General features: G+C 53.3%; 54 protein-coding genes (1 of these 54 running past the window's edge). 21 read left to right on the top strand and 33 right to left on the bottom strand.

The genetic code is table 11. The features are described from left to right. From gyrB to dnaA, 4 genes are all read right to left on the bottom strand, one after another. Nucleotides 1-2,095: the 5' portion of a DNA topoisomerase (ATP-hydrolyzing) subunit B gene (gene gyrB, locus NBA72_RS22575; RefSeq protein WP_000072047.1), read on the bottom strand. It extends 320 nt beyond the left edge of the window; only the first 2,095 of its 2,415 coding nucleotides appear in the window; its start codon is at nucleotides 2,093-2,095; its stop codon lies beyond the left edge, outside the window. 28 nt (nucleotides 2,096-2,123) lie between these two features. Further along, nucleotides 2,124-3,197, bottom strand: a complete 1,074-nt coding sequence (recF, locus tag NBA72_RS22570) for a DNA replication/repair protein RecF (protein WP_000060081.1) — start codon at nucleotides 3,195-3,197, stop codon at nucleotides 2,124-2,126. A gap of 147 nt (nucleotides 3,198-3,344) precedes the next feature. Beyond that, nucleotides 3,345-4,445: a DNA polymerase III subunit beta gene (dnaN, locus tag NBA72_RS22565; RefSeq protein WP_000673474.1), complete on the bottom strand. Its 1,101-nt coding sequence runs from the start codon at nucleotides 4,443-4,445 to the stop codon at nucleotides 3,345-3,347. 4 nt (nucleotides 4,446-4,449) lie between these two features. Beyond that, nucleotides 4,450-5,850, bottom strand: a complete 1,401-nt coding sequence (gene dnaA / locus NBA72_RS22560; protein WP_000059093.1) for a chromosomal replication initiator protein DnaA — start codon at nucleotides 5,848-5,850, stop codon at nucleotides 4,450-4,452. A 339-nt stretch (nucleotides 5,851-6,189) separates the two neighbouring features. Here dnaA and NBA72_RS22555 point away from each other — a divergent pair, with 339 nt between their 5' ends. The 10 genes from NBA72_RS22555 to NBA72_RS22510 all read left to right on the top strand — a co-directional run bounded on the left by NBA72_RS22555 (nucleotide 6,190) and on the right by NBA72_RS22510 (nucleotide 14,197). Further along, nucleotides 6,190-6,282 (top strand): hypothetical protein, encoded by a 93-nt coding sequence (locus NBA72_RS22555; protein ID WP_418142141.1) that lies wholly within the window; start codon nucleotides 6,190-6,192, stop codon nucleotides 6,280-6,282. 228 nt (nucleotides 6,283-6,510) lie between these two features. Then, nucleotides 6,511-6,651, top strand: coding sequence for a 50S ribosomal protein L34 (gene rpmH, locus NBA72_RS22550; RefSeq protein ID WP_000831330.1), 141 nt, complete (start codon nucleotides 6,511-6,513; stop codon nucleotides 6,649-6,651). A gap of 16 nt (nucleotides 6,652-6,667) precedes the next feature. Then, nucleotides 6,668-7,027 (top strand): ribonuclease P protein component, encoded by a 360-nt coding sequence (rnpA, locus tag NBA72_RS22545; protein WP_000239725.1) that lies wholly within the window; start codon nucleotides 6,668-6,670, stop codon nucleotides 7,025-7,027. Further along, entirely contained in the window at nucleotides 6,991-7,248 is a 258-nt protein-coding gene (gene yidD, locus NBA72_RS22540) for a membrane protein insertion efficiency factor YidD (RefSeq protein WP_001307474.1), read from the top strand. Before rnpA ends, yidD begins: the two co-directional genes overlap by 37 nt. Before the next feature lie 2 nt (nucleotides 7,249-7,250). After that, nucleotides 7,251-8,897, top strand: coding sequence for a membrane protein insertase YidC (yidC, locus tag NBA72_RS22535; RefSeq protein ID WP_000378283.1), 1,647 nt, complete (start codon nucleotides 7,251-7,253; stop codon nucleotides 8,895-8,897). Nucleotides 8,898-9,037: 140 nt separating this feature from the next. Beyond that, complete coding sequence (gene mnmE / locus NBA72_RS22530) at nucleotides 9,038-10,402, top strand: tRNA uridine-5-carboxymethylaminomethyl(34) synthesis GTPase MnmE (RefSeq protein WP_000019081.1); 1,365 nt, start codon at nucleotides 9,038-9,040, stop codon at nucleotides 10,400-10,402. A 182-nt stretch (nucleotides 10,403-10,584) separates the two neighbouring features. After that, nucleotides 10,585-11,772 (top strand): MFS transporter, encoded by a 1,188-nt coding sequence (locus NBA72_RS22525; RefSeq protein WP_042949717.1) that lies wholly within the window; start codon nucleotides 10,585-10,587, stop codon nucleotides 11,770-11,772. After that, the gene (gene yidZ / locus NBA72_RS22520; RefSeq protein WP_042949718.1) at nucleotides 11,741-12,700 is read left to right on the top strand and encodes an HTH-type transcriptional regulator YidZ; all 960 of its coding nucleotides are present in this window, start codon (nucleotides 11,741-11,743) and stop codon (nucleotides 12,698-12,700) included. The genes NBA72_RS22525 and yidZ overlap by 32 nt, the downstream gene beginning before the upstream one ends. 157 nt (nucleotides 12,701-12,857) lie before the next feature. After that, entirely contained in the window at nucleotides 12,858-13,613 is a 756-nt protein-coding gene (locus NBA72_RS22515) for a 4'-phosphopantetheinyl transferase family protein (RefSeq protein WP_000190681.1), read from the top strand. Further along, on the top strand, nucleotides 13,613-14,197 hold the full coding sequence (locus tag NBA72_RS22510; RefSeq protein ID WP_076938353.1) for an NADPH-dependent FMN reductase: 585 nt from the start codon (nucleotides 13,613-13,615) through the stop codon (nucleotides 14,195-14,197). Before NBA72_RS22515 ends, NBA72_RS22510 begins: the two co-directional genes overlap by 1 nt. 6 nt (nucleotides 14,198-14,203) lie before the next feature. Here NBA72_RS22510 and NBA72_RS22505 read toward each other — a convergent pair whose 3' ends face one another. Next, nucleotides 14,204-14,629 (bottom strand): hypothetical protein, encoded by a 426-nt coding sequence (locus tag NBA72_RS22505; RefSeq protein ID WP_001747551.1) that lies wholly within the window; start codon nucleotides 14,627-14,629, stop codon nucleotides 14,204-14,206. Between the two features lie 45 nt (nucleotides 14,630-14,674). Then, nucleotides 14,675-16,012, bottom strand: coding sequence for an adenine permease AdeP (adeP, locus tag NBA72_RS22500; protein ID WP_042949719.1), 1,338 nt, complete (start codon nucleotides 16,010-16,012; stop codon nucleotides 14,675-14,677). Between the two features lie 190 nt (nucleotides 16,013-16,202). Here adeP and NBA72_RS22495 point away from each other — a divergent pair, with 190 nt between their 5' ends. Further along, nucleotides 16,203-17,027 (top strand): WG repeat-containing protein, encoded by an 825-nt coding sequence (locus NBA72_RS22495; protein WP_439005669.1) that lies wholly within the window; start codon nucleotides 16,203-16,205, stop codon nucleotides 17,025-17,027. Nucleotides 17,028-17,039: 12 nt separating this feature from the next. Beyond that, on the top strand, nucleotides 17,040-17,705 hold the full coding sequence (gene yieH / locus NBA72_RS22490; RefSeq protein ID WP_000061717.1) for a 6-phosphogluconate phosphatase: 666 nt from the start codon (nucleotides 17,040-17,042) through the stop codon (nucleotides 17,703-17,705). Nucleotides 17,706-17,799: 94 nt separating this feature from the next. Here yieH and phoU read toward each other — a convergent pair whose 3' ends face one another. The 7 genes from phoU to NBA72_RS22455 all read right to left on the bottom strand — a co-directional run bounded on the left by phoU (nucleotide 17,800) and on the right by NBA72_RS22455 (nucleotide 24,832). Continuing rightward, nucleotides 17,800-18,525 (bottom strand): phosphate signaling complex protein PhoU, encoded by a 726-nt coding sequence (gene phoU, locus NBA72_RS22485; RefSeq protein ID WP_000377800.1) that lies wholly within the window; start codon nucleotides 18,523-18,525, stop codon nucleotides 17,800-17,802. 14 nt (nucleotides 18,526-18,539) lie between these two features. Further along, nucleotides 18,540-19,313 carry a phosphate ABC transporter ATP-binding protein PstB gene (pstB, locus tag NBA72_RS22480; RefSeq protein WP_000063118.1) on the bottom strand — a complete coding sequence of 258 codons (774 nt, stop codon included), beginning with the start codon at nucleotides 19,311-19,313 and terminating at the stop codon, nucleotides 18,540-18,542. Nucleotides 19,314-19,399: 86 nt separating this feature from the next. After that, entirely contained in the window at nucleotides 19,400-20,290 is an 891-nt protein-coding gene (gene pstA, locus NBA72_RS22475) for a phosphate ABC transporter permease PstA (protein WP_000212197.1), read from the bottom strand. Continuing rightward, nucleotides 20,290-21,249, bottom strand: a complete 960-nt coding sequence (gene pstC, locus NBA72_RS22470; RefSeq protein ID WP_000741630.1) for a phosphate ABC transporter permease PstC — start codon at nucleotides 21,247-21,249, stop codon at nucleotides 20,290-20,292. The genes pstA and pstC overlap by 1 nt, the downstream gene beginning before the upstream one ends. 135 nt (nucleotides 21,250-21,384) lie before the next feature. Further along, nucleotides 21,385-22,425 carry a phosphate ABC transporter substrate-binding protein PstS gene (pstS, locus tag NBA72_RS22465; protein ID WP_000867131.1) on the bottom strand — a complete coding sequence of 347 codons (1,041 nt, stop codon included), beginning with the start codon at nucleotides 22,423-22,425 and terminating at the stop codon, nucleotides 21,385-21,387. A 166-nt stretch (nucleotides 22,426-22,591) separates the two neighbouring features. Continuing rightward, complete coding sequence (locus tag NBA72_RS22460) at nucleotides 22,592-23,965, bottom strand: fructose-specific PTS transporter subunit EIIC (protein ID WP_023232183.1); 1,374 nt, start codon at nucleotides 23,963-23,965, stop codon at nucleotides 22,592-22,594. 48 nt (nucleotides 23,966-24,013) lie between these two features. Further along, the gene (locus NBA72_RS22455; protein WP_000166709.1) at nucleotides 24,014-24,832 is read right to left on the bottom strand and encodes a shikimate 5-dehydrogenase; all 819 of its coding nucleotides are present in this window, start codon (nucleotides 24,830-24,832) and stop codon (nucleotides 24,014-24,016) included. A gap of 94 nt (nucleotides 24,833-24,926) precedes the next feature. On the opposite strand from NBA72_RS22455, the gene NBA72_RS22450 reads away from it, so the two are divergent. Next, nucleotides 24,927-26,684 carry an SgrR family transcriptional regulator gene (locus NBA72_RS22450; protein WP_024157382.1) on the top strand — a complete coding sequence of 586 codons (1,758 nt, stop codon included), beginning with the start codon at nucleotides 24,927-24,929 and terminating at the stop codon, nucleotides 26,682-26,684. Nucleotides 26,685-26,834: 150 nt separating this feature from the next. Here NBA72_RS22450 and glmS read toward each other — a convergent pair whose 3' ends face one another. The 16 genes from glmS to asnC all read right to left on the bottom strand — a co-directional run bounded on the left by glmS (nucleotide 26,835) and on the right by asnC (nucleotide 42,957). Beyond that, nucleotides 26,835-28,664 carry a glutamine--fructose-6-phosphate transaminase (isomerizing) gene (glmS, locus tag NBA72_RS22445; protein ID WP_000334061.1) on the bottom strand — a complete coding sequence of 610 codons (1,830 nt, stop codon included), beginning with the start codon at nucleotides 28,662-28,664 and terminating at the stop codon, nucleotides 26,835-26,837. A 188-nt stretch (nucleotides 28,665-28,852) separates the two neighbouring features. Next, entirely contained in the window at nucleotides 28,853-30,223 is a 1,371-nt protein-coding gene (gene glmU / locus NBA72_RS22440) for a bifunctional UDP-N-acetylglucosamine diphosphorylase/glucosamine-1-phosphate N-acetyltransferase GlmU (RefSeq protein ID WP_000934851.1), read from the bottom strand. 319 nt (nucleotides 30,224-30,542) lie between these two features. Next, nucleotides 30,543-31,241 (bottom strand): Bax inhibitor-1/YccA family protein, encoded by a 699-nt coding sequence (locus NBA72_RS22435; protein WP_000009908.1) that lies wholly within the window; start codon nucleotides 31,239-31,241, stop codon nucleotides 30,543-30,545. A 229-nt stretch (nucleotides 31,242-31,470) separates the two neighbouring features. Next, nucleotides 31,471-31,890, bottom strand: a complete 420-nt coding sequence (locus tag NBA72_RS22430; protein WP_001251971.1) for a F0F1 ATP synthase subunit epsilon — start codon at nucleotides 31,888-31,890, stop codon at nucleotides 31,471-31,473. A 20-nt stretch (nucleotides 31,891-31,910) separates the two neighbouring features. Then, nucleotides 31,911-33,293: a F0F1 ATP synthase subunit beta gene (gene atpD / locus NBA72_RS22425; protein ID WP_000190499.1), complete on the bottom strand. Its 1,383-nt coding sequence runs from the start codon at nucleotides 33,291-33,293 to the stop codon at nucleotides 31,911-31,913. Nucleotides 33,294-33,319: 26 nt separating this feature from the next. After that, nucleotides 33,320-34,183, bottom strand: coding sequence for a F0F1 ATP synthase subunit gamma (atpG, locus tag NBA72_RS22420; RefSeq protein WP_000896506.1), 864 nt, complete (start codon nucleotides 34,181-34,183; stop codon nucleotides 33,320-33,322). Between the two features lie 50 nt (nucleotides 34,184-34,233). Then, nucleotides 34,234-35,775, bottom strand: coding sequence for a F0F1 ATP synthase subunit alpha (gene atpA / locus NBA72_RS22415; protein ID WP_001176751.1), 1,542 nt, complete (start codon nucleotides 35,773-35,775; stop codon nucleotides 34,234-34,236). A 12-nt stretch (nucleotides 35,776-35,787) separates the two neighbouring features. Then, complete coding sequence (gene atpH, locus NBA72_RS22410; protein WP_001288957.1) at nucleotides 35,788-36,321, bottom strand: F0F1 ATP synthase subunit delta; 534 nt, start codon at nucleotides 36,319-36,321, stop codon at nucleotides 35,788-35,790. 14 nt (nucleotides 36,322-36,335) lie between these two features. Further along, the gene (gene atpF, locus NBA72_RS22405; RefSeq protein WP_001052212.1) at nucleotides 36,336-36,806 is read right to left on the bottom strand and encodes a F0F1 ATP synthase subunit B; all 471 of its coding nucleotides are present in this window, start codon (nucleotides 36,804-36,806) and stop codon (nucleotides 36,336-36,338) included. A 59-nt stretch (nucleotides 36,807-36,865) separates the two neighbouring features. Continuing rightward, nucleotides 36,866-37,105 (bottom strand): F0F1 ATP synthase subunit C, encoded by a 240-nt coding sequence (atpE, locus tag NBA72_RS22400; protein WP_000429386.1) that lies wholly within the window; start codon nucleotides 37,103-37,105, stop codon nucleotides 36,866-36,868. 46 nt (nucleotides 37,106-37,151) lie between these two features. Beyond that, nucleotides 37,152-37,967, bottom strand: coding sequence for a F0F1 ATP synthase subunit A (atpB, locus tag NBA72_RS22395; protein ID WP_000135632.1), 816 nt, complete (start codon nucleotides 37,965-37,967; stop codon nucleotides 37,152-37,154). A gap of 8 nt (nucleotides 37,968-37,975) precedes the next feature. After that, nucleotides 37,976-38,356: a F0F1 ATP synthase subunit I gene (gene atpI, locus NBA72_RS22390; RefSeq protein ID WP_000116685.1), complete on the bottom strand. Its 381-nt coding sequence runs from the start codon at nucleotides 38,354-38,356 to the stop codon at nucleotides 37,976-37,978. Between the two features lie 615 nt (nucleotides 38,357-38,971). Then, nucleotides 38,972-39,595, bottom strand: coding sequence for a 16S rRNA (guanine(527)-N(7))-methyltransferase RsmG (gene rsmG, locus NBA72_RS22385; RefSeq protein ID WP_001519938.1), 624 nt, complete (start codon nucleotides 39,593-39,595; stop codon nucleotides 38,972-38,974). A 102-nt stretch (nucleotides 39,596-39,697) separates the two neighbouring features. Further along, the gene (gene mnmG / locus NBA72_RS22380; protein ID WP_000499872.1) at nucleotides 39,698-41,587 is read right to left on the bottom strand and encodes a tRNA uridine-5-carboxymethylaminomethyl(34) synthesis enzyme MnmG; all 1,890 of its coding nucleotides are present in this window, start codon (nucleotides 41,585-41,587) and stop codon (nucleotides 39,698-39,700) included. A gap of 378 nt (nucleotides 41,588-41,965) precedes the next feature. Then, the gene (gene mioC, locus NBA72_RS22375; RefSeq protein ID WP_024157385.1) at nucleotides 41,966-42,409 is read right to left on the bottom strand and encodes an FMN-binding protein MioC; all 444 of its coding nucleotides are present in this window, start codon (nucleotides 42,407-42,409) and stop codon (nucleotides 41,966-41,968) included. Between the two features lie 89 nt (nucleotides 42,410-42,498). Next, on the bottom strand, nucleotides 42,499-42,957 hold the full coding sequence (gene asnC, locus NBA72_RS22370; RefSeq protein ID WP_000433016.1) for a transcriptional regulator AsnC: 459 nt from the start codon (nucleotides 42,955-42,957) through the stop codon (nucleotides 42,499-42,501). Nucleotides 42,958-43,107: 150 nt separating this feature from the next. Here asnC and asnA point away from each other — a divergent pair, with 150 nt between their 5' ends. Further along, nucleotides 43,108-44,100 carry an aspartate--ammonia ligase gene (gene asnA / locus NBA72_RS22365; RefSeq protein ID WP_000845118.1) on the top strand — a complete coding sequence of 331 codons (993 nt, stop codon included), beginning with the start codon at nucleotides 43,108-43,110 and terminating at the stop codon, nucleotides 44,098-44,100. A gap of 4 nt (nucleotides 44,101-44,104) precedes the next feature. Here asnA and viaA read toward each other — a convergent pair whose 3' ends face one another. After that, a complete protein-coding gene (gene viaA, locus NBA72_RS22360; RefSeq protein WP_042949720.1) occupies nucleotides 44,105-45,556 on the bottom strand; it encodes an ATPase RavA stimulator ViaA in 1,452 nt (483 codons plus the stop codon). Continuing rightward, nucleotides 45,550-47,046: an ATPase RavA gene (gene ravA, locus NBA72_RS22355; protein ID WP_000940975.1), complete on the bottom strand. Its 1,497-nt coding sequence runs from the start codon at nucleotides 47,044-47,046 to the stop codon at nucleotides 45,550-45,552. Before ravA ends, viaA begins: the two co-directional genes overlap by 7 nt. 347 nt (nucleotides 47,047-47,393) lie before the next feature. On the opposite strand from ravA, the gene kup reads away from it, so the two are divergent. From kup to rbsR, 7 genes are all read left to right on the top strand, one after another. Beyond that, on the top strand, nucleotides 47,394-49,262 hold the full coding sequence (gene kup, locus NBA72_RS22350) for a low affinity potassium transporter Kup (protein ID WP_042949721.1): 1,869 nt from the start codon (nucleotides 47,394-47,396) through the stop codon (nucleotides 49,260-49,262). A 216-nt stretch (nucleotides 49,263-49,478) separates the two neighbouring features. Next, nucleotides 49,479-49,898 carry a D-ribose pyranase gene (gene rbsD, locus NBA72_RS22345; protein ID WP_000715944.1) on the top strand — a complete coding sequence of 140 codons (420 nt, stop codon included), beginning with the start codon at nucleotides 49,479-49,481 and terminating at the stop codon, nucleotides 49,896-49,898. Nucleotides 49,899-49,905: 7 nt separating this feature from the next. Next, on the top strand, nucleotides 49,906-51,411 hold the full coding sequence (gene rbsA / locus NBA72_RS22340) for a ribose ABC transporter ATP-binding protein RbsA (protein ID WP_042949722.1): 1,506 nt from the start codon (nucleotides 49,906-49,908) through the stop codon (nucleotides 51,409-51,411). 5 nt (nucleotides 51,412-51,416) lie between these two features. Then, nucleotides 51,417-52,382, top strand: coding sequence for a ribose ABC transporter permease (gene rbsC / locus NBA72_RS22335; RefSeq protein WP_000211345.1), 966 nt, complete (start codon nucleotides 51,417-51,419; stop codon nucleotides 52,380-52,382). 24 nt (nucleotides 52,383-52,406) lie between these two features. Continuing rightward, entirely contained in the window at nucleotides 52,407-53,297 is an 891-nt protein-coding gene (gene rbsB, locus NBA72_RS22330) for a ribose ABC transporter substrate-binding protein RbsB (RefSeq protein ID WP_001056260.1), read from the top strand. Nucleotides 53,298-53,429: 132 nt separating this feature from the next. After that, nucleotides 53,430-54,359, top strand: a complete 930-nt coding sequence (rbsK, locus tag NBA72_RS22325; RefSeq protein WP_000844730.1) for a ribokinase — start codon at nucleotides 53,430-53,432, stop codon at nucleotides 54,357-54,359. 3 nt (nucleotides 54,360-54,362) lie between these two features. Further along, a complete protein-coding gene (gene rbsR, locus NBA72_RS22320; RefSeq protein ID WP_000224487.1) occupies nucleotides 54,363-55,361 on the top strand; it encodes a ribose operon transcriptional repressor RbsR in 999 nt (332 codons plus the stop codon). On the opposite strand, the gene mdtD is transcribed toward rbsR, so the two are convergent. After that, on the bottom strand, nucleotides 55,327-56,754 hold the full coding sequence (gene mdtD / locus NBA72_RS22315; RefSeq protein ID WP_000202071.1) for a multidrug transporter subunit MdtD: 1,428 nt from the start codon (nucleotides 56,752-56,754) through the stop codon (nucleotides 55,327-55,329). The two genes, rbsR and mdtD, sit on opposite strands and share 35 nt — an antisense overlap. An 11-nt stretch (nucleotides 56,755-56,765) precedes the next feature. Continuing rightward, nucleotides 56,766-57,470, bottom strand: coding sequence for a FadR/GntR family transcriptional regulator (locus NBA72_RS22310; RefSeq protein ID WP_042949723.1), 705 nt, complete (start codon nucleotides 57,468-57,470; stop codon nucleotides 56,766-56,768). Nucleotides 57,471-57,671: the final 201 nt, after the last annotated feature.

Raw genomic sequence — 57,671 nt, 5'->3', positions numbered from 1 at the left:
CGCGCAGCTTCTCGCCCAGCGTGCAGATACGACGATATTCCGCGCCGGTCACAAACTCGTGATCCAACGGATAATCGGTATCCACACCATGCGTACGCACGCGCACGATAGGCTCGAACAGATTCTGTTCCGTATTAGTATGAACATCGAACTTCCACTGACTGCCGTGCTGCTCTTTCTCGTTCAGCTCGGTAATCAGCGCATTCACCCAGCGCGTTACAGTCTGCTCATCAGAAAGATCGGCTTCGGTCAGAGTTGGCTGATACACCAGCTCTTTGAGCAGCGCTTTCGGGAAGCGACGCTCCATACGACCAATCATTTTCTGCGTGGCGTTATATTCAGAGACCAGTTTTTCTAACGCTTCGCCGGATAGCGCCGGCGCATGGGCGTTCGCGTGCAGAGTCGCACCGTCAAGCGCGATGGAGATCTGGTACTGATCCATCGCTTCGTCGTCTTTAATGTACTGTTCCTGCTTGCCTTTCTTCACTTTGTACAGCGGCGGCTGGGCAATGTAGACGTGGCCGCGCTCGACGATTTCCGGCATCTGACGATAGAAGAAGGTCAACAGCAGCGTACGGATGTGCGAGCCGTCGACGTCCGCATCGGTCATGATGATGATGCTGTGATAGCGCAGCTTGTCCGGGTTGTACTCGTCGCGACCGATACCGCAGCCCAGCGCGGTAATCAGCGTCGCCACTTCCTGAGAGGAGAGCATCTTGTCGAAGCGCGCTTTCTCGACGTTGAGGATTTTACCTTTCAGCGGCAGAATCGCCTGGTTCTTGCGGTTACGCCCCTGCTTCGCAGAGCCGCCCGCGGAGTCCCCTTCCACCAGGTAGAGTTCGGACAACGCCGGGTCGCGTTCCTGGCAGTCCGCCAGTTTGCCCGGCAGGCCCGCTAAATCCAGGGCGCCTTTACGACGGGTCATTTCACGGGCGCGACGCGCCGCTTCACGCGCACGCGCGGCGTCGATAATTTTGCCGACGACGATTTTCGCGTCAGATGGGTTTTCCAGCAGGTATTCGCTCAGCAGTTCGTTCATCTGCTGTTCTACCGCCGATTTCACCTCGGAAGAGACCAGCTTATCTTTGGTCTGTGAGGAGAATTTCGGGTCCGGTACTTTTACGGAAACCACCGCAATCAGACCTTCACGGGCATCATCGCCGGTAGCGCTGACTTTAGCTTTTTTGCTGTAACCTTCTTTGTCCATATAGGCGTTCAGCGTACGGGTCATCGCCGCACGGAAGCCTGCCAGGTGGGTACCGCCGTCGCGCTGCGGAATGTTGTTGGTAAAGCAGTAGATGTTTTCCTGGAAACCGTCGTTCCACTGCAGCGCTACTTCCACGCCGATACCGTCTTTTTCGGTGGAGAAGTAGAAGATATTCGGGTGGATCGGCGTTTTATTCTTGTTCAGATATTCAACAAACGCCTTGATGCCGCCTTCGTAGTGGAAATGATCTTCTTTGCCATCGCGCTTGTCGCGCAGGCGGATGGAGACGCCTGAGTTCAGGAATGACAGTTCACGCAGGCGTTTCGCCAGGATCTCATATTCAAATTCAGTGACGTTGGTGAAGGTTTCGTGGCTCGGCCAGAAACGTACCATCGTGCCGGTTTTATCGGTATCGCCAGTGACGGCCAGGGGTGCCTGCGGCACGCCGTGCTCGTAGATCTGACGGTGAATTTTGCCATCTCGCTGGATAACCAGTTCCAGTTTTTGCGACAGAGCGTTGACTACCGAGACGCCCACGCCGTGCAGACCGCCGGAGACTTTATAGGAGTTATCGTCAAATTTACCGCCCGCGTGCAGAACGGTCATGATCACTTCCGCCGCCGAGACGCCTTCTTCCGGGTGAATCCCGGTCGGAATGCCACGGCCATCATCCGTTACGGACACGGAATTATCGGCGTGAATAGTCACGACGATATCTTTACAGTGACCTGCGAGCGCTTCGTCGATAGCGTTATCTACCACCTCGAATACCATGTGGTGCAGACCGGTGCCGTCATCCGTGTCGCCGATATACATACCCGGGCGCTTACGCACCGCATCCAGCCCTTTCAGGACTTTGATACTGGAGGAGTCATAAGAATTCGACATCAACGTTTCTCGCTCATTTAATCTTGGGTTAATCCGTTATTTTACCCTTTTCCACGGTAAACATCTTCGAATTTTCATCCGACATGTCTATAACGTGTTCAGCGCTAATTGCGCTGACAAAGACCTGCGATTGCGTGGCTTTTAAGCGGCTGGCCAGCAGTCCGCGACGCGCATCGTCAAGTTCAGAGGCAAAATCATCTATCAGGTACAGGCAGCGCCGCCCGCTTTCGCGGGTGAGGAACTCGCCCTGCGCCAGACGTAAGGCGCACATCAATAACTTTAGCTGCCCGCGCGACAGGGTATCTTCCACCGGCGCGCCGTCGGCGCGAATGCGAAAGTCCGCTTTATGCGGCCCGTGCGCGGTGTAGGTCAACATACGGTCACGCTCAAAGCTTCGCTCCAGCACGTCCGCATAGTCTGTCTCTTTCTCCCAGCCGCGCTGGAAAGAGAACGTCAGGGAAAATTCAGGTAAAAACTGCTGACAGGTATCCGCCATGTCCTGTGCGATAGCGCTACTGTACTCCGCCCGCCAGGTACTAATTTGTTCCGCCAGCGGAATCAGCTCTTTATCCCACGGGCGCAATTGCTCATAACGACTCACCTGGCGCAGCGCAGCATTACGCTGTTTCAGCAATCGTTTCAGGTTGCTCCAGGCGGTGAAGAATCCGGCTTCGTTGTGAAAGCATCCCCAGTCAAGGAACGCTCTTCTGTATTTGGGGCCGCCGTTGAGTAAAGTAAACCCCTCCGGCGTAATCAACTGCATCGGCATTAAATGCGCCAGCTCCGCGATCTTGTGACCGTCGGTACCATCGATACGGACTTTGCTGTCGCCCTGCTTATCTTTGGTTAAGCCAATCGACGTCTCACGCTCTTCGCCCTGCAGGCGCCCGTGAAGAACAAACGCTTCCTGCTCATGACGAATCACGCGGCCAGGCTGCAAACTGCGAAACGCCCGACCGTGGCCAAGCGTATAGATAGCTTCCAACACGCTGGTTTTGCCGCTGCCGTTGGCGCCAACCAGGAAGTTAAAGCCGGGGGATAAAGCGAGATCCGCATTTTCTATGTTGCGGAAGTCTTTGATTAAAAGGCGCGTCAGTGACATATATTAGTACATTCGTCCAGGGGCGTGTGTGTCGCAGCCAGTTCGTCTACCGCCAGCGCGCAGAAAGCGGAGCGTACACGAAGTACGTGAGCATTTCGAGCACTGCCGGGAGGCGAAATGGCAAGTAAACCAGCCCCTTTTCAGATTCTACAGCCTCATTGGCATAACAACGTAGGCAGCACTCTGTGACGCCGCATCCTCAATCTGTACGCTCGATACGGAATCCGTCAGCATAATGCGCACGGTTTCGCACTTCAGCGCATTGAGCACGTCCAGCACGTAACTGACGTTAAAGCCGATTTCCATCTCCGTCCCGCCGTAGCTCACGTCCAGAATCTCTTCCGCTTCTTCCTGCTCCGGGTTATTGGCGGTGATTTTGAGCTGATTCTCACTGACGTACAGACGCACGCCGCGGAATTTCTCATTCGAGAGGATTGCCGCGCGGGCAAACGCCTGCTTGAGGATATCGCAGCCCGCTTCCAGATGTTTATCCGGATTCTTCGGCAGAACGCGACGGTAATCCGGGAAGCGACCATCCACCAGCTTCGAGGTAAAGATAAAGTCGCCGACGTGCGCGCGGATATTATTACTGCCGATCTGCACGCGCAGCGGGTTTTCGCCGCCGTCGAGCATACGCATCAGTTCAATCACGCCTTTACGCGGCACAATCACCGAGTGGCTGGGTAAAGACGCTTCCAGCGGCATTGAGCACACCGCCAGACGGTGGCCGTCGGTCGCGACAGTGCGCAGTTCGCTACCTTCCGTTTCAAACAGCATACCGTTTAAGTAATAGCGCACATCCTGATGAGCCATCGAAAACTGGGTCGCTTCAATCAGGCGCTTCATCGTGGCCTGCGGCAGCGTAAATTCAACTTCGCTTTGCCAGTCGTCAAGATTCGGGAAATCGGCGGCAGGCAGCGTAGACAGCGAGAAGCGGCTACGGCCAGAACGCACCAGCATCCGATCGCCTTCCAACTGAACGGCAATCTCCGCGCCCTCCGGCAGGCCGCGGCAGATATCAAAGAATTTCCGCGCCGGCACGGTAGTGGCGCCCGGCTCATGCGGCTGAGAAAGCGTAACGCGCGCGACCATCTCCATTTCAAGATCGGTGCCGGTCAGAGAAAGCGTACCGTCCGCTACCTGGAGGAGCAGGTTACCGAGAATCGGCAGCGTAGGACGACCGCCCAGCGGGCCGCTGACCTGCTGAAGCGGTTTTAATAAATGTTCACGTTCAACGGTAAATTTCATAGGATCACGACGATAGTGTTCTGATTAAATTCGAAAAATCTTCTTTGATATCGTGGCTTTCTTCACGCAGTTGCTCAATTTTACGACAGGCATGAAGTACGGTAGTGTGGTCGCGCCCGCCAAACGCATCGCCGATTTCCGGCAGACTGTGGTTGGTGAGCTCTTTTGCCAGCGCCATAGCCATCTGGCGCGGACGTGCTACCGAGCGAGATCGACGCTTAGAAAGCAGATCCGCAATTTTGATTTTGTAATACTCCGCCACCGTCTTCTGAATATTGTCGATGGTGACCAGTTTTTCCTGCAACGCCAGTAAATCGCGCAGCGCTTCGCGCACAAAGTCGATAGTAATCGCCCGGCCGGTAAAGTTGGCATTGGCGATCACCCGGTTCAGCGCGCCTTCCAGTTCACGTACGTTAGAGCGTAGACGCTTGGCGATAAAGAACGCGACCTCGCCTGGCAGACGAATATCATTTTCGTCCGCTTTTTTCATCAGGATCGCCACGCGGGTTTCCAGTTCTGGCGGTTCGATCGCCACTGTTAGCCCCCAACCAAAGCGGGACTTGAGACGATCCTCAACGCCGTTGATCTCTTTCGGATAGCGATCCGACGTCAAAATGATCTGCTGATTGCCTTCCAGCAGAGCGTTAAAGGTGTGGAAAAACTCTTCCTGGGATCGTTCTTTATTGGCGAAGAATTGAATATCGTCGATCAGCAATGCGTCAACGGAGCGGTAGTAGCGTTTAAACTCTTCGATGGCGTTATTTTGCAGGGCTTTTACCATGTCCTGCACAAAGCGCTCGGAGTGCATATACACGACTTTCGCGTTGGGTTTACGCGCCATAATGCCGTTACCCACCGCGTGCAGCAGGTGAGTTTTACCCAGACCGGTGCCGCCATAGAGGAATAACGGGTTATAAGCGCCGCCAGGATTATCCGCCACCTGACGTGCCGCCGCGCGCGCCAGTTGGTTGGATTTACCTTCGACGAAGTTATCAAATGTATGTTTTACATTGACGTTGGAGCGGTAGGTCGGCTCCGCCGGCGCTGGTACGTTATCCCAGCCAGAACGGGCCGCAGGCGCTACGCGCTGCGGCTGCGCCGTCGTTGTCTGCGCAGGCGCGACAACGTTATGCACAGGCGTTTTTAGCGTTTGCGTAACGGGCTTTGTTCCCACTTCAAAACGCAGTTGTGGGGCATCCGCGCCGCAGAATGTGTTGAGTAATCCATTGATATTGTTGAGGTACTTATCTCTTACCCAATCGAGCACAAAACGGTTTGGCGCATACAAAGCCAGCGTGTTATCGCTCAGTTCCGCCTGCAACGGGCGTATCCACATACTGAATTCTGTGGCTGGTAACTCATCCTGCAATCGGGCAAGACACTGCTGCCAAAGCGAAAGTGACACGGCGGACTCCACTCGAACAAAAGTCGATAAATGACAAAGGCTGATACATTAATGATTGTTGGCGCACGTCGATAAGACCCTGCATGAAGGGTGACGCACGAACCGCTGTCTGCGGTTTTCACGGATCTTTCAAACGATCGCGACTTCACGCAGTCTGAAAGATTTCGTGTTCATGCCTGACCAGGATCGTTTGAAACGATCAGGACCGCGGATCATAGCCTAAACTGAGCAAGAGATCTTCTGTTTCTCACAGATTCTTCCCTATTTATCCACAGGACTTTCCAGGAAAGGATAAGTGTAATCGATCCTGGGGAACTCCTGTACGCTTTCGCGCGCATATTGAAAAAATTAATAGGTAAAGGTGAGCAGACGCCTAAAAGATCGCATAAAGATCCAGGGCGATCCTTGCGCTTTACCTGGCAGTCCGTATAATTCTCCACCCGTCGCGCAATGCCCGTCATATGGCGTCAACGCTGCTTATTTTCCGCACAAAAAGGCGTGGAAAATCGCGGGAAAATAAGGAAAGAGAATTGACTCCGGAGTGTACAATTATTACAATCCGGCCTCTTTAATCACCCACACTGTGGCGTAAGTCGTTCAAAGTTTGTTCGGGTATACGCAAAAGTCAGTGAATTTATTCAAGTTTAGGTAGAAATCGCCATGAAACGCACTTTTCAACCGTCTGTACTGAAGCGCAACCGTTCTCACGGCTTCCGTGCTCGTATGGCTACTAAAAATGGTCGTCAGGTTCTGGCACGTCGTCGTGCTAAAGGCCGCGCTCGTCTGACCGTTTCCAAGTAATAAAGCTAACCCCTGAGTGGTTAAGCTCGCATTTCCCAGGGAGTTACGTTTGTTAACTCCCGCTCATTTCACATTCGTCTTCCAGCAACCTCAACGGGCTGGCACGCCGCAAATCACCATCCTCGGCCGCCTGAATTCGCTGGGGCATCCCCGTATCGGTCTTACCGTCGCCAAGAAAAATGTTCGACGTGCGCATGAACGCAACCGGATTAAACGTCTGACGCGTGAAAGCTTCCGTCTGCGCCAGCATGAACTTCCTGCAATGGATTTCGTGGTGGTGGCGAAAAAAGGGGTTGCCGACCTCGATAACCGTGCTCTCTCGGAAGCGTTGGAAAAATTATGGCGCCGCCACTGTCGCCTGGCTCGCGGGTCCTGATAGCCCTTATTCGGGTCTATCAACGCCTGATCAGTCCGCTGCTTGGGCCGCATTGTCGTTTCACGCCAACGTGCTCAAGCTACGGAATTGAGGCATTGCGCAGGTTTGGAGTGATAAAAGGCAGTTGGTTGACGGTGAAACGCGTATTAAAATGCCACCCTTTACACCCTGGTGGTGACGATCCCGTCCCGCCCGGACCATTTGATACCAGAGAACACTAACGATGGATTCGCAACGCAATCTTTTAGTCATCGCTTTGCTGTTCGTGTCTTTCATGATCTGGCAAGCCTGGGAGCAGGATAAAAATCCGCAACCTCAGACTCAACAGACCACGCAGACAACGACCACCGCAGCGGGTAGCGCCGCCGACCAGGGCGTACCAGCCAGTGGCCAGGGGAAAATGATTACGGTGAAAACCGATGTGCTTGATTTGACTATCAACACCCGTGGTGGTGATGTCGAGCAGGCCTTGCTCCCGGCTTACCCGAAAGAACTGGGTTCCAACGAACCGTTCCAGCTGCTGGAAACCACCCCGCAGTTTATCTATCAGGCGCAAAGCGGCCTGACAGGCCGCGACGGCCCGGATAACCCGGCGAACGGCCCGCGTCCGCTGTACAACGTCGAGAAAGAGGCGTTTGTACTGGCCGACGGTCAGAACGAACTGCAGGTTCCGATGACTTATACTGACGCCGCAGGCAACACGTTTACCAAAACGTTTGTCTTTAAGCGTGGCGATTATGCGGTTAACGTGAACTATAGCGTGCAGAACACCGGCGAAAAACCGCTGGAAGTCTCCACCTTTGGTCAGTTAAAACAATCCGTCAACCTGCCTCCTCATCGCGACACCGGCAGCAGCAACTTTGCGTTGCATACGTTCCGCGGCGCAGCGTACTCCACGCCGGATGAGAAGTATGAGAAATACAAATTCGACACTATTGCCGATAACGAAAACCTCAACGTCAGCTCCAAAGGCGGTTGGGTGGCAATGTTGCAGCAGTATTTCGCTACCGCATGGATTCCGCGTAACGACGGCACCAACAATTTCTACACCGCCAATCTGGGTAACGGCATTGTCGCTATCGGCTATAAAGCGCAGCCGGTACTGGTACAGCCAGGCCAGACTGGCGCGATGACCAGCACCCTGTGGGTCGGCCCGGAAATTCAGGATAAAATGGCGGCTGTTGCACCGCACCTGGATTTGACCGTGGACTACGGCTGGTTGTGGTTCATCTCTCAGCCGCTGTTCAAGTTGCTGAAGTGGATCCACAGCTTTGTGGGCAACTGGGGCTTCTCCATTATCATCATTACCTTTATCGTTCGCGGTATCATGTACCCGCTGACCAAAGCGCAGTACACGTCAATGGCGAAGATGCGTATGCTGCAGCCGAAAATTCAGGCGATGCGCGAACGTCTTGGCGATGATAAACAGCGCCAAAGCCAGGAGATGATGGCCCTGTACAAAGCGGAGAAGGTTAACCCGCTGGGCGGCTGCTTCCCGCTGATCATCCAGATGCCTATCTTCCTGGCGTTGTACTACATGCTGATGGGTTCCATTGAACTGCGTCATGCGCCGTTCGCGCTGTGGATTCATGACCTGTCCGCACAGGACCCGTACTACATTCTGCCGATCCTGATGGGCGTAACGATGTTCTTCATTCAGAAGATGTCGCCGACCACCGTGACCGACCCGATGCAGCAGAAGATCATGACCTTTATGCCGGTCATCTTTACGGTGTTCTTCCTGTGGTTCCCGTCAGGTCTGGTGCTGTACTATATCGTCAGCAACCTGGTCACCATCATTCAGCAGCAGCTGATTTACCGTGGTCTGGAGAAGCGTGGCCTGCATAGCCGCGAGAAGAAAAAATCCTGATTCGGTGTAGGCCGGATAAGGCGAAGCCGCCATCCGGCAAGGCGCGCCGGTCAGCCTGATGGCGCTAACGCTTATCAGGCCTACAATCAAAAGGCGGTCATATGACCGCCTTTTTTATTGCAACAAAGTTGAGACTAACCATGAGCCATAACGACACTATCGTCGCCCAGGCAACCCCACCGGGACGCGGTGGCGTGGGTATCCTGCGTATCTCTGGTCTGAAAGCGCGCGACGTTGCGCAAGAGGTGCTGGGCAAGCTGCCGAAGCCGCGCTATGCCGACTACCTGCCGTTTAAAGACGTTGACGGCAGCGCGCTGGATCAGGGTATTGCGCTGTGGTTCCCCGGCCCGAACTCCTTCACCGGTGAAGATGTGCTGGAGCTACAAGGGCACGGCGGTCCGGTGATCCTGGACCTGCTATTAAAACGTATCCTGACGCTTCCAGGCGTGCGCATTGCCCGACCGGGCGAGTTCTCCGAGCGAGCGTTCCTCAACGATAAGCTCGATTTAGCCCAGGCGGAAGCCATTGCCGACCTGATCGATGCCAGTTCCGAACAGGCGGCGCGTTCGGCGCTAAACTCGTTACAGGGGGCATTTTCCGCCCGCGTTAACCACCTTGTGGAAGCACTTACTCACCTGCGAATCTACGTCGAAGCGGCTATCGATTTTCCGGATGAGGAGATCGACTTTCTCTCTGACGGCAAAATTGAAGCGCAGCTCAATGGCGTCATCGCCGATCTTGACGCCGTGCGAACCGAAGCGCGCCAGGGCAGCCTGCTGCGCGAAGGGATGAAGGTAGTGATTGCCGGACGCCCGAATGCCGGGAAATCCAGCCTGCTGAATGCGCTGGCAGGCCGTGAAGCGGCCATTGTTACCGATATCGCCGGTACCACGCGCGACGTGTTGCGCGAGCATATTCACATCGACGGGATGCCGCTGCATATCATCGATACCGCCGGACTGCGCGACGCCAGCGACGAAGTTGAGCGTATCGGCATCGAACGCGCCTGGCAGGAGATTGAACAGGCCGATCGCGTGCTGTTTATGGTGGATGGCACCACGACGGACGCCGTTGACCCTGCCGACATCTGGCCGGACTTTATCGCCCGTCTGCCCAAAAATCTACCGATTACCGTGGTACGTAACAAGGCGGATATCACCGGCGAAACGTTGGGTATTAGTGAAGTAAACGGTCACTCACTGGTTCGCCTCTCGGCGCGTACCGGCGAAGGCGTCGACGTGTTGCGTAACCACCTCAAGCAGAGCATGGGGTTTGATACCAATATGGAAGGCGGCTTCCTGGCCCGTCGCCGTCACCTACAGGCGCTGGCGGAAGCCGCTGAACACCTTGAGCAGGGCAAAGCGCAGCTATTAGGCGCATGGGCGGGGGAACTGCTGGCGGAAGAGTTGCGCCTGGCGCAGCAAAGCTTAAGCGAGATTACCGGCGAGTTTACCTCCGACGACCTGCTGGGACGGATTTTCTCCAGCTTCTGTATTGGTAAATAACGTTGTGTTGCCCGGTGGCGCGATGCTTACCGGGCCTACAAAACCCGTAAGCCGGATAAGGCGTTTATGCCGCCATCCGGCAGCAATGATTTCCCATGAGGAAATCACTGTTGTCCAAATGGCAACTCGTCTCGCGCAACGTCGCCCCGTATTCTTAGCGCCACACTTTTCGCGAGGCCGCTATGAAACGTTTTCTACTGTGTAGTTTTGCCCTGGTTTTACTCTATCCTGCCGGTATTGATATGTATCTGGTCGGTTTACCGCGTATAGCCGCCGATCTGAACGCCAGCGAGGCGCAGTTGCATATCGCCTTCTCCGTTTACCTGGCCGGAATGGCGACGGCCATGCTGTTTGCCGGGAAGATAGCCGACCAGTCAGGCCGCAAGCCGGTCGCGATCGTCGGCGCACTCGTCTTTATGATGGCCTCACTGCTTTGTTCACGGGCGTCGGAAGGCTCGCTATTTCTGAGTGGACGTTTTCTTCAGGGAGTAGGCGCAGGCGGCTGCTATGTGGTGGCGTTCGCCATTCTGCGCGACACGCTCGACGAGCATCGTCGGGCGAAAGTGCTGTCATTATTGAATGGGATTACCTGTATTGTGCCGGTACTCGCCCCGGTGATGGGGCATTTGATTATGCTTCGTTTCCCCTGGCAAAGTCTGTTCTATACGATGTCCGCGATGGGCATTATTGTGGGCCTGTTATCACTGTTTATCCTGCGCGAGACGCGCCCGGCAAGGCTGGCTCCACGCGATTTATCACGATCGTCGCCCGCCGCCGAGTCGCTGGTTAACCGTTTTTTCGTTAGTCGACTGGCGATCACCACCCTTAGCGTGTCGGTGATCCTGACCTTCGTCAATGCCTCTCCAGTGCTGCTGATGGAGGTGATGGGATTTAGCCGTGGCGACTATGCCATTACCATGGCGCTCACCGCAGGCGTCAGCATGGTCGTCTCTTTTTCTACCCCTTTTGCGCTTGGGTTATTTAAGCCGCGAACCTTAATGCTCGTCTCACAGGGGCTGTTTTTGACGGCTGGCATGACGTTAAGCCTTGCTTATACCAATACCGTCACGCTCTTTGGCCTGACGCTTATCTGCGCCGGATTCTCGGTTGGTTTTGGCGTCGCGATGAGCCAGGCGCTGGGGCCGTTTTCGCTGCGCGCCGGAGTGGCCAGTTCCACGCTGGGTATCGCGCAGGTTTGCGGTTCATCACTGTGGATTTGGCTGGCGGCAATACTCGGTATCAGCGCGATGAATATGCTGATCGGGATTCTGATTGGTTGTAGCATAGTGAGTATTCTGCTGATCTTCTCCGTCACGCCCAACAGGTCCGTAGCCGAGCATGAAGAAATCCCTTACCAATCTCGACCTTAATTTGCTGTTATGCCTACAGTTACTCATGCAGGAGCGCAGCGTCACTAAAGCTGCAAAACGGATGAACGTAACGCCCTCGGCGGTCAGCAAATCGCTGGCGAAACTCCGGGCATGGTTTGACGATCCGCTGTTCGTCAATACGCCGCTGGGCCTGGCGCCGACGCCGCTGATGGTCAGTATGGAGCAAAGTCTGGCGGACTGGATGCAGATGGGGAATCAACTGCTTGATAAACCGCATCATCAAACGCCGCGCGGTTTAAAATTTGAGTTGGCAGCAGAGTCGCCGCTGATGATGATTATGTTTAATTCACTGTCGCAGCAGATTTATCAGCGCTATCCGCAGGCTACCATTAAGGTTCGCAACTGGGATTATGACTCGCTGGAGGCGATTACGCGCGGGGAAGTTGATATCGGATTTACCGGACGCGAAAGCCATCCCCGCTCGCGAGAATTGCTCAGTCTGTTGCCGCTCGCGATTGATTTTGAGGTACTGTTTAGCGATTTGCCGTGGGTCTGGCTGCGGGAAGATCATCCGGCGCTGCGCGAAGCGTGGGATCTGGACACTTTTCTGCGCTACCCGCATATCAGTATTTGCTGGGAGCTAAGCGATACCTGGGCGCTGGATGATGTCCTGCAAGAAATGGGACGCAAACGCCATATTGCCTTGAGCCTGCCGGGGTTCGAGCAGTCGCTCTTTATGGCCGCCCAGCCGGATCACACCCTGATAGCAACCGCGCCGCGCTATTGCCAGCACTACAATCAGCTCCACCAGCTACCGTTAGTGGCGCGCCCCCTGCCTTTTGATGCGCAACAGCGGGAAAAGCTGATGGTGCCGTTTACCCTATTATGGCACAAACGTAATAGTCATAATCCCAAAATTGTGTGGCTACGACAGGCTATCAACACGCTCTGCCGTCGCCTTATCTGACCACCTGCGTTGATAAATTAACCTTCCTCTTACCAGAAATGTCACCGTCTGATTAAAGAACCTTCTGAAATTGAATTTTTAGAGCGTAAAACCTGTCCATAATTTACGTTAATGTTACTCTCGTCATTATCACGGCCCATTAATCACGGAGCGAAAAATGGCGACTCACTTTGCCAGAGGGATACTTACGGAGGGACAGTTGGTTTCAATTCGTCTCTCTTCGTCTTGCCATATTGAAGCCAGAAACCTGCCTGCTCACCGACGAACGCGTTTTCTTGCCTCCAGAGGCCTTCTTGCCGAACTGATGTTTATGCTGTACGGAATTAGCGAGCTGCCGGAAATCATTATTCAGGCGAAAGGTAAACCCGCGTTTCGTGACAAAAATCTGCCAGGTTTTTCTATCTCCTACGCCGGAAATATGGTTGGCGTGGCGTTGACCACCGAAGGAGAGTGCGGGCTGGATATGGAATTACAGCGCACCTCCCGCGGCTTTCACCATCCGCATTCGCTCGAACGCCACCCTTTCTCCCGTAATGAAAACTTATGGGTATCCAATCAAAACGATCCCAACGAAGCGCGAGCGCAACTCATCACATTGCGCCAGAGCGTGTTAAAACTCACCGGCGATGTCATGAATGACGATCCGCGGGAGCTGCAACTTTTACCCGTTGCCGGACGCCTGAAGTGCGCGCATGTCACGCAGCTTGAAGCCGTGTGCGATGCGGAAGATGTGCTGGTATGGTCCGTAACCGTTACGCCAGCGATAGAAAAATTAAAAGTGTGGGAGTTCGATGGCAAACTGGGCTGGAAAAGCCTGCCCGATATCCAGACGCGCGCCAATGAGCCAACCGGTCGTCTGATGCGATTCGCCCAACTCCCCGCCGCCAAATCGTATACGCTTAATCGTTCATAATGAAAAAAGGGGCACGTATGTCTGAAACGCTGAATGTGGTTACATTGCTGGGAAGTTTACGCAAAGGTTCCTTTAACGGGATGGTGGCGCGTACGCTGCCTAAAGTCGCGCCGGCAGGAATGACGGTATCGCCGCTGCCTTCGATCGGGGATATTCCGCTGTATGACGCCGATATCCAGCAGGAAGAGGGATTTCCAGCCAGCGTAGAGGCGCTGGCGGAGCAGATTCGCAACGCCGACGGCGTCGTCATTGTGACGCCGGAATATAACTATTCCGTTCCCGGCGGCCTGAAGAATGCCATCGACTGGCTATCCCGTCTGCCTGAGCAGCCGCTGGCGGGTAAGCCCGTTCTTATCCAGACCAGCTCAATGGGGGCGATTGGCGGCGCGCGCTGCCAGTATCATCTGCGCCAGATTCTGGTGTTCCTTGATGCGATGGTGATGAACAAACCGGAGTTTATGGGCGGCGTGATTCAGAATAAAGTCGACCCGCAGACTGGAGAAGTGGTGGATCAGGGAACGTTAGATCATTTGACCGGTCAGTTGACCGCATTTGGCGAGTTTATTCAGCGGGTGAAACACTGAGGATTATCACCGTAGTAAATACGCGTGCTTTTTTAGTAAAGCACGCATATCCGATGTGATGTAAAAAGCATCTTCCAACTCTTCATCCTTACAGTCCGTACATGACCAATACCACACTGTATAGATATGTCTGGTGATATGTTTATCCAGTAAGTCATAGATTACTGGCCAGGAAGGATGCTTATGGTACTGCTCACCAAAGTTATCTATACATTCAAGAAGTATTATCATTAACACAAAGCATTCATCATCGTTGCATTCGCTATAAGCCGATAAAAACTCATCCAACCGTCGATTATCCGCAACCTCGATTGGCCAATCTTGCATGCAAGATTCATTAGGCAGGCTGAAACGCTGAGCCAGGGAATCGATAGCCTGGCCTGTTTCATAACGAATTAAATGTTTGGGGAGATGAATAAATATTTTGTCCATGTTTCTATACGTTAATGGGCGGTTTTACCGCCCATTTCGTTGTTCTTAGTGGCCGTCAATAAACACAATCTTCAGCACGAATAACAGCGCGACAATCACTACGCACGGGCTAAGGTCGCGCAGGCGACCGGTACCGATTTTCATCACGCAGTAAGAGATAAAGCCCAGCGCGATACCTTCGGTGATCGAGAAGCTAAACGGCATCATTACCGCCGTAATAAACGCCGGGACCGATTCGGTTAAATCCTGCCAGTTTACCCGCGCCAGGCTGGAGGTCATCAGCACACCGACGTAAATCAGCGCGCCCGCCGCTGCGTAAGGCGGCACCATGCCCGCCAGCGGCGACAGGAAGATAACCAGCAGGAACAAAATACCGACCACCACCGCCGTCAAACCGGTGCGACCGCCCACCGAAACGCCGGAAGAGGATTCAATATAAGCGGTCACAGAAGACGTTCCGACAAATGCGCCAGTGACGGAAGAGATACTATCAACAAACAGCGCCTGCTTCATGCGCGGGAATTTGCCTTTCGCATCCGCCAGGCCGGCTTTATCGGTCACGCCAATCAGCGTACCGGAGGAGTCAAACAGGTTTACCAACATGAAGGAGAAAATAACCCCCGCCAGGCCAAGATTGAACGAGCCTGCCAAATCGACATGCCCTACCACGCTGGTGACGCTTGGCGGCGCGGAGACAATGCCGTTGTAGTGCACATCGCCCATCATCCAGCCAAGCAGCGTCGTGACGATGATGGACACCAGCACCGCCGCATGAATGTTGCGCGAAGCGAGAATCGCAATAATAAAGAATCCGAGAACCCCCAGCAGCACGCTGTGCGAGGTCAGGTTGCCGATGCTGACCAGCGTTTCCGGGTTAGCGACGATCACGCCGGCGTTTTTTAGCCCCATCATGCCGATAAACAGGCCGATGCCGCTGGTGATGCCCACGCGCAGGCTGACCGGAATGTTGGCGATCATCCAGTAACGCACACGGAAGATAGTCAGCAATAAAAGACCAACAGCGCCCCAGAAAATGGCGCCCATGCCTACCTGCCACGGCAGTCCCATTGCCTGCACAACCACGAAGGCAAAGAACGCATTCAGCCCCATCGCGGGCGCCAGCGCCACCGGCAGGTTAGCGAACAGACCCATCAGAATGCTGCCAAAGGCTGCAATCAGACAGGTGGTCACAAAGACGGCGCTGGTGTCCATGCCAGCTACGCCCAGAATTTGCGGGTTAACAAAAACGATATAAACCATCGTCAGGAAAGTGGTAAAACCGGCGATCACTTCGGTTCGTGCCGTCGTGCCATGTTCGCGCAGTTTAAACACGCGTTCCAGCATACCCTGACCAGAAGCCTGGGTGGTGTGTTGTTGACTCATTATCAATTTCCGGAGAAAGGAGGGAAAATTCGCCGTTATCCTATACCAAAATGCGACACCTGGCGCAGTTGTGTGGTAATTTTTTTCACTCAATTTGTTAGTACGGCAACGATTGCGTCCCCTCATTCAGCATTACGTAAACGTTAAACTAGCGATATGAGACAGGAAATACTGAGGCAGCGACCAGGATATGAAAAGGATTTTTATGTTTACCCGTCTGTTTTTCTTACTCGCGTTGGTTTCTTCAACATCCGGGGCGGCAGGCTCATCCATTCTGAGTCTTATCAACACCATTCAACCAAAAACTTATCTGAACGCACCTGTACCGTTACCGCTAAAACCTGACCAGGTAGATATATCTGACGTTTCTTTTAGCGCCGACGGCTTAAGACTGCCAGTAACGCGCTTTTACGTCATCTGTCAGGATGAGTTTTGTGGACTCTACAACGCCGCTGGGCAGGCAATCATTCCGTGGCAAAAAATCTATATTGAGCATTATGACAGCGAAACAGATCTGTTTTACGTCTCAACATCGTTCACCGGTAACCATACCGGTTTGTATAGCGCCCGCCAGCAGCAATTTATCTACCCGCCCGTCTATTCCAGCATTGAGTTAGCCGAAAGCAGCGCCATAGTTTTTCTCTCGACTTACCAGAATAGCGCTCAGCTAAGCGGCATGGGCGATGCTTACGGCAATGTGATTATTGCGCCGCAATTTTCGTCGATACAGATGATAAACCAGCGACCCGATGCGTTTGTCGCGGGAAAGCGGATGAACGGCAGGATTTTATACGGCCTTCTTGATTTTTCAGGAAACATCATTATTCCCTTTCGCTACGATACTGTCTCTAATACAGATTATCGGTACAATATCAACTTCATCGCCGTTGCTAAAAACGGGCGCTGGGGAGTGATCGATAAAACAGGCAACCTGGTCAGGCCGCTGCGCTACAGCCGGGATGACACAGAAAAATGGTTAACGCAACGCGGCGCGCGTCCACGGTTTGGCGACTAAACAGGAAACATCATGTCCATGATAGAAGCGGTATTTTTCGATTGCGACGGTACGCTGGTCGATAGTGAAGTGATTTGCTCGCGTGCCTATGTCGCAATGTTTCAGGAATTTGGCATCACGCTCGATCTCGAAACGGTATTTAAACGCTTTAAGGGCGTAAAACTCTACGAAATTATCGAAACTATCAGCAAGGAGTACGGTGTTACACTAAGACGCGACGTTCTGGAGCCGGTGTACCGCGCGGAAGTGGCGCGTCTGTTCGATACCGAACTGGAAGCGATCGCGGGCGCAAATACCCTGCTGGAGAGCATTAAGACGCCTATGTGCGTGGTATCCAACGGACCGGTCAGTAAGATGCAGCATTCGCTGGGTAAACTGGGCATGTTGCATTATTTTCCCGATTTGCTGTTTAGCGGTTACGATATTCAACGCTGGAAGCCCGATCCGGCGCTGATGCTCCATGCGGCGAACGCCATGAAGGTCAATGTTGAGAAGTGTATTCTGGTGGATGATTCCAGCGCGGGCGCGCAGTCAGGAATTGCAGCGGGAATGGAAGTGTTTTATTTCTGCGCCGATCCGCATAACAAGCCGATCGATCACCCTAACGTGACGACGTTTACCGATTTGGCGCAGTTGCCGGGATTGTGGAAAGCGCGCGGGTGGGAGATTACGCGTTAACTGAAATGCCGGATGGCGCTAACGCTTATCCGGCCTACAGCATCTGTACCTGTAGGCCCGGTAAGCGCAGCGCCACCGGGCAAAAGAATGAGATTTACTCTTTCGGATCTTTCCCCGCCAGCAGCTTATCCAGCTCATCGCCGCCCACGTGACGGAAGTCTTGCCCCTTCACGAAGTAGAAGATGTATTCGCAAATATTCTGGCAACGGTCACCGATACGCTCAATAGAGCGCGCGCAGAACAGCGCGGTCAGCACGCTGGGAATGGTGCGCGAGTCTTCCATCATGTAGGTCATCAGCTGACGCACGATGCCTTCATATTCCTGGTCAACTTTCTTATCTTCACGATAGATACGCACCGCTTCATCGAGATCCATCCGCGCGAACGCATCCAGCACGTCGTGCAGCATCTGCACGGTGTGGCGGCCCAGTGACTCCAGACTCACCAACAGCGGCTGGTGCTGCTGGGAGAATTTCTCCAGCGCGGTACGGCAGATTTTATCCGCCACGTCGCCAATGCGCTCCAGTTCGGCGATGGTTTTGATAATCGCCATCACCAGACGCAGATCGCTCGCCGTCGGCTGGCGCTTGGCGATAATACGCACGCAGGCTTCATCGATGGCGACTTCCATCATATTAACCTGATGGTCGCCTTCTACCACGCGCTTCGCCAGCTCGCTGTCCTGGTTGTGCATGGCGGTGATAGCGTCAGAAAGCTGCTGCTCCACCATGCCGCCCATGGTCATTACCTGAGTGCGGATGCTTTCCAGTTCGGCGTTGAACTGGCCGGAAATATGTTTATTAAGGTTCAGACTGTCCATTACGCACTCCTGAATTAACCGTAACGACCGGTGATATAGTCTTCTGTTTGTTTCTTCGCGGGCTTGGTGAACAGATCGTCCGTGTTGCTGAACTCAATCAACTCGCCCAGGTACATAAACGCCGTATGATCGGAGCAACGTGCCGCCTGCTGCATGTTGTGGGTCACGATCACCACGGTGTAATCCTGTTTCAGCTCGGTGATCAGCTCTTCAATACGCCCGGTAGAGATCGGGTCCAGAGCTGAACATGGCTCATCCAGCAGCAACACTTCCGGGCGAATGGCGATACCGCGCGCAATGCACAGACGCTGCTGCTGACCACCGGAGAGAGAGTACCCGCTCTGGTGCAATTTATCTTTGGTTTCGTTCCATAATGCGGCTTTGGTCAACGCCCACTGCACGCGCTCGTCCATATCGGCACGAGACAGCTTCTCAAACAGACGCACGCCAAAGGCGATATTGTCATAGATGGACATCGGGAACGGCGTCGGCTTCTGGAATACCATCCCCACTTTTGCACGCAGCAGCGCGATATCCTGGGTGTTGGTGAGAATATTGTCGCCATCCAGCAGAATTTCACCTTCCGCGCGCTGCTCCGGATAAAGCGAGTACATTTTATTGAAGGTACGCAGTAGCGTTGATTTACCGCAGCCGGATGGCCCGATAAATGCCGTTACCTGATTCTTCGCGATATCCAGATTAATGTTCTTCAGGGCATGGAATTTGCCGTAGTAGAAGTTCAAATCACGAACCTGAATCTTACTCGGGGCAGTTTCAACCATACTCATTTTACTCTTTTCCTCATCCAGCGCCGCATCCGCCACGCCGTAAAATAATGCCTGATGGCGCTACGCTTATCAGGCCTACAATGTCTTTAACCGTGTTTTTTCTTCGCGAAAACAACACGCGCCAGAATATTCAGCAGCAGTACGCACAGGGTAATAATCAGCACGCCCGCCCAGGCTAATTGTTGCCATTCGGCAAACGGGCTCATCGCGAATTTAAAGATGGTCACCGGCAGGTTGGCGATCGGCTGCATCATGTCGGTGCTCCAGAACTGGTTCGAGAGCGCGGTAAACAACAATGGCGCCGTTTCCCCGGCAATACGGGCAATGGCCAGCAGGATACCGGTCATAATGCCGGAGATAGAGGCTTTCAGCGTAATCGCGGAGATCATCTTCCACTTCGGCGTACCCAGCGCATAAGCGGCTTCGCGCAGGCTATCCGGCACCAACTTGAGCATGTTTTCAGTGGTACGGATAACGATCGGCACCTGCAACAGCGCCAGCGCAATCACCCCAGCCCAACCGGAGAAGTGCTGCATCTGTGCCACCACGATGGTGTAAACAAACAGTCCCACAACAATTGACGGCGCGGAAAGCAGAATGTCGTTAATAAAGCGAATGATTTCCGCCAGCCAGGATTTACGGCCATATTCCGCCAGATAGATCCCGGCCATAATCCCCAGCGGCGTACCCAATACGGTAGCCCAGAGAATCAATAATCCACTCCCTGCCAGGGCGTTCGCCAGCCCGCCGCCCGCCGTGTTCGGCGGCGGCGTCATTTCGGTAAACAGCGCCAGCGACATCCCGTCGATACCACGGGTGATGGTGGACATCAAAATCCAGATCAGCCAGAACAGGCCAAATGCCATCGTCGCCATTGAGAGCGTTAGTGCGATACGGTTCTTCATGCGGCGACGCGCCTGCATCTTGCGACGGGATTCCGCGAGCTGCGCGGTGTTCTGCATATCAAGCGTAGCCATTAACGTGCTCCCTCGTTCTTCGCCAGACGCATAATCATGAACTTAGACGCCGCCAGGACGATAAAGGTGATCACAAACAGGATCAGTCCCAGTTCCATCAACGCTGCCACGTGCAGACCCGATTCCGCCTCAGCGAATTCGTTGGCCAGCGCGGAAGTGATGCTGTTGCCCGGCATATACAGCGACGCGCTGTCGAGCTGGTAGGTGTTGCCGATGATAAAAGTGACCGCCATCGTTTCACCCAGAGCACGGCCCAGCCCCAGCATAATGCCGCCGATCACGCCATTTTTGGTGAACGGTAGCACGATGCGCCAGATAACTTCCCAGGTAGTACAGCCTATACCGTAAGCGGACTCTTTCATCATTACCGGCGTTTGCTCGAAGACGTCGCGCATAACCGCCGCAATGTAGGGGATGATCATGATGGCGAGGATGACGCCCGCCGCCAGAATGCCGATACCAAACGCCGGGCCAGAGAACAGCGCGCCGACAAAAGGAATGTTGGAAAGAATATTACCGACCGGCTCCTGGAAGTACGTCGCAAACAGCGGCGCGAAGATAAACAGCCCCCACATGCCGTACACGATACTGGGGATCGCCGCCAGCAGCTCAATGGCGATGCCAAGCGGACGCTTTAGCCAGCCTGGCGCCAGCTCGGTTAAAAACAGGGCAATGCCGAAACTGACCGGAACGGCGATCAGCAGTGCGATAAAGGAGGTCACCAGCGTGCCGTAAATGGGCACCAGCGCGCCGTAGATATCGTTTGGCGCGTCCCATTCCTTAGTCCAAAGAAATGAGAAACCAAATTTCTGAATACTTGGCCAGGAGGAGATGATCAATGAGACGATAATACCGCCCAACATCAATAGCACAATCAGCGCAGCCAGTTTTACCAGCGCGCTGAAAATCATGTCGCCTTTTTTACCCGGCGGGTTAAAAGCAGGCTTGGTTGCAGCCATAAATTACTCTTTCCATTAAACGCATTTTACGACGTTGCCCCTGCCGGATGGCGCTACGCTTATCCGGCCTACAACGTGGGCCTGCGGTCGAAACCGTAGGGCGGATAAGCGTAGCGCCATCCGCCAATTCGTTAATTAATACAGCGCCTTACCGTTGCTGTCTTTTATACTGGTCTTCCAGGCAGTACGAACCTGCTCAACGACGTTATCCGGCAGGCTGGCGTAGTCCAGATCATTCGCCTGTTTAGCGCCATTTTTGTAGGCCCAGTCGAAGAACTTCAACACTTCAGCACCCTGCTCAGGTTTCTTCTGCGCTTTGTGGACCAGGATAAAGGTGGTGGAGGTGATTGGCCACACATCGTCACCTTTCTGGTTGGTCAGATCCTGCGCGAAGGTTTTGCTCCAGTCAGCGCCTTTCGCCGCATTAGAGAAGCTCTCTTCCGTCGGGCTTACCGGTTTGCCGTCGGCAGAAACCAGTTTGGTGTAGGCCAGGTTGTTCTGCTTAGCGTAAGCGTATTCAACGTAGCCGATAGCGCCTGGCAGACGCTGTACAAATGCCGCGATGCCGTCGTTACCTTTACCGCCCAGACCGGTTGGCCAGTTCACGGTAGAACCCGCGCCCACTTTCGATTTCCACTCGTCGTTGACTTTCGCCAGGTAACTGGTGAACACGAAGGAGGTACCGGAACCGTCAGCGCGACGCACCACAGCGATGTTCTGAGAAGGCAGCTTCACGCCTGGGTTCAGTTTAGTGATGGCTTCATCATCCCACTTTTTGATTTTACCGAGGTAGATGTCACCCAGCGTTTTACCATCCAGCACCAGTTCGCCGGATTTGAGGCCTGGAATATTCACCGCCAGCACCACGCCGCCGATCACCGTCGGGAACTGGAACAGGCCTTCCTGATTCAGTTTTTCGTCAGACAGCGGCGCATCGGAAGCGCCAAAATCAACGGTATTCGCGGTGATTTGTTTCACGCCGCCGGAAGAGCCTATCCCCTGGTAATTGACTTTGTTACCGGTTTCTTTCTGGTAGGTATCCGCCCATTTGGCATACACCGGCGCAGGAAACGTTGCACCGGCACCTGTCAGGCTTGCTGCTGCAAAGGCAGAGAACGCGCTCATCGATAAGGTCGCGGCGACAACAGTTGCGACAGTGGTACGCATAACTTTCATAATGTCTCCTGCACGGTTTCGGTAAATCGTTGTTTGAGTTGCTACGATGAGCAAAATAGGACAAATTGATGACAGTTATATGTCTTGATTATGACGGTTTGATGACAATGGAAATAAAAAAAGCTGGCCCGGGGAGACACCAGACCAGCCTGCAGGGGGAGATGAATTAGACTGTTTGCGCAACCGCAGACGGTTTCAACAGCGCGTACATCAGGCCGCAGACAATCGTGCCCAGGGCAATCGAGAGCAGGTACTGCATCACATGTTCTACCGCATGCGGGATCGCCAGGACAAAGAGACCGCCGTGTGGTGCCATCAGTGTACAACCGAAATACATGGACAGTCCCCCGGCGATTGCGCCACCGACCATCGTGGAAGGGATGACGCGCATCGGGTCACGCGCAGCGAAGGGAATCGCCCCTTCAGAGATAAAGCACAGCCCCAGGATAAAGGATGCGTTACCCGCTTCATGCTCAGAGGCAGTGAATTTCGCTCTGGCCGCCCAGGTTGCGACGCCCATTCCTAATGCCGGTACCATCCCTGCCGCCATAATGGCCGCCATTGGCATATAAGAATGAGAAGCCAGTAAACCGACGCCGAAGGTATACGCAGCTTTATTCACCGGCCCACCAAGGTCAAAACCTTGCATTGCGCCCAGCAACATTCCCAGCAAGATAGCATTCGTAGAGGTCATATTCCCCAGGAACGTCGTCAGCCCTTCCATCACCGCAGAAACGGGGCCACCCACCACGTAAATCATGATTAGGCCGGTAATCAGCGTAGACAGTAGCGGCAGAACCAGCACAGGCTTAAGTGCTTCCATTGACGCCGGCAGCTTAATATTTTGCGCCAGAAACCGTACGCTGTAACCAGCCAGAAAACCGGCCACAATCCCTCCCAGGAAACCAGCGCCGCACTGGCTGGCCAACATCCCGCCAATAAGCCCCGGGGCCAGGCCCGGACGATCGGCAATTGAGAAGGCAATAAACCCAGCCAGTACCGGCACCATCAGCGCAAAGGCCGCCTTACCACCAATTTGAAATAACGCAGCCGCCAGCGTGCCCGGCTCATTGAAGGCCTGGATACCGAAGACAAAAGAGAGCGCGATACACAATCCTCCCGCCACCACCAAAGGAAGCATATGGGATACACCGGTCATTAAATGCTTATAAACGCCGGGTAGCTCTGTTTTACCAGCTGAAGAAGAGCGCCCGGCACTCCCCTGATAGACCTCAGCGCTATTGAAAGCATTATCCATTTCCTGCGCACTCTTTTTTAGCGCCGCGCCGGTACTGGTGCGATAGAGTCTTTTGCCAACAAAGCCTGACAGATCTAGCTCAATATCCGCCGCGATAATCACCACATCCGCTTGCGCTATCTCTTCCGCGGTCAGCGTGTTCTTCGCCCCGACGGAACCGCGGGTTTCAACCTTGATCCAGTCACCACGCTTGCGGGCTTCAATTTCCAACGCTTCTGCCGCCATAAAGGTATGGGCGACGCCCGTCGGACAGGCCGTCACAGCAACAATTTTTTTAGTCATAGTAGGGTACCCTGTTCTTTTAATTTAAAGAAAAAGCGGGAAAAAATGTTACAGACGTGACCAGGCCGCTGCTTTCTGGAATAGCGCGTCATCCGGGCGAATCCCGGTATAAAGGACAAATTGCTCCACGGCCTGAATAGCAAACACTTCGGAACCGGTAATCACGGTTTTACCGCGTTCACGGGCGTAGCGGATCAGCGGCGTGACGGGCGGTAGCGCCACCACATCAAAGATAACGCTCGCCTTATCCACTTCCTGTTCGGAATAAGAGAGTTTGTCGGCATCATTACCGCCAGCCATTCCGATAGGCGTGGCGTTAATTAACAAATCGGCTTCAATACCGTCGGTATCCGGGCGCCATTCATAGCCATAGAGTTCGGCCAGTTGTTTACCTGACGCTTCATCAATCGCGACAATATAACCACGGGTAAACCCCGCATCCTTCAGCGCGCAGGCCACCGCCTTTGCCATACCACCGCTGCCACGCAAAGCAAACACCAGGTCGGGAGAGACCTTGTAATTCGCCAGCAAGCGAGCTATTGCAATGTAATCGGTGTTGTACGCCTTCAGATGGCCATTGGTATTCACAATGGTATTAACTGAGTGAATGGCCTGAGCGGAAGCATCCAGTTCATCCACCAGCGGAATGCAGGCTTCCTTAAATGGCATAGAGATCGCGCACCCACGGATCCCCAGACCGCGCACGCCGCTAATGGCCTGCGTAAGATCGGTCGGCGAAAAGGCTTTGTAGAGATAATTGAGATCCAGCGCTTCGTACAGATAGTTGTGAAAGCGTGTACCGAAGTTACTCGGGCGTGCCGCCAGGGACATGCAGACCTGAGTATCTTTATTAATGCGCTTTGTCATGATGAATCCTCATAGAAGTTGCGATAGAGAAAATCATCGGCTAAAAAGGGGATATTAAAAATTGCTCATTCCCGTTAGGGAAATTTCACCTTTTATGGCAACCCGGCACACTGAACAAAAATACTTAAAGCTACTCCAGCACTATGGCGACAAGCCTGTTAGCGTGACGCTACAGGAGCTGGCGGATGTGTTGTTCTGCACCCGGCGACATATGCGTAATCTGTTGCTTCAGATGCAGGAGGCAAAGTGGCTCATCTGGCAATCACAGGCCGGACGTGGGCATCGCGCCCGGCTTCACCTGCGCTATAAACCAGAACAGCTGTTAAGCGAAAAGGCGGAGCAGTTGCTGGAGTCTGGTCATGTTGATCAGGCCATTCAACTGCTGGGTAAAAATAAGCACCAGGTGGCGCAACTGCTGCGTTCAAAGCTGGGCTATAGCGTGCGGGCAGACTATCAGCGGCTGTGCATCCCCTATTACCGGACAATGCCGTCGCTGTGCCCCGGCACGCCGCTGCGTCGCTCTGAACAGCATCTGGTCAGGCAGATTTTTAGCGGCCTGACGCGCATAAATGAGGAAAAAGGTGAAGTCGAAGCCGATCTTGCCCACCACTGGCGGCAGATTGATCCACTGCGCTGGCGTTTTTATCTGCGCCCCGCCGTCCTCTGGCATGATGGTCAGGAGCTGACGATCGACGCGGTTATCGCTTCACTGACCCGCAGCGCTAAGCTGCCGCTGTTCTCGCACTTGCAGACCATTCAGGCCACCGGGCCGCTGAGCCTTGAAATTACGCTGGCGCACCCGGATAACCGACTGCCGCTGCTGCTCAGCCATATTGATGCCATGATCCTACCGCCTGACCATACACAACGCGCTGATTTCCCGGCACATCCTGTGGGGACTGGCCCTTATGAGGTGGTGGAAAACAATGGCTTTCATCTGCAAATGAAGGCCTTTGACCACTATTTCGGTCTGCGCGGGCTGCTGGATGAAGTGGAGGTCTTTATCTGGCCGAATTTAACGGAGACAGACAACCTGGCGGAATCGCTGTCGGATAACGACACGGCAGCCTGGCTCAGCTCCAGCCTGAGCGATGAGGATTACGTTTCCGGACGGCTTAGCCAGGTATCAGGCAAACCTTCTGACAACCTGCGCGAGATGTTTCTTGAGCGTGGAGGATATTTTTTATTATGCGACAGCCGCTCCCCGCACTGGCATACCGCCGAACATCGCCGCTGGCTACGGGAAACACTCAGCCCTTACGCCATACTCCAGCATCTGAGTGAGGCAATTCGCCCCTTCTGGGTACCGGGCGGCAGCCTGCTGTCCTCCTGGTTTCATACTATTGAGGCGGGCCCGGCCTGTTCACCTTTTATCTCGTCGTCGCCCTACGCAAAACTGCGTCTGGCCTATCACGATCAGCACCCTGAATTTCCAATGCTCCTGGATATCATGCAAGAGATCATGCGCCAGCAGGGCATTTTACTTGAGGGCGTTGAGCTGAATTATGATGACTGGGCGAATGGCAAAGCCAATGTGGATCTCTGGCTGGGGACGGTCAATTTCCCCATTCCCGAAGAGTGGAACGTCGGTACATGGCTACTGGGCTCCCCTTTACTGCGCCACGCCATCAGTGGTGGGGATGATGCGCTGCTGGCCCAATGGGAAACCCAGTGGCATGCCGAAACCATCAGCGCGGAACAACTGGTCAGGGAAACCACCCGTTCAGGCTGGCTACAGCCGCTTTTTCACCACTGGATGCGACTCAAAAGCCCCGACCGGGCCAGGGGGATCCACCTGAATAACCTGGGGTGGTTTGATTTCCGATCCACCTGGATTGAGCCAGGGCCTTAAAGAAGAGAATGTGACCGGGTGCCCGTAGCGCAGGCAGGCGTAGCACCTCTTAGTCGCTCTTCAGCCACCATAGAGAAAGAACAGCGCCTGTCACAGCGCACAAAAAAAGGCCGTCTGTCGACGGCCTTCTGCCTGGTGCAACATTTGTACTTACTCTACCGTCACCGATTTCGCCAGGTTACGCGGCTGGTCAACGTCGGTGCCTTTAATCAGCGCCACGTGATACGCCAGCAGTTGCAGCGGAACGGTGTAGAAGATAGGCGCGATCACTTCTTCCACATGCGGCATCTCGATGATGTGCATGTTGTCACTGCTCACAAAACCCGCATCCTGATCGGCGAAGACGTACAACTGACCGCCACGTGCGCGAACTTCTTCGATGTTGGATTTCAGTTTCTCCAGCAGTTCGTTGTTCGGCGCCACCACAATCACCGGCATATCGGCGTCAATCAGCGCCAACGGCCCGTGTTTCAGCTCGCCTGCAGCATAGGCTTCCGCGTGAATGTAAGAGATCTCTTTCAGCTTCAGCGCGCCTTCGAGCGCAATCGGATATTGATCGCCACGACCGAGGAATAGCGCGTGATGCTTGTCGGAGAAATCTTCTGCAAGCAGCTCGATGCGTTTGTCCTGCGACAGCATCTGCTCAATACGGCTCGGCAGCGCCTGTAGGCCATGCACGATATCATGCTCAATGGACGCATCCAGACCTTTCAGACGCGCCAGTTTCGCCACCAGCATCAACAGCACGGTTAACTGGGTGGTGAAGGCTTTGGTAGATGCTACGCCAATTTCCGTTCCGGCATTGGTCATCAGCGCCAGATCGGATTCACGCACCAGCGAAGATCCCGGCACGTTACAAATTGCCAGAGAGCCCAAATATCCCAGCTCTTTCGACAGACGCAGGCCAGCCAGGGTATCTGCCGTTTCGCCAGACTGGGAGAGCGTGATCATCAGGCTGTTACGGCGCACGGCAGATTTGCGATAGCGGAATTCAGAGGCGATTTCAACGTCGCACGGAATACCTGCCAGCGATTCAAACCAGTAACGGGAAACCATACCGGAGTTGTAAGACGTACCGCAGGCGAGGATCTGAATATGCTCAACCTTCGACAGCAGTTCATCGGCGTTCGGTCCCAGCTCGCTTAAATCCACCTGACCGTGGCTGATGCGCCCGGTAAGGGTGTTTTTGATCGCGTTCGGCTGTTCGTAGATCTCTTTCTGCATGTAGTGGCGGTAAATACCTTTATCGCCCGCGTCATATTGCAGATTGGATTCGATATCCTGACGTTTTACTTCCGCGCCGGTGTTATCGAAGATATTTACCGAACGGCGAGTGATTTCAGCGATATCGCCCTCTTCAAGGAAGATAAAGCGACGAGTCACTGGCAACAGCGCCAGCTGGTCAGAAGCGATAAAGTTTTCGCCCATACCCAGGCCAATCACCAGCGGGCTACCAGAACGTGCAGCCAGTAGGGTATCCGGGTGACGGGTATCCATGATCACTGTACCGTACGCACCACGCAGTTGCGGGATAGCACGCAGAACAGCCTCACGCAGAGTACCGCCCTGTTTCAGTTCCCAGTTTACCAGGTGTGCAATCACTTCGGTGTCGGTTTCAGAAACGAAGGTATAGCCACGCGCTTTTAACGCTTCACGCAGCGGTTCATGGTTTTCGATGATGCCGTTATGCACCACCACAATGTGTTCAGAAACATGCGGATGCGCGTTAGCTTCTGAAGGTTCACCGTGCGTCGCCCAACGAGTGTGAGCAATACCGGTGCCGCCATGCAGAGGATGTTCTTCCGCTGCCTGAGCCAGCATCTGGACTTTACCGAGGCGACGCAGGCGGGTCATATGACCTTCTGCATCAACCACGGCCAGACCGGCAGAGTCATATCCGCGGTATTCCAGACGACGTAAACCTTCAAGAAGGATTTCAGCTACATCACGCTGCGCGATAGCGCCAACAATTCCACACATAGTTTTATTTCCTGATTATGGCATTACGCCATGCGTTGTCGCTGACCTGTATGCCCGTCGTTGCGGGCGCCCCGAGCCTTGTAGAGAGTGGGGTTATTTTTATAAGTACTGCTCATGGAGCGGAGGATTATTTTATCCTCTCATCTCCGGTCTGCCGGATGGCGCTGACGCTTATCCGGCTTACAAAATCACTTTTTCTTCACCGGACGCTGCCAGCCTTGCTTATGCACCTGCGGCACGCGGCTTAATACCAGTTCATTGTCAGCTACGTTACGGGTGACGGTAGTCCCTGCGGCGATGGTGGCCCCTTTACCAACAGTAACCGGCGCCACCAGTTGGGTATCGGAGCCGACAAACACATCGTCGCCAATAACCGTTTTGAATTTGTTCGCACCATCATAGTTACAGGTGATGGTCCCCGCGCCGATATTCACGTTGTCGCCAATTTCCGCATCGCCCAGGTAGGTCAGATGGCCGGCTTTAGAACCTTTACCGAGACGCGCTTTTTTCATCTCAACGAAATTGCCGACGTGAGCGCCCGCTAACAGCTCCGCGCCGGGACGCAGGCGAGCAAACGGACCGATGGTGCAGGCCGCTTCCAGATGCGCATCTTCCACCACGCTGTATGGGCTAATTTCGCAGTCATCGCCAATAACGCTGTTTTTAATAATGCAGCCCGCGCCGATCTTCACGCGGTGACCGAGCGTTACATAACCTTCGATGATAACGTTAGCGTCAATTTCCACATCCATTCCACAATGAAGGGTGCCGCGGAGATCAAAACGTGCCGGATCGCGCAACATAACGCCGGATAACAGCAGTTTCTCCGCCTGTTCGGCCTGGTAAATACGCTCCAGACGAGAAAGCTGTAGACGGTTATTCACGCCGTCCGTTTCGCTGATGCGAGCCGGATGCACCGCGGCGATTTCCCGTCCTTCCTGATAAGCCAGCGCAATGATATCAGTGATATAATATTCACCCTGCGCATTATTGTTAGTCAGCTTAGACAACCAGCGTTTCAGGTCCGCGCCGTTGGCGATCAGAATACCGGTGTTAATTTCCTGGATCTGACGCTGTTCATCAGTGGCGTCTTTATGTTCAACGATGCCGGTCACTTTACCGTTTTCACGCGTAATACGGCCATAGCCGCTCGGATCGTCCAGCTTCACGGTTAATAACCCAATACCACCCTGCGGTTTGGCATCGCGCAGGCGCTGTAAGGTTTCAACCGAAATCAGCGGCACGTCGCCGTAAAGCATTAAAATATCTTCATCGTCGCTAAAGAAGGGCGCGGCCTGCTGCATTGCGTGACCTGTACCCAACTGTTCCGCCTGAAGCACCCAGTTCAGCTTGTCATCTTTCAGGGTCTGTTTTAACAACTCGCCACCGTGGCCATAGACCAGATGAACCTGTGCGGCCCCTAATTTAGTAGCTGCATCAATGACATGCTGCACCATGGGTTTACCCGCCAGCGTGTGCAGCACTTTAGGAATATCGGAATACATGCGCGTGCCTTTACCTGCGGCAAGGATCACTACGCTCATAGCACTATTTAACATACGCGTCCTGACTGTAATTTGAGAACGAATTTATACTGTTTCACGTTGAAAATACTACATTTTTTTCATCGTAAAATGGAAGAAGGATAAAACGCTCACCGGGATAAAATCCCCGCCTGCTAATGAATCATTTTCGTTCATTACCGCGCCTCTTGTCTCCTGAAAAGTAAAAACACCCGCGTATTGGCAACGTAGTCCGATGTTTTTGCTGTTTTTTTACTCCATAAATAAAGAAGATAACGAAATAAAGCGCAGGGGAGTCAGAAAAGCAAAAACCAGCGACAGAGGCCGCTGGTTTTCCGTTGCGCGTATTTTTTACTTAATTACGCGACATAAAAATCCGCAAAATATACCAGAACATGGTCGCGATAGAAGCAAACAGATGTAATGCCGCGCCAGCAGGGCGATCGGTAGGGTAATGGTGAATAATGTTAGAAGTATCGTAAAGTATAAACCCGGCGCACAGCAGTACCATCAGCGCAGAAAACCAGACGCCCAGCGAGAAGCCGCAGATGACGCTGGCAATAATCGCGCCAAAAGCAATGAACCCAGCCATAGTCAGAAACGAGCGCAGAAAAGAAAAGTCTTTTTTTATAGAAAAAGCGGTAAACGTCAGGCCGCCGACCAGCAACAGAGTCGTTATTGCCGCCGCGCCAATGCTCGACGGGTTAATATACGCCGCCACCGTTAACAGGGGGGCAAAAATCAGGGATTCTGCCAACACATAAATCCCCAGCCCGATAAGTTGCGTTTGATTAGTCCCCGCATTATCCGCCAGACGGGTCGCCAGCATTCCCACCAGCATAAAAGCGCCGAGAACAACCAACCAGCTATATCTTCCACCAGCCAGCAGCACATCAAGCGCATACTCCCCGACCCCTATAAAACTCCACGCCGCGCTCAATACGATAAAACCGACGATGGCGACGGCGAGATGAAGATAAGCACGACGAATAAAGGTAGTACGATCAATCCTTGAGTCGGGTTGTGGACCCGCAAAGGATGGCTGAAATGACATAGTAATAATCCCTCATTTTATGCAATAAAAACGCATCCATTCCTCCCTTCTTCGCACAATGTGCAGATGCCAATGACAGAAAGAAGGATTTAATGAAAACAGCGCTGTCGCTGAAAACGCGTCGCCTTCAGCCGCTTGTTTTTGTCGTTGCTAGTTTATCGAATAAAAATTGAGAGGATAAAAAAAAACCAGTCCGCAATCAGACTGGTTTTATGCTTTCAAGCCGGTGTTACATCGCTTTTTTGGTCAACTCGATAACGCGCAGTTTAGCGATCGCTTTGGCCAGTTCCGCAGACGCCTGAGCGTAATCCACGTCACCGTGCGAGCTCTTAATGTGCTCTTCGGCTTTACGCTTCGCTTCCAGGGCTCGCGCTTCGTCGAGATCCTGACCGCGAATCGCGGTATCCGCCAGAACGGTCACGCTGCCAGGCTGCACTTCCAGAATGCCGCCGGACAGATAGATAAACTCTTCATGACCGTGCTGCTTAACGATGCGAATCATACCAGGCTTAATGGCGGTGAGTAGCGGCGCGTGCCCCGGGTAAATCCCCAGTTCGCCTTCGCTACCCGTAACCTGGATTTTCTCGACCAGACCGGAGAACATTTGTTGCTCCGCGCTGACGACATCCAGGTGGTAAGTCATTGCCATATCACCCTCCGATTAAGGCGTTAAAGTTTTTTGGCTTTTTCCACGGCTTCGTCGATGGAACCGACCATGTAGAACGCCTGCTCCGGCAGGTGATCGTATTCGCCTTCCATGATGCCTTTAAAGCCACGGATGGTGTCTTTCAGGGAGACGTATTTGCCCGGAGAACCGGTAAATACTTCCGCCACGAAGAACGGCTGGGACAGGAAGCGCTGAATTTTACGCGCGCGTGCTACCACCAGTTTATCTTCTTCAGACAGTTCATCCATACCGAGGATGGCGATGATGTCTTTCAGTTCCTGATAACGCTGCAGGATGGACTGAACGCCACGCGCGGTGTCGTAGTGTTCCTGACCAACAACCAGCGGATCCAGCTGACGGCTGGTGGAGTCCAGCGGGTCAACGGCCGGGTAGATACCCAGGGATGCGATCTGACGGCTCAGTACCACGGTTGCATCTAAGTGCGCAAAGGTGGTGGCTGGAGACGGGTCAGTCAAGTCATCCGCCGGTACGTATACCGCCTGTACGGAGGTGATAGAACCGGTTTTGGTGGAGGTGATACGTTCCTGCAGAACGCCCATCTCTTCCGCCAGAGTCGGCTGGTAACCTACTGCGGAAGGCATACGGCCCAGCAGTGCGGATACTTCCGTACCGGCCAGGGTGTAACGATAGATGTTATCGACGAACAGCAGTACGTCACGACCTTCGTCACGGAATTTCTCCGCCATGGTCAGACCGGTCAGTGCAACGCGCAGACGGTTTCCCGGCGGCTCGTTCATCTGGCCATACACCAGGGATACTTTATCGATAACGTTGGAGTCGGTCATTTCGTGGTAGAAGTCGTTACCCTCACGAGTACGTTCACCTACGCCCGCAAACACAGAGTAACCGGAGTGCTCGATCGCGATGTTACGGATAAGCTCCATCATGTTTACGGTTTTACCTACACCCGCTCCACCGAACAGACCGACTTTACCGCCCTTCGCGAACGGACACATCAGGTCGATAACTTTGATACCGGTTTCCAGCAGTTCCTGAGAGTTTGACAACTCTTCGTAGGAAGGTGCTGCGCGGTGAATCGCCCAACGCTCTTCTTCGCCGATCTCGCCTTTCATGTCGACCGGTTCGCCCAGGACGTTCATGATACGACCCAGCGTGGCTTTACCTACCGGGACTTCGATCGGGTGTTCGAGATCTTTTACATCCAGACCGCGACGCAGACCGTCAGAAGACCCCATCGCGATGGTACGCACGATACCGCCGCCAAGCTGCTGCTGAACTTCCAGCACCAGCTTCTCATTACCATTCTGCACCTCAAGGGCATCGTACACGCGTGGTACGGCATCCTGAGGGAACTCGACGTCGACCACGGCGCCGATTACCTGGACAATCTTTCCAGTAGCCATCTTAAATCCTCTACGAAATAACCTGGTTAAACCGCGGCGGCCCCCGAGACGATCTCGGTGAGTTCCTGAGTAATGCTGGCCTGACGAGCTTTGTTGTATACCAACTGCAGCTCTTTAATCAGGCTGCCGCCATTATCGGTTGCGGCTTTCATCGCCACCATTCGTGCGGCCTGCTCGCTGGCCAGGTTTTCTACCACGCCCTGATAAACCTGAGACTCCACATAACGACGCAGGAGAGTATCCAGCAGCGCTTTCGGGTCTGGTTCATACAGGTAATCCCAGGCTTTACGCTTCAGATCATCATCTTCTGACGCCGGCAGCGGCAGCAGTTGAGTGATCGTCGGCACCTGAGACATGGTGTTAATAAATTTGTTGCTGACAATGTAAAGCTTGTCCAGACGGCCTTCGTCGTAGGCCTGCAACATCACTTTAACCGGACCGATCAGTTCGGACAGAGAAGGGTTATCCCCCATACCTGTCACCTGAGCGACAACGTTGCCGCCTACGGAATTAAAGAATGACACGCCCTTAGAGCCGATCATTGCGAGTTCGCACTGAACGCCTTTATCAGACCATGCCTTCATATCCGCCAGCAGCTTTTTGAACAGGTTAATGTTCAAGCCACCGCACAAACCACGGTCGGTCGACACTACCAGGTAGCCCACGCGTTTAACGTCGCGCTCTTCCAGGTAGGGGTGCTTATATTCCAGATTACCGTTCGCAAGGTGACCAATCACTTTGCGCATGGTCTCTGCATAAGGACGGCTGGCCGCCATGCGATCCTGCGATTTACGCATTTTGGAAGCGGCGACCATCTCCATCGCTTTAGTGATCTTTTGCGTGTTCTGGACGCTTGCGATCTTACTACGTATCTCTTTTGCGCCGGCCATGAGCTTCTCCTCAATGCCTTACGGCCTGCCCTAAGGCAAGCCGCCAGACGTTACCAGGACTGGGTTGCTTTGAAGGAATCGAGGATGCCTTTCAGCTTGCCTTCGATTTCGTCGTTATAGCCACCGGACTGGTTGATCTCTTGCATCAGCGGAGCGTGATCACGGTCGACGTAAGCCAGCAGTGCGGCTTCGAAGCTACCGATTTTCGCCAGTTCGACATCCGCCAGATAACCACGTTCTGCTGCGAACAGAACCAGAGACTGCTGCGCGACGGACATCGGCGCATACTGTTTCTGTTTCAGCAGTTCGGTCACTTTCTGACCGTGGTCAAGCTGTTTACGGGTGGCATCGTCAAGGTCGGATGCAAACTGAGAGAACGCCGCCAGTTCACGATACTGCGCCAGCGCGGTACGAATACCACCGGACAGTTTTTTCATGATCTTGGTCTGGGCTGCGCCACCTACACGGGATACCGAGATACCCGGGTTAACCGCAGGACGAATACCGGCGTTAAACAGGTTAGATTCCAGGAAGATCTGACCATCGGTAATGGAAATTACGTTGGTCGGAACGAACGCGGAAACGTCACCTGCCTGCGTTTCGATAATCGGCAGCGCGGTCAGAGAGCCGGTTTTCCCTTTCACTTCACCTTTGGTGAAGGCTTCGACGTAGTCGGCGTTAACACGCGCAGCACGCTCCAGCAGACGAGAGTGGAGGTAGAATACGTCGCCCGGGAATGCTTCACGTCCTGGCGGACGACGGAGCAGCAGGGAGATCTGACGGTAAGCAACAGCCTGTTTAGACAGGTCATCGTAAATGATCAGCGCATCTTCACCGCGGTCACGGAAGTATTCGCCCATTGCGCAACCGGCATACGGCGCCAGATATTGCAGAGCAGCGGATTCGGACGCGGTCGCCACCACAACGATGGTGTTAGCCAGCGCGCCGTGTTCTTCCAGTTTACGCACCACGTTAGAGATGGTGGACGCTTTCTGGCCGATAGCGACATAGATACATTTGATACCGGAATCGCGCTGGTTGATGATGGCGTCGATAGCCAGCGCGGTTTTACCGGTCTGACGGTCACCGATGATCAGTTCACGCTGACCACGACCGATTGGGATCATGGAGTCAACGGCTTTATAGCCGGTCTGCACCGGCTGATCGACAGACTGACGATCGATAACGCCCGGCGCAATCGCTTCAACGGCAGAGAAGCCGTCATTATCAACCGGACCTTTACCGTCAATTGGCGCACCCAGGGTGTTCACCACACGTCCCAGCAGACCGCGGCCAACCGGAACTTCCAGGATACGACCCGTACATTTAACCTTCATGCCTTCGGCAAGGTCAGCGTATGGACCCATGACTACCGCACCCACGGAGTCGCGCTCCAGGTTCAGTGCGATAGCGTAACGGTTACCCGGCAGGGAGATCATTTCACCCTGCATACAATCGGCCAGGCCGTGAATGCGGATAACACCGTCACTGACAGAAACAATAGTACCTTCGTTGTGAGCTTCGCTCACCACATTGAACTGAGCAATGCGCTGCTTGATCAGTTCGCTGATTTCGGTGGAATTCAGTTGCATGCTCCAGTCCCCTTAAGACTGCAAGACGTCTGCAAGGCGCTCAAGACGGCCGCGTACGCTGCCATCAATGACCATATCACCCGCCCGGATGATAACGCCTGCCATTACAGACTTATCGATTTTGCAATTCAGCTTCACTTTGCGTGACAGACGTTTTTCCATCGCGGCGCTGATTTTCGAAAGCTGCTCTTCACTCAATGCGGTTGCCGACGTAACTTCTACCTCGGAGGTAGCTTCACTGGCGGCACGCAGATGAATAAACTGCTCCAGAACATCCGGGAGCGCGTTCAGACGATTATTTTCAGCCATCACCCGAATCAGGTTCTGACCGTTTTCGTCTAACTGCTCACCGCAGACTGCGATAAACGACTCAGCGAGCGTTTCCGGCGCCAGCGCGCCAGAGAGAAGCTCTGCCATTTGTTCGTTCTTGGTTACCTCGGCGGCAAACGCCAGCATATCCTGCCAGCGCTCTACACTTTGGTGTTCAACGGCAAAGTCAAAAGCTGCTTTGGCGTAGGGGCGAGCTACCGTAACAAATTCAGACATCAGCCCCTCCCTCCTTACAGTTCAGCGACAAGTTTATCCACGATGTCGCTGTTAGCAGCTTCATCCACGGAACGTTCGATGATCTTCTCGGCGCCAGCAACAGCCAGGATAGCAACTTGCTTACGCAGCTCTTCACGGGCGCGTTTACGCTCGGCTTCAATTTCCGCCTGCGCCTGCGCCACGATTTTAGTACGTTCCTGCTCTGCTTCAGTTTTGGCTTCGTCCAGGATCTGAGCGCGGCGTTTGTTTGCCTGCTCGATGATTACCTGAGCTTCCGCTTTCGCTTTTTTCAGCTGGTCGGTCGCGCTGGCCTTTGCAAGGTCAAGATCCTTATGTGCTCGTTCAGCAGAAGCGAGACCGTCAGCAATTTCTTTCTGACGTTTCTCGATGGCTGCCATTAACGGCGGCCATACGTACTTCATGCAAAACCAGACAAAGAGAATAAACGCGATGGCCTGGCCGAGGATTGTTGCGTTAAGATTCACAGCACAATGCCTCTATCTAGTTAACCTTCTGATATTGCTCTTAATTCAAGCAACGCTTACTACGCGACAGCGAACATCACGTACAGACCCAGACCTACAGCGATCATCGGGATAGCATCCACCAGACCCATAACGATAAAGAACTGAGTACGCAGCAGAGGAATCAGATCAGGTTGACGCGCCGCGCCTTCCAGGAATTTACCCCCGAGGATGCCGATACCGATCGCAGCACCGATTGCCGCCAGACCCATCATCACAGCGGCAGCCATGTACAGCAGATCCATATTCAGGTTTTCCATGACAGTCTCCAGTTTGTTTCAGTTAAAACGTAGTAGTGTTGGTAAATTAATGCTCTTCGGACGCCATCGACAGATAGACAATCGTCAGAACCATGAAAATGAAGGCTTGCAGCGTAATAATCAGGATGTGGAAAATGGCCCACGGCACATTCAGAATCCACTGTGACCACCACGGCAACAGACCAGCAATCAGAATGAAAATCAGCTCACCGGCATACATGTTGCCGAACAGTCGCAGACCGAGAGAAACCGGTTTGGACAGCAGACTTACCCCTTCAAGGATTAAGTTGACAGGAATGAACGCCCAGTGATTGAACGGCTGCAGCGTCAACTCTTTTGCGAAGCCGCCGATGCCTTTCATTTTGATGCTGTAGAACAGAATAAGGATGAATACGCCCAGCGCCATCGACAGGGTGATGTTCACGTCAGCAGACGGCACCACGCGCGTTGCCGGCAGACCCAGCCAATGCTCAGCGATATACGGCAGCAGGTCGATAGGCAGTAAGTCCATCAGGTTCATAAGGAATACCCAGACGAAAATCGTCAGGGCCAGCGGCGCAATCAGCTTGCTTTTGCCATGGTACATGTCTTTGACGCTGCCATGCACAAAGCCGACTATCAGCTCAATCGCGGTCTGAAACTTGCCTGGCACGCCGCTGGTCGCTTTTTTAGCAACGCTACGGAACATCACCAGAAACAACAGACCCAGCACCACCGAGAAGAACATGGAGTCAATATTGAGCGTCCAGAAGGTGGCTGGGGGGTTCTGCGGATCCACCAGCGAGAAAGTACGCAGGTCCAGCTGAAGGTTATTCAGATGGTGTCCTATGTATTCCTGCGGCGTCATATTTTCTGAAGCCATGATGCCTTTTACCCTTTGTTGTTAATTACAGCCGGCGCCAGTATCTGAACCACCAGCACCAAAACCCACGTAACGATCAGCGGCAAAAACACCGCCTTTAAAACCGCCAACGCCACCACCAGTAAAACCAGCATCGCTAACACCTTGAAGGCTTCACCGAAGGCGAAAGTCCAGGACACGCGGCCCTTAGCAGGTGTATGCGCCTGGTGACGCCAGGCAAATATCATAAACAACATATTAGGCAGTGCCACTGCCAATCCCCCACATACTGCGGAGATGCCCCAGAAGGGGTCTTTGAGGCAAAACAGCAATCCACTTGCTATTACCGCCAGAAACTGAATGAACAGAAGCTTACGAGCAACGTTTCGACTCACGAGCGACACAGACATCACGTTTTTACTCCTGCTCACTTCGAGGTATGCCGCGTGTCGTATAAAACGTTCTTTAAGACTTAGAGTCAAGCATCAAAAAGCGGTCAAATTATACGGTGCGCCCCCGTGATTTCAAACAATAAGTAGCCAAAAGGTGAATAAATGTTTAAATATTTTTCTCTGGCCCGCATTTTTAACTTTTAGCCAAAGTGTGAACGATCGTACAAAACTGCAAATAGCGCGAAAACACTGGCGATAAAGCGTGCACCAGATCACACATTAAACATATTCATGCTTACGCAATTCATTTACGTGTCAATTCATGCCTTTTCATCTTTTTGATATTTAAGCGTAAAACCAGGTACTGTTTTAAAAATACCAGCTTACACCTTAAAAACGCCCCATTGACATTTATAATAAAAATTTAACAAGCAAAAGTGATTTTTCGATTCGATTTTTAGCAGACTGATATTTACAAAGTTGATTACTCTCTGTTTTAACAAAAGAAGCGACGTTGTCATGTTGAAACGAAACCGTAAATCCAGAGTTAAATGTAACAACGCTGAAATGCGTTATACCTGTCGATTTTTAACACAAGCCGCGTCGTTTTTTTTCTATTTTTTTTGATAAAAATTAAACTTTGTTTGACTTAATAATCACCAGATGCCGCTCGCCTTCCAGTTGCGGAACGCGTAATTTTTCAACAGATTCGACGCTAAAATTGTCAGGTAGTGAGGCAATTTCATCCCCTGGCAATTGCCCTTTTAAGGCATAAAAACGCCCTTTCTCTCCCGGCAGATGGTGACACCAGCTCACCATATCATTCAACGATGCGAAAGCGCGGCTGATAACGCCATCAAACGGCGGTTCGGAGGGATAGGCTTCAACGCGGCTTTGAACCGGCGTGATGTTTTCCAGTTTCAGTTCGTGCTGGACCTGACGCAGAAAACGTACCCGCTTGCCCAGGCTGTCGAGTAAGGTGAAATGCGCGTCAGGGAGAACAATAGCCAGCGGGATGCCCGGCAGCCCCGGTCCTGTTCCTACGTCGATAAAACGCTGTCCCTGAAGATACGGCGCAACGACTATGCTGTCGAGAATATGGCGTACCAACATTTCGTTGGGATCCCGCACTGACGTCAGGTTGTATGCTTTGTTCCATTTGTGCAGCATATCAACGTAGGCGACCAGCAGCGTTTTCTGGTGATCGGTAAGAGAAATACCGGCATCAGCCAGCAGACGAGAGAGTTTGTTGAGCACGGTCATTACCTGCTAATAATCAAATGCCCGATGCGCTTTCGCTTATCGGGCCTACAAATTTGTAGGGCGGGCAAGCGAAGCGCCCCCGCCAAATTAGTGTTATCAAGCGCTACGACGCAGCATACCTTGTTTTTTCAGCCATACCAGCAGAATGGAGATTGCCGCTGGCGTAACGCCGGAGATACGCGATGCCTGGCCGATAGACGCCGGTTTATGATCGTTCAGCTTGGCGATAACTTCGTTCGACAGACCGGAAACCTGACGATAATCCAGCGTGGCAGGCAGCAACGTATTCTCGTTACGTAGTTGTTTTTCAATCTCATCCTGCTGGCGAGCGATATAACCTTCGTATTTGACCTGGATTTCCACCTGCTCAGCGGCTTGCTCATCTTCAAGCGCAGGCGCGAATGCGGCAAGCGAAGTGAGCTGCGCGTAGGTCATTTCCGGACGACGCAACAGATCTTCGCCGCTGGCCTCACGGGAGAGAGGCGTGGTCAAATGCGCATTCACTTCATCGGCGGATTCCGCAGACGGCGTTACCCATGTCGATTTCAGCCGCTGACGTTCGCGTTCGATATTTTCCAGCTTCTCGTTGAATCGCGCCCAGCGTTCATCATCCACCAGACCCAGCTCGCGGCCCATTTCGGTCAGACGCAGATCGGCGTTGTCCTCACGCAGCATCAGGCGATATTCGGCGCGGGAGGTAAACATGCGATACGGCTCTTTGGTGCCCAGCGTACAGAGATCGTCCACCAGCACGCCGAGATAAGCCTGAGAACGCGCAGGCGCCCAGCCCTCTTTGTCGGCGGAAAGACGCGCGGCATTCAGACCAGCGAGCAAGCCCTGCGCCGCAGCCTCTTCATAGCCGGTAGTACCGTTGATTTGACCAGCAAAGAACAGGCCGTGAATAAATTTACTTTCCAGCGTCGGTTTCAGATCGCGCGGGTCGAAGAAATCGTACTCAATCGCGTAACCAGGACGAACGATCTTCGCGTTCTCCATGCCCTGCATGGAACGGACAATCTGCATCTGCACGTCAAACGGCAGGCTGGTGGAGATACCGTTAGGGTAAATCTCATTAGAGGTCAGTCCTTCCGGCTCAAGAAAGATCTGATGCTGGTTACGATCGGCAAAACGCATCACCTTGTCTTCGATCGAAGGACAGTAGCGTGGGCCGATCCCTTCGATCACGCCAGCGTACATTGGGCTACGATCGAGGTTATTACGAATCACGTCATGGGTTTTCTCATTGGTATGCGTGATGTAACACGGCACCTGTTGCGGATGCTGAGAAGCATTCCCCATAAACGAGAAAACCGGCATCGGGTTATCGCCATGCTGTTGAGCCAACACGCTGAAATCGATAGTACGCGCATCAATACGCGGCGGTGTGCCCGTTTTCAGGCGGCTGACGCGTAGCGGGAGCTCACGCAGACGGCGAGACAGCGGGATGGATGGCGGATCGCCAGCACGACCGCCGCTGTAGTTATCCAGACCAATATGAATTTTGCCGTCCAGGAAGGTCCCGACGGTCAGCACCACCGCTTTCGCGCGGAATTTGAGCCCCATTTGGGTCACGGCGCCGACAACGCGATCGTTTTCGACAATCAGATCTTCAACCGCTTGCTGGAAGATCATCAGATTCGGCTGATTCTCCAGCGCGGTACGCACCGCCTGGCGGTATAAGACTCGATCCGCCTGAGCCCGGGTAGCGCGAACAGCCGGACCTTTGCTGGCGTTTAGTATCCTAAACTGAATACCTGCCTGATCGATCGCTTTCGCCATCAGACCGCCGAGCGCATCCACCTCTTTTACCAGATGTCCCTTTCCAATACCGCCGATCGCCGGGTTGCAGCTCATCTGCCCCAACGTGTCAATATTGTGTGTCAAAAGCAGAGTCTGTTGACCCATACGCGCTGCGGCCATCGCGGCCTCAGTGCCTGCATGACCCCCGCCAATAATAATGACGTCAAAAGGATCCTGATAAAACATGGTAATTGCCTCGCATAACGCGGTGTGAAAATGGATTGAAGCCCGGGCGGTGGATTCTACTCAACTTTAGCCGATGGAGAAAGCCCCGGGATCCGGGCTATTAAAAAGAAGATCTTTTTATTTAGAGATCTGTTCTATTGTGATCTCTTATTAGGATCGCACCAGGCTGTGGATAACCCGGATCCTGTAATAAAGATCAAAGCGTTGGAAAGGATCACTAGCTGTGAATGATCGGTGATCGTGGCCCGTATAAGCTGGGATCAAAACGGGTACTTATACACAACTCAAAAAGTGAACAACGGTTATTCTTTGGATAACTACCGGTTGATCCAAGCTTTCCACCAGATTTATCCACAATGGATCGCACGATCTTTACACTTATTTGAGTAAATTAACCCAGGATCCTAGCCAAATCTCCGCTGGATCTTCCGGAATCTCATGTTCAAGGATGTTGATCTTCAGTGTTTCCCCAACCTGTTTTGCGCCAGCGCCTTTCAGTTCCGCTTCTATTTTCTCAATCGCGCCACAAAACGTGTCGTATTCTCGACTACCAATGCCAATTGCGCCGAAACGTACCGCGGAAAGATCGGGTTTCTGCGTCTGAAGGTCTTCATAGAAAGGGGTCAGGTTGTCCGGAATGTCTCCGGCGCCGTGCGTTGAGCTGATTATCAGCCAGATCCCGGAAGTTGACAGATCCTCTAATAACGGACCGTGCACCGTTTCGGTTGAAAAACCGGCAGCTTCCAGCTTTTCCGCCAGATGTTCCGCGACGTATTCGGCGCCGCCCAGGGTGCTGCCGCTGATAAGAGTAATGTCTGCCATTGATCGCTCGCTCAGGTAAAGAGGCTGCATTGTACTCTGTGAACGAGCTGGGATCTACCTGTGGAAAAATGTGGGATTAAAAAAGCCGATCATGGCTTGATGGTGCGCATGATCGGGTTCTGCAAGACGATCAGTGTCTCAGTGGACTGAATTTCATCAATTGTTTGGATCTTGTTGATAAGTACGTGCTGAAGCGCGTCGATTGATTTGCACATCACTTTTATAAAGATGCTGTAGTGACCGGTGGTGTAATACGCTTCCGTCACCTCATCCAGGCTTTCCAGCCGGGCCAGTGCGGAGGGATAGTCTTTGGCGCTTTTGAGGATGATGCCAATAAAGCAGCCCACATCGTAGCCCAGTTGTTTAGGGCTGACGTCAATCCGTGCGCCCGTAATGATCCCGGCCTGCTTCATTTTCTCGACGCGAACGTGAATGGTTCCAGGGCTAACGCCAAATTGTTTGGCCAGTTCGGCGTAGGCGGTGCGGGCATTTTCCATTAAGGCGTCAAGTATGCCGCGGTCCAGATTGTCGATCTGATAATTTTCCATCGCTTTTTCTTATGCAGATTAATGATTATCTCTATTTTAGCCATTATTTTTAACGAATCAAAATCGAAGTTAGCTTTTTATCTGTTGATTATTGAATAGTGCTCTCGTTTTGTTGCTTAATCATAGGCAACAGGACGCAGGAGTAAAAAAATGAAAACCGCTTACATTGCCAAACAACGTCAAATTAGCTTCGTGAAATCACATTTCTCTCGCCAGCTGGAGGAGCGTCTGGGTCTGATTGAGGTCCAGGCGCCGATCCTGAGTCGCGTAGGGGATGGTACGCAGGATAATTTGTCCGGCTGTGAAAAAGCGGTGCAGGTAAAAGTGAAAGCGTTGCCTGACGCCCAGTTCGAAGTGGTGCATTCACTGGCGAAGTGGAAACGTCAAACCCTGGGGCAACATGACTTCAGCGCGGGCGAAGGGCTGTACACGCACATGAAAGCCCTTCGCCCCGATGAAGACCGACTCTCTCCGCTCCACTCGGTCTATGTGGATCAGTGGGACTGGGAGCGTGTCATGGGCGATGGCGAGCGCCAATTTTCCACCCTGAAAAGCACAGTAGAGGCTATATGGGCAGGAATTAAGGCGACGGAAGCGGAAGTGCATAAACAGTTTGGTCTGGCGCCGTTCCTGCCGGATCAGATCCATTTTGTTCACAGTCAGGAACTGCTGGCGCGTTTCCCGGATCTGGATGCGAAAGGGCGCGAACGCGCGATCGCCAAAGAACTTGGCGCCGTTTTTCTGGTGGGGATCGGCGGTAAACTGAGCGATGGCCACCGCCATGATGTACGCGCGCCGGATTATGATGACTGGAGCTCCGCATCTGAGCTGGGTTACGCCGGTCTGAACGGCGATATCCTGGTGTGGAACCCGGTGCTGGAAGATGCGTTTGAGCTTTCCTCTATGGGTATCCGTGTAGATGCCGATACGCTGATGCGCCAGCTGGCGTTGACCGGTGATGAAGATCGCCTGCAACTGGAGTGGCATCAGGCGCTGCTGCGCGGCGAAATGCCGCAGACCATCGGCGGCGGGATTGGGCAGTCGCGTCTGACGATGTTGCTGCTGCAATTGCCGCATATTGGTCAGGTACAGTGCGGCGTATGGCCCGCTCAGGTTCGCGAAAGCATTCCTGCTATTTTATAAGCCTTTAGCGCCGCCAGCGTCTCAGCAGGCGGCTTCGCATCCCGGTGTCAAAGCGCCAGATATGATCGAAAATGCGCATGATGCCGGGTTTGCCGTGCGCCGACATCGCCACCGCATGGAATCGATGCTGGTGAAGACGCTGCAACTCTCCCACTTTGCTCACCACGTCATCCGGCAAGCGCTGGGCGATAAAATCCGAAATGACCACCGCATCGGCATCAAACCATTCCCGTCCCTGCATTCTTTCAATAATGGCGCGAAAACAGCTGGCGATATCCGTGCCGCCGCGAAAACGTTGACTTAAAAAGCGGATGGCCTGCTCGATACCTTCCGGGCCGGAGAGTTCATAACGCACAACGTCAGTGGAAAACAGCATAATAAAGCAGCGGCGCTTATCCGCCAGTGCAACGCGCATCAACGCCAGGCAGAACGCTTTTGCGCACTGCTCGTTAAATCCCCCCATCGAGCCTGAAGTATCGACGCAGACAATAAACGGTCCGCGCGGCTGCTCGTCGACATCCTGGTGTACTACCGGCCGTTCGGTCACTTTCTCACGCCACGCTTCGCCATGCAGGCGATAGGTGAGGAGCTGTTTTTCCACTAACCGGCGGTAAAATTCATATTCCAGCTCGGTGATGCCGAGCGTCGCCAGCTCTGGCGGCAACAGGCGCAGAATATCATCGCCTTGCTGAATACCGTCAACCTGCTCCGGCACCGTTGCGGGTTCGCGTACCAGTGTACGAAAGGTTTCCATCGGCGCGTCTTTTTTCGGTACCGATTTGGCTTCCCGCGAACGTCCCAGTTGTTCCGCCAGTTGCATTAGCTCCGGCTGGGCGGCGAGAAATTCGCCGTATTTTACGATCAGTTGATAATCACCACGTTTAAGCTGGCCCGCGCTCATATCCCACAGGCGGCCTGCGGCATTATCATTTTCCGCCAGCGTCGGTTCCAGTTGCCCGCTCAGCGTCATCCGTTCCTGAACGTCACTCAGCAACTGCTCGCGCTCTTCTTCCAGTAGTTGTTGGTTTAACGTGGTGGCCTGCACGACCAGACTTAACCGCCAGCGTTGCAAAAAAAGCGTGTGTAGCGCAGGGGTAAAGGTACTGTTGCTCTCCGTCAACTGCTTCGCCTGCGCGGCATACGGTGAATGCAGGCGGTGAAGCAACGCCAGTATTTGCGGCAGTTGCACGATGAACTGTGGTGTAGAGAGAAGTTGGCTTTGCTGATAACACATGACCTCTTCCGTGAGTTCCGGCGGAACGCGTGCGTCTTTAAGACGGCTGCGTAGCGCTTCCCGCCAGCGCGGGAGATCGGCGGTCACGGCGTTTTTTAAACGCGGAAACTTTTCAAAGAAAATGACCAGCTGTGGGGAAGCCAGTAGCGCGAGGATCATCTCTTCGACCATTCCCTCTTCGCTGACGGCCAGCATGGTATTTAGCGTATCCAGCGTCAGCATTGTTGCGCCTGGCGGATCTGTTCTCCTACATCCTGCAGGCTGGCCTCAATGCGCCCTAACCAGTCGCTGTGAATAAACAGGCAATGTTGCTGCTCGCTGAAGCGGGTATGCTGTTGGCGCCAGTCGTTTTCTAACGTTTCCAACTGCTGTTTGATCTCCGCAGGCATACTGTCTTCAGCCGCTCCCGGTAACGCCAGACGGGTACCTTGTAGACTGATGTCGCGCACCACCAGATGTTGAGCGTTATCGACTTCCATATTCAGCGTTTGGGCAAAGCCGATCCCATTCAGTTTGCCGCGGATCTCGCCGCCTTTGGTCAGCCAAAGTTCCAGCGCGCTGCGGTCAAAGGTAATATGGATCACTTCCATATCATGCAGTTTTAGCGGTTTTTGTAGCAATAACGTCAACGTTGACGCACTGGCTTCCGGCGGTAAAGTGTAATGCGGGCGACGGCTGAACATACCGCCTTCTTTAATGACGGTGAAGGCGGTTTTATCGCTTTGCTGTTGCTGCAACTGGAGGCGACGCTGGACGATACCGCCGAGGCGAGTCAGCATGGCCTGCTGCTGCCAGGCGTGTCCGGTCATCAATATTTCCAGTTGCTGTTGCATGAGATTCAGACTCTGCGCGTCATACCACAAGCAATCTTTTAGCAGGATAAGGTCAATCGGCGCAACCGCGTCGCGTCCGCTAAAGAAGGCGCTGGCCTGTAACAGGCGGATGGCTTTCTTCCAGCGACGGTCGGAGACATAAGGCGCATTCGGCAAATTATCCAGCTGTTGGCGCAGAGTAAATATCAGCTCAAAGACCGGATCAGGGAGTGAAATCGCGCCGATATCTTTTTGCCACTGTTGATATTCTTCGTCGCTAACCTGTAACGAGGCGGGGACCGGGTTATCACTCTCATCCTGCTGACTAATTAGCATGGAGCGGAAATTGGCTTTATCCTGAACTTTATCCAGCCACAGGCGAATCAACATTCGGTCGTACAAGGCTTCCAGGCTGCTGTCCGCTTCGGGCAGTTCGTTGGAGGCCGCCACCAGCAGCCGCATCGGAATTTTTTCCTCAAATGCGCCGTTGCGGAAATGGCGTTCGTTAATGGCGGTCAGCAATGTGTTCAGGATAGCGGGCCCGGCTTTCCAGATTTCATCCAGAAAAACGATTTCGGCTTCGGGAAGATAGCCGGTCGTTAAGCGTTCATAGCGACCTTCATCTTTCAGCGCCTGAATAGAGAGCGGGCCAAACACCTCTTCCGGCGTGGAAAAGCGTGTCATCAGATATTCAAAAGCGCGGGCGCGCTGGAAAGCAAACTTCAGGCGGCGGGCAATCAGACTCTTGGCGATACCGGGCGGGCCCAACAAAAAGACGCTCTCACCGCTTAACGCCGCCAGTAGGCACAGGCGTATGGCGTGACTACGTTCATACAGCCCCTTCTCAAGGGCGCTGCTCAGACGGGAAATTCTTTCCGCTAATAAATGTGGGTGAGCCATAATAAAGAGGCGTCCTTTCGACAAATGGATCATGCTAATTGCGAGTATAGACGTTTCACCACCGGGGCTGTAATCGTCTGACGCGCTGTTTATTTTTCTTTGAGCCAGGTTAATCTGGCTTCATTTAGGGGTACGATTTTATGATTAATCGTGCATACTGTGCGCTTTTTTGTGGGCCAAGGGACTAAGCACACATTTCATATCTATACACTCATTCATTCAAACTACATCAAGGCGGCAAAGGAGTGAATCCCCTGGCACTGACTTAAACGTGTGACTGGGGTAAGCGAATGCAGCCGACAAGGAGGTAGGGTGAAGGGTGACGTGTATAAACGAAAGATGAGTCTATGAGCACTGATAATAAGCAATCGTTGCCTGCGATTACCCTCGCAGCTATTGGGGTTGTCTACGGTGATATTGGTACCAGCCCGCTTTATACGCTTCGTGAATGTTTGTCCGGTCAGTTTGGTTTTGGCGTTGAACGAGATGCCGTGTTTGGTTTTCTGTCGCTGATCTTCTGGCTACTCATCTTTGTGGTTTCCATCAAATATCTCACCTTCGTGATGCGCGCCGATAACGCGGGTGAAGGTGGAATTTTGACGCTGATGTCGCTTGCCGGGCGTAATACCTCGGCGCGCACCACATCCATGTTAGTTATCATGGGACTGATAGGCGGCAGCTTTTTCTATGGCGAAGTGGTCATTACGCCGGCGATTTCGGTGATGTCGGCGATTGAAGGCCTGGAGATTGTCGCGCCGCAGCTGGATACCTGGATTGTCCCGCTCTCCATTATTGTGCTGACTCTGTTGTTTATGATTCAGAAGCACGGTACGGGAATGGTAGGAAAACTCTTTGCGCCGATCATGCTGACCTGGTTTTTAATCCTGGCGGTACTTGGCCTGCGCAGTATTATCGCCAATCCCGAAGTGTTACATGCGCTGAATCCTGTCTGGGCGGTACGTTTTTTCCTTGAATATAAAACCGTATCATTTATTGCATTGGGCGCGGTGGTGCTGTCGATTACCGGCGTAGAGGCGTTGTACGCCGATATGGGGCACTTCGGTAAGTTCCCGATTCGCCTGGCGTGGTTTACCGTGGTATTGCCGTCGTTAGTACTGAACTACTTTGGTCAGGGCGCATTGCTACTAAAGCATCCGGAAGCGATTAAAAACCCCTTCTTCCTGTTGGCGCCGGACTGGGCGTTAATTCCGCTGCTGATTCTGGCCGCGCTGGCGACGGTGATCGCCTCCCAGGCGGTAATTTCCGGCGTCTTTTCGCTGACGCGTCAGGCTGTGCGTCTTGGCTATTTGTCGCCAATGCGCATTATCCATACCTCCGAGATGGAGTCCGGTCAGATCTATATCCCTTTCGTTAACTGGCTGCTTTATTTCGCGGTCGTGGTTGTTATTGTTAGCTTTGAGCACTCCAGCAACCTGGCGGCGGCCTATGGTATCGCCGTGACCGGCACGATGGTGCTGACGTCTATTCTTTCTACGACCGTGGCGCGTAAGAACTGGCACTGGAACAAATATTTTGTCGCGCTGATCCTCATCGCATTCCTGTGCGTGGATATCCCGCTGTTCTCGGCCAACCTCGACAAATTGTTGTCCGGTGGTTGGCTGCCGCTGAGCCTGGGCCTGATCATGTTCACGATCATGACCACCTGGAAGAGCGAGCGTTTCCGTCTGTTGCGTCGTATGCATGAACACGGTAATTCGCTGGAAGCGATGATTGCTTCACTGGAGAAGTCACCGCCGGTTCGGGTGCCGGGTACTGCCGTATACATGTCGCGCGCGCTCAGTGTGATCCCTTTTGCTTTATTGCATAACCTGAAGCACAACAAAGTGTTGCATGAGCGCATAATCTTACTGACGTTGCGTACGGAAGATGCGCCTTATGTGCATAACGTTCGCCGGGTGCAGATTGAGCAGTTGTCTCCGACATTCTGGCGCGTGGTGGCCAGCTACGGCTGGCGCGAAACGCCAAACGTTGAAGAGGTGTTCCACCGCTGCGGTCTGGAAGGCCTTAGCTGTCGGATGATGGAAACGTCGTTCTTTATGTCGCACGAGTCGTTGATTGTCGGCAAACGCCCGTGGTATTTGCGTCTGCGCGGCAAGCTGTATTTGTTGTTGCAACGCAACGCCCTGCGCGCGCCGGATCAGTTCGAGATCCCGCCTAACCGCGTGATTGAGTTAGGTACGCAGGTCGAGATTTAACCTCTCATCAACATGCCGGGGGCCGCATTGGCTTACCCGGCCTGGCCAATCCGTAGATTCCCACAAGATAATCGCCATTGGGCGATTATCTTCACCTGATTTCCGCTAGCGAAACGTTTCGACGGCGATCACAATTCTGTTACGTCATGATGGTTTTATGAACACATCCAGGGTTACACTGCGGCCAGCGAAACGTTTCGCTAGTGGAGCAGAAAAATGAAGAAAGGCACCGTACTCAACTCTGAAATCTCGTCGGTCATTTCCCGTCTGGGGCATACTGATACTCTGGTGGTCTGTGATGCGGGTTTACCCATCCCGAATAGCACTGCGCGTATCGATATGGCACTAACCCAGGGCGTACCTTCTTTTATGCAGGTGGTGGATGTTGTGACCCGGGAAATGCAGGTTGAGGCGGCGATTCTTGCAACGGAAATCAAACAACAGAATCCGCAGCTCCACGAAACGTTGCTCACTCACCTTGAGCAACTGCAGCAACACCAGGGAAACACCATAAAAATTAGTTATACGACACACGAACAATTCAAAAAATTGACTGCAGACAGTCAGGCAGTGATTCGCAGCGGGGAGTGTTCCCCGTATGCGAACGTCATTCTTTGCGCTGGCGTCACTTTCTGAGGCCGCTATGGACGCATTACTGCAACTCAAAGGGATCGATAAAGCGTTCCCCGGCGTGAAGGCTCTCTCCGGCGCCGCGTTAAACGTTTATCCTGGCCGCGTTATGGCGCTGGTGGGGGAAAACGGCGCCGGAAAATCCACCATGATGAAAGTATTAACCGGCATCTATACGCGAGATGCGGGATCGTTGTTATGGCTGGGTAAAGAGACCACCTTTAACGGGCCTAAATCGTCTCAGGAAGCCGGGATCGGCATTATTCATCAGGAACTGAACCTGATTCCGCAGTTGACCATTGCGGAAAATATCTTCCTGGGCCGTGAGTTTGTGAATCGCTTTGGCAAAATCGACTGGAAAAAGATGTATGCCGAAGCCGACCACCTCTTAGTCAAACTCAATCTGCGCTTTAAGAGCGATAAGCTGGTGGGCGAACTCTCTATCGGCGATCAGCAAATGGTGGAAATCGCCAAAGTGCTGAGCTTCGAATCCAAAGTCATCATTATGGATGAACCGACCGATGCGCTGACCGACACTGAAACCGACTCTCTGTTCCGCGTTATCCGCGAATTAAAATCGCAGGGGCGCGGCATTGTCTATATCTCCCACCGTATGAAAGAGATCTTCGAAATTTGCGATGACGTGACGGTCTTCCGCGATGGGCAATTTATCGCCGAGCGTGAAGTGGCCACGTTGACCGAAGATTCTCTTATCGAAATGATGGTGGGACGTAAGCTGGAAGATCAGTACCCGCATCTGGATAACGCGCCGGGTGAGATTCGCCTCAAGGTCGATAATCTGTGCGGACCGGGCGTGAATGATGTCTCTTTTGTGCTGCGAAAAGGCGAGATTCTTGGCATCTCCGGCCTGATGGGCGCCGGTCGCACCGAGCTGATGAAAGTATTGTACGGCGCGATGCCGCGAACCAGCGGTTATGTGACGCTTGATGGACACGAAGTGGTGACGCGTTCTCCGCAGGACGGGCTGGCCAATGGCATCGTTTATATCTCTGAAGACCGTAAGCGCGATGGACTGGTGCTCGGCATGTCAGTTAAAGAGAATATGTCGCTGACGGCGCTGGACTATTTCAGCCGCGCTGGCGGAAGCCTGAAACACAAAGATGAGCAGCAGGCGGTGGGGGATTTTATCCGTCTGTTCAACGTCAAGACACCGTCAATGGAACAGGCGATAGGCCTGCTTTCTGGCGGTAATCAGCAAAAAGTGGCGATTGCTCGCGGGTTGATGACGCGCCCGAAAGTGCTCATTCTCGACGAGCCGACCCGCGGCGTGGACGTCGGCGCCAAGAAAGAGATTTATCAGCTTATCAACCAGTTTAAGGCCGACGGCCTGAGCATCATTCTGGTCTCATCTGAGATGCCAGAAGTATTAGGCATGAGCGATCGCATCATCGTCATGCATGAAGGGCATCTCAGCGGTGAATTTACTCGCGAGCAGGCCACCCAGGAAGTGTTAATGGCTGCCGCAGTGGGCAAGCTTAATCGCGTGAATCAGGAGTAAAAAAGATGACAACCCAGGCTGTTTCTGGTCGCCGTTATTTCACTAAAGCGTGGCTTCTTGAGCAGAAGTCGCTCATTGCCCTGCTGGTGTTGATCGCGATTGTTTCGACGTTGAGCCCCAACTTTTTTACCGTTAATAATCTGTTCAATATTCTTCAACAGACCTCCGTTAACGCCATTATGGCGGTGGGGATGACGTTGGTGATTCTGACATCGGGGATCGATCTGTCCGTCGGTTCCCTGCTGGCGCTCACCGGCGCGGTTGCCGCTTCAATCGTCGGCGTTGAAGTGAATGCGCTGGTCGCGGTTGCCGCCGCGCTGGCGCTGGGCGCTGCGATTGGCGCCGTCACTGGCGTTATCGTCGCGAAGGGACGCGTACAGGCGTTTATCGCTACGTTGGTGATGATGCTGCTACTGCGTGGCGTGACGATGGTTTACACCGACGGTAGCCCGGTCAACACCGGCTTTACCGATAACGCCGATCTGTTTGGCTGGTTCGGTATCGGCCGTCCGCTGGGCGTTCCTACGCCGGTCTGGATCATGGCTATCGTCTTTATCGCCGCCTGGTATATGCTGCATCACACCCGTCTGGGACGCTATATCTACGCGCTGGGCGGTAACGAAGCGGCGACGCGTCTGTCTGGCATTAGCGTGAGCAAAGTGAAAATTATCGTCTATTCACTTTGCGGCCTGACAGCATCGCTGGCGGGCATCATTGAAGTGGCGCGCCTCTCTTCCGCGCAGCCGACGGCGGGTACCGGCTATGAGCTGGATGCTATTGCCGCCGTGGTGCTGGGCGGCACCAGCCTTGCTGGCGGTAAAGGGCGCATTGTTGGGACATTGATCGGCGCATTGATTCTCGGCTTCCTTAATAATGGTTTGAATTTGTTAGGTGTTTCCTCCTATTACCAGATGATCGTCAAAGCGGTGGTGATTTTGCTGGCGGTACTGGTAGACAACAAAAAGCAGTAACAACGACTACAGGACATCTGAAATATGAACATGAAAAAACTGGCTACCCTGGTATCTGCTGTTGCGCTGAGCGCCACCGTGAGCGCGAATGCAATGGCGAAAGACACCATTGCGCTGGTGATCTCTACCCTCAATAACCCCTTCTTCGTGTCGTTAAAAGACGGGGCGCAAAAAGAGGCGGATAAACTGGGTTATAACCTGGTGGTGCTGGACTCCCAGAACAACCCTGCCAAAGAGCTGGCGAACGTGCAGGATTTAACCGTTCGCGGGACCAAAATTCTGCTGATCAACCCGACTGACTCCGATGCGGTGGGTAACGCGGTGAAGATGGCGAACCAGGCGAAGATTCCGGTTATCACGCTTGACCGCCAGGCAACCAAAGGCGATGTCGTCAGCCATATCGCGTCTGATAACGTGCTGGGCGGTAAGATCGCTGGCGATTATATCGCGAAAAAAGCTGGCGAAGGCGCTAAAGTGATTGAGTTGCAAGGCATTGCCGGAACATCTGCGGCGCGTGAGCGTGGCGAAGGTTTCCAGCAGGCGGTAGCCGCTCACAAATTTAATGTCCTGGCCAGCCAGCCTGCCGATTTCGACCGTACTAAGGGTCTGAACGTCATGCAGAACCTGTTGACCGCGCATCCGGATGTTCAGGCTGTCTTCGCCCAGAACGATGAAATGGCGCTGGGCGCACTGCGCGCGCTGCAAACTGCCGGTAAAGCAGATGTGATGGTGGTTGGATTTGACGGTACGCCGGATGGCGAAAAGGCCGTAAAAGATGGCAAACTGGCAGCGACTATCGCTCAGTTACCGGATCAAATCGGCGCCAAAGGCGTTGAAGTGGCGGATAAGGTGCTGAAAGGCGAAAAAGTTCAGGCCAAATATCCGGTTGACCTGAAACTGGTCATCAAGCAGTAATAAACGACACGGGTCAACTATGGCCTGATGGCGACAGAAATACGCGAGCCTCCGCTGAGGTGAACGTAAAAAAAGAAAAGCAGGGCACGCGCCACCCTAACCGGTGGCGCACTTTGACGTGGAACCCCGAATATGAAAACCGCAGGTAATCTCATCGTCCTTGGCAGCATTAATGCCGATCATATCCTTAATCTTGAGTCCTTCCCTACCCCGGGTGAAACGGTAACCGGTAGCCATTATCAGGTCGCGTTTGGCGGGAAAGGCGCGAATCAGGCGGTTGCTGCGGGACGTAGCGGGGCAAATATTGCGTTTATCGCCTGCACGGGCGATGACGATATTGGCGACAGTATTCGTAAACAATTAGTCAGCGATCGTATTGATATCGCGCCAGTTAGCGTTATTAAAGGCGAGTCTACCGGGGTGGCGCTGATTTTCGTTAACGGCGAAGGCGAGAACGTCATCGGTATTCATGCCGGAGCGAATGCCGCGTTATCGCCGGCGTTGGTTGATGCGCAACGTGAACGTATCGCGCAGGCGGATGCGTTACTGATGCAGCTGGAATCGCCGCTGGAAAGCGTACTGGCGGCGGCGAAAATCGCCCATCAACATCATACTACTGTTGCGCTTAACCCGGCGCCTGCCCGTGAGCTACCGGATGAACTGCTGGCGCTGGTGGACATCATCACGCCAAATGAAACGGAAGCTGAAAAGCTGACGGGCGTGCGTGTGGAAAATGACGACGATGCCGCGAAAGCTGCGCAGGTTTTGCATGATAAAGGCATTCGAACCGTATTAATTACCTTAGGAAGCCGTGGCGTCTGGGCCAGCGTAAACGGCGAGGGCCGCCGCGTTCCTGGATTTAGCGTTGAGGCTGTCGATACCATTGCCGCCGGAGATACGTTTAACGGCGCCTTTATCACCGCGATACTGGAGGAGACGCCGTTGCCGGAAGCGATTCGCTTTGCCCATGCCGCCGCCGCGATTGCCGTAACGCGTAAAGGCGCGCAACCGTCCGTTCCGTGGCGCGAAGAGATAGAAGCGTTTTTACATCAGCAGGGGTAACGCTTGGCTACTATGAAAGATGTTGCCCGCCTGGCGGGAGTCTCTACATCGACGGTCTCTCACGTTATTAACAAAGATCGCTTTGTGAGTGAGACGATAACCGAAAAAGTTGAAGCGGCGATTAAATCACTTAACTATGCGCCTTCTGCGCTGGCGCGAAGCCTCAAGTTAAACCAGACCCGCACGATTGGTATGCTGATTACCGCCAGTACCAACCCTTTTTATTCCGAACTGGTGCGCGGCGTTGAGCGAAGCTGTTTTGAGCGCGGTTATAGTCTGGTGCTGTGCAATACCGAAGGCGACGAGCAACGGATGAACCGCAACCTGGAGACGCTGATGCAAAAACGGGTAGACGGTTTACTGCTGCTGTGTACCGAAACGCATCAGCCTTCTCGTGAAATCATGGAGCGTTATCCGTCTATTCCTACCGTCATGATGGACTGGTCGCCGTTTGATGGCGAGGGCGATAGCGATCTCATTCAGGATAATTCGTTGTTAGGCGGCGATCTTGCCACCCAACACCTTATCGATAAAGGATTTACCCGAATAGCCTGTATTACCGGCCCGCTGGACAAAACGCCAGCGCGTTTACGGCTGGAAGGGTATCGGGCGGCGATGAAACGCGCAGGGCTGGCTATTCCGCAAGGCTATGAGATCACCGGCGATTTTGAATTTGGCGGCGGCTTTGACGCCATGCAGGCGTTACTCGCCCATCAACAGCGACCGCAAGCGGTTTTTACCGGAAACGATGCGATGGCTGTCGGCGCCTATCAGGCGCTATATCAGGCGGGGCTTCGTATTCCGCAGGATATGGCAGTCATTGGCTATGATGATATTGAGCTGGCGCGCTATATGACGCCGCCGCTGACGACTATCCATCAGCCGAAAGATGAATTGGGCGAGCTGGCTATTGATGTGTTGATTCATCGGATGGCGCAGCCCGCCTTGCAACAACAGCGACTTCAGCTTACTCCGGTTTTGACGGTGCGTGGGTCGGTTTAGATTTATGCCGTTCTTTAATCAGATTGTTGCCGTCTTTGGCTCTTAGCAGCATAAACATCAGCGCGGACACGATAGTGATCGCCCCCATCGTGATAAAGGTATAGTGGAACTGTTCCACGGTACTGGTGCCCGCAAAACCTTCATAAATACGTAACACCGCCGCGCTGATCGCCACGCCTAAACTGATAGACAATTGCTGCGTAACCGCCAGAACGCTGTTGCCGCTGCTGGCGTTATCGTCCGTCAGATCCGCAAGAGTAATCGTATTCATTGCCGTAAATTGAGTGGACATCGCCATTCCAAGAATGAATAGCGGCAGTACGAGCATCCAGATCGGCATGGCGGGAGATTGAAACGAAAACTGGGCAATCATCAGACCGATAAATACCGTAATGCCGACCAGAGTCTTCCGGTATCCCAAACGTCGCAAAACCTGCGTTACGGTCGATTTCGCGATAATAGAACCCAAAGCTGTCGGCGCCATCATGCAGCCGGCGATCAGAGCCGGGTAGCCAAAACCAACCTGTAGCATTAACGGCATCAAAAAAGGTACGCAGCCTGTCCCCAGACGCGTGGCGAGGTTGCCGGCAATACCGACGGAAAATGTGCGTGTCTTAAACAGCGATAGTGATATTAACGGTGTCGGATGACGGCGGGCGTGGCGGATATAGGCCAATAGTAGAACGATACTGCAAAAAATAATGGCGGATGCGATCCATGTCGCCACAATCTTTTCGCCAAACAGTTCCATTCCGCTGGAAAATAAAACCAGACTTAACCCAAAAAGAAAGAAGCCGGTCATGTCAAACTTGCGACGCGGCGTGGTGAAGTTGGGCATATATTTGCGGGCATACAGAATGCCTGCAACACCAATGGGAATATTAATCAGGAAGATCCAGTGCCAGCTTGCCCAGGTCACCAGTACGCCGCCTAATACCGGCCCCAGAATTGGACCTACCAGCCCCGGCATAGTGACAAAGTTAAGAACGGGCAGCAGCTCACTACGCGGATAGGCTCGCAATAACGCCAGTCGCGCCACTGGCATCATCATCGCTCCGCCGACGCCTTGTACGACGCGAAAAATAACCAATTCAGATAGTGAACTGGAGAGCGCGCAGGCCAGCGAGCCTAACGTAAACAGACTTACGGCAACCATAAAGACGCGACGCGTACCGAAGCGGTCAGCCAGCCAGCCGCTTACCGGAATTAACATGGCTACTGTCAGGGTATAACTGATAATAGCGGACTGCATGGCGAGTGGTGAACGGTTAAGGCTATGCGCAATAGCCGGTAAAGCGGTATTCAAAATGGTGGCGTCTAGCGCCTGCATAAAGAAGGCCATCGCCGCGATCCACGGCAGGCCAGCCATACTGCGCGCTTTTTTGCTGGTCATTCAATATCCTGTTAATTATCTGGTCTCTCATTGGGCGCTATTAACAACGCCTGGCAGGCCTGGAAAGCGCGTTCGCCGTCGCCATCAGCGATGGCATCAACAATGGCCTGGTGCAAATCCAGCTTTACCACCTCGTTATAGGTGATTGAGGTAAAGTAAGTGTGATAAACCGAATGAAATAGCGTAGCAAAAGAGATTAGAAAGGGATTGGCGCTCATTTCGTAGATATGCTCGTGCCACGCCATATCCACTTCAATCCAGCGTTCACGCTTAAAATGCTTTTTCAGCGCGACCATCTCTTCCATTAAGGCATTAAGCCGCGCTTTCTGCTCCTGTGTGCCAAGAGTCGCCGCCAGCAGGCAGGCTTGTGGCTCCAGGCTAATACGCATCACCAGAAAATGATCTACCACCTGATGAAAATTTTCTTCCGTCATCCACCAGGTCAGCAGCTCTTGATCCAGAAAGTTCCAGTTTCCCTGCGGCATCACCCGCGTACCAATGCGCGGACGGGGGAGCACCATACCTTTAGCCGTCAACGTTTTCACCGCTTCGCGAACTGCCGTTCGACTTACGCCGTACTGCTCGCCCAGTTCTATTTCGCCGGGAAGAATCGTACCGGGGGCGTAGTCACCCTTTAATATCCGCTGCGCCAGCTTTTCAGCCAGAACATAGGATAGATTTTTCTGTGCGGCTAATTGTTGTGCGCTTAAAGGCATGAATGTTCTTCCTTTCTCTTTCGTTTGGTTATTAGTATGCCACCTGGAAGTGTGATTGCAGTTGCAATAACGGCAATTTGCTTATTTTATGGCACGTTAAGCCCGCTGTTGATGAAAAAAGAGACACTCAGAAAATTATTTTAAATTTCCTCTTGTCAGGCAGAAATAACTCCCTATAATGCGCCACCACTGACACGGAAC

Origin of the sequence: Salmonella sp. NW1250 (genome assembly GCF_051812965.1) — a bacterium.
Lineage (GTDB): Bacteria > Pseudomonadota > Gammaproteobacteria > Enterobacterales > Enterobacteriaceae > Salmonella > Salmonella enterica.
This window is presented reverse-complemented; position numbering and strand designations above follow the sequence as displayed.

Coding starts and splice junctions, on each gene's coding strand:
- rpmH (WP_000831330.1), top strand. CDS start 6,511: ATGAAACGCACTTTTCAACCGTCTGTACTGAAGCGCAACCGTTCTCAC.
- NBA72_RS22515 (WP_000190681.1), top strand. CDS start 12,858: ATGGCGACTCACTTTGCCAGAGGGATACTTACGGAGGGACAGTTGGTT.
- NBA72_RS22525 (WP_042949717.1), top strand. CDS start 10,585: ATGAAACGTTTTCTACTGTGTAGTTTTGCCCTGGTTTTACTCTATCCT.
- NBA72_RS22505 (WP_001747551.1), bottom strand. CDS start 14,629: ATGGACAAAATATTTATTCATCTCCCCAAACATTTAATTCGTTATGAA.
- pstB (WP_000063118.1), bottom strand. CDS start 19,313: ATGAGTATGGTTGAAACTGCCCCGAGTAAGATTCAGGTTCGTGATTTG.
- recF (WP_000060081.1), bottom strand. CDS start 3,197: ATGTCACTGACGCGCCTTTTAATCAAAGACTTCCGCAACATAGAAAAT.
- NBA72_RS22460 (WP_023232183.1), bottom strand. CDS start 23,965: ATGACTAAAAAAATTGTTGCTGTGACGGCCTGTCCGACGGGCGTCGCC.
- atpI (WP_000116685.1), bottom strand. CDS start 38,356: ATGTCTGTGTCGCTCGTGAGTCGAAACGTTGCTCGTAAGCTTCTGTTC.
- viaA (WP_042949720.1), bottom strand. CDS start 45,556: ATGCTGACGCTGGATACGCTAAATACCATGCTGGCCGTCAGCGAAGAG.
- NBA72_RS22435 (WP_000009908.1), bottom strand. CDS start 31,241: ATGTCATTTCAGCCATCCTTTGCGGGTCCACAACCCGACTCAAGGATT.
- mioC (WP_024157385.1), bottom strand. CDS start 42,409: ATGGCAGACATTACTCTTATCAGCGGCAGCACCCTGGGCGGCGCCGAA.
- dnaN (WP_000673474.1), bottom strand. CDS start 4,445: ATGAAATTTACCGTTGAACGTGAACATTTATTAAAACCGCTTCAGCAG.
- rbsC (WP_000211345.1), top strand. CDS start 51,417: ATGACAACCCAGGCTGTTTCTGGTCGCCGTTATTTCACTAAAGCGTGG.
- atpH (WP_001288957.1), bottom strand. CDS start 36,321: ATGTCTGAATTTGTTACGGTAGCTCGCCCCTACGCCAAAGCAGCTTTT.
- NBA72_RS22450 (WP_024157382.1), top strand. CDS start 24,927: ATGGCAACCCGGCACACTGAACAAAAATACTTAAAGCTACTCCAGCAC.
- pstS (WP_000867131.1), bottom strand. CDS start 22,425: ATGAAAGTTATGCGTACCACTGTCGCAACTGTTGTCGCCGCGACCTTA.
- NBA72_RS22430 (WP_001251971.1), bottom strand. CDS start 31,890: ATGGCAATGACTTACCACCTGGATGTCGTCAGCGCGGAGCAACAAATG.
- asnA (WP_000845118.1), top strand. CDS start 43,108: ATGAAAACCGCTTACATTGCCAAACAACGTCAAATTAGCTTCGTGAAA.
- mnmG (WP_000499872.1), bottom strand. CDS start 41,587: ATGTTTTATCAGGATCCTTTTGACGTCATTATTATTGGCGGGGGTCAT.
- atpE (WP_000429386.1), bottom strand. CDS start 37,105: ATGGAAAACCTGAATATGGATCTGCTGTACATGGCTGCCGCTGTGATG.
- atpG (WP_000896506.1), bottom strand. CDS start 34,183: ATGGCCGGCGCAAAAGAGATACGTAGTAAGATCGCAAGCGTCCAGAAC.
- mnmE (WP_000019081.1), top strand. CDS start 9,038: ATGAGCCATAACGACACTATCGTCGCCCAGGCAACCCCACCGGGACGC.
- NBA72_RS22495 (WP_439005669.1), top strand. CDS start 16,203: ATGAAAAGGATTTTTATGTTTACCCGTCTGTTTTTCTTACTCGCGTTG.
- pstC (WP_000741630.1), bottom strand. CDS start 21,249: ATGGCTGCAACCAAGCCTGCTTTTAACCCGCCGGGTAAAAAAGGCGAC.
- phoU (WP_000377800.1), bottom strand. CDS start 18,525: ATGGACAGTCTGAACCTTAATAAACATATTTCCGGCCAGTTCAACGCC.
- atpB (WP_000135632.1), bottom strand. CDS start 37,967: ATGGCTTCAGAAAATATGACGCCGCAGGAATACATAGGACACCATCTG.
- mdtD (WP_000202071.1), bottom strand. CDS start 56,754: ATGACCAGCAAAAAAGCGCGCAGTATGGCTGGCCTGCCGTGGATCGCG.
- rbsK (WP_000844730.1), top strand. CDS start 53,430: ATGAAAACCGCAGGTAATCTCATCGTCCTTGGCAGCATTAATGCCGAT.
- pstA (WP_000212197.1), bottom strand. CDS start 20,290: ATGGCTACGCTTGATATGCAGAACACCGCGCAGCTCGCGGAATCCCGT.
- NBA72_RS22510 (WP_076938353.1), top strand. CDS start 13,613: ATGAAAAAAGGGGCACGTATGTCTGAAACGCTGAATGTGGTTACATTG.
- yidC (WP_000378283.1), top strand. CDS start 7,251: ATGGATTCGCAACGCAATCTTTTAGTCATCGCTTTGCTGTTCGTGTCT.
- rbsA (WP_042949722.1), top strand. CDS start 49,906: ATGGACGCATTACTGCAACTCAAAGGGATCGATAAAGCGTTCCCCGGC.
- NBA72_RS22310 (WP_042949723.1), bottom strand. CDS start 57,470: ATGCCTTTAAGCGCACAACAATTAGCCGCACAGAAAAATCTATCCTAT.
- yidD (WP_001307474.1), top strand. CDS start 6,991: ATGGCGCCGCCACTGTCGCCTGGCTCGCGGGTCCTGATAGCCCTTATT.
- NBA72_RS22455 (WP_000166709.1), bottom strand. CDS start 24,832: ATGACAAAGCGCATTAATAAAGATACTCAGGTCTGCATGTCCCTGGCG.
- glmS (WP_000334061.1), bottom strand. CDS start 28,664: ATGTGTGGAATTGTTGGCGCTATCGCGCAGCGTGATGTAGCTGAAATC.
- rbsB (WP_001056260.1), top strand. CDS start 52,407: ATGAACATGAAAAAACTGGCTACCCTGGTATCTGCTGTTGCGCTGAGC.
- kup (WP_042949721.1), top strand. CDS start 47,394: ATGAGCACTGATAATAAGCAATCGTTGCCTGCGATTACCCTCGCAGCT.
- atpD (WP_000190499.1), bottom strand. CDS start 33,293: ATGGCTACTGGAAAGATTGTCCAGGTAATCGGCGCCGTGGTCGACGTC.
- adeP (WP_042949719.1), bottom strand. CDS start 16,012: ATGAGTCAACAACACACCACCCAGGCTTCTGGTCAGGGTATGCTGGAA.
- atpA (WP_001176751.1), bottom strand. CDS start 35,775: ATGCAACTGAATTCCACCGAAATCAGCGAACTGATCAAGCAGCGCATT.
- yidZ (WP_042949718.1), top strand. CDS start 11,741: ATGAAGAAATCCCTTACCAATCTCGACCTTAATTTGCTGTTATGCCTA.
- ravA (WP_000940975.1), bottom strand. CDS start 47,046: ATGGCTCACCCACATTTATTAGCGGAAAGAATTTCCCGTCTGAGCAGC.
- yieH (WP_000061717.1), top strand. CDS start 17,040: ATGTCCATGATAGAAGCGGTATTTTTCGATTGCGACGGTACGCTGGTC.
- asnC (WP_000433016.1), bottom strand. CDS start 42,957: ATGGAAAATTATCAGATCGACAATCTGGACCGCGGCATACTTGACGCC.
- glmU (WP_000934851.1), bottom strand. CDS start 30,223: ATGTTAAATAGTGCTATGAGCGTAGTGATCCTTGCCGCAGGTAAAGGC.
- rbsD (WP_000715944.1), top strand. CDS start 49,479: ATGAAGAAAGGCACCGTACTCAACTCTGAAATCTCGTCGGTCATTTCC.